Annotated in this window: 49 protein-coding genes and 2 pseudogenes (1 of these 51 running past the window's edge); 16 read left to right on the top strand and 35 right to left on the bottom strand. The window is 43.6% G+C overall.

What is annotated here, in order from left to right; all coding sequences use genetic code 11:
* Window positions 1–518 carry the beginning of a UvrD-helicase domain-containing protein gene (locus tag BLV54_RS00790; protein WP_090566342.1) on the bottom strand. The gene continues 2,929 nt to the left of window position 1, outside the view, so the window shows 518 of its 3,447 coding nt (coding positions 1–518); its start codon is at window positions 516–518; its stop codon lies beyond the left edge, outside the window.
* On the bottom strand, window positions 515–3,238 hold the full coding sequence (locus BLV54_RS00785; RefSeq protein ID WP_090566339.1) for a PD-(D/E)XK nuclease family protein: 2,724 nt from the start codon (window positions 3,236–3,238) through the stop codon (window positions 515–517). Before BLV54_RS00785 ends, BLV54_RS00790 begins: the two co-directional genes overlap by 4 nt.
* Window positions 3,239–3,376: 138 nt before the next feature.
* Between BLV54_RS00785 and BLV54_RS00780 the strand changes: the two genes are divergently transcribed.
* The gene (locus BLV54_RS00780; RefSeq protein WP_090566336.1) at window positions 3,377–3,862 is read left to right on the top strand and encodes a hypothetical protein; all 486 of its coding nucleotides are present in this window, start codon (window positions 3,377–3,379) and stop codon (window positions 3,860–3,862) included.
* Between the two features lie 96 nt (window positions 3,863–3,958).
* Here BLV54_RS00780 and lpdA read toward each other — a convergent pair whose 3' ends face one another.
* The 13 genes from lpdA to rpoE form a co-directional block, all read right to left on the bottom strand.
* A complete protein-coding gene (lpdA, locus tag BLV54_RS00775; RefSeq protein ID WP_090566332.1) occupies window positions 3,959–5,419 on the bottom strand; it encodes a dihydrolipoyl dehydrogenase in 1,461 nt (486 codons plus the stop codon).
* Between the two features lie 121 nt (window positions 5,420–5,540).
* A complete protein-coding gene (gene nagZ, locus BLV54_RS00770; protein ID WP_090566329.1) occupies window positions 5,541–6,590 on the bottom strand; it encodes a beta-N-acetylhexosaminidase in 1,050 nt (349 codons plus the stop codon).
* Window positions 6,590–6,970: a holo-ACP synthase gene (gene acpS, locus BLV54_RS00765; RefSeq protein ID WP_090566326.1), complete on the bottom strand. Its 381-nt coding sequence runs from the start codon at window positions 6,968–6,970 to the stop codon at window positions 6,590–6,592. The genes nagZ and acpS overlap by 1 nt, the downstream gene beginning before the upstream one ends.
* Window positions 6,967–7,692 carry a pyridoxine 5'-phosphate synthase gene (gene pdxJ / locus BLV54_RS00760; protein WP_090566323.1) on the bottom strand — a complete coding sequence of 242 codons (726 nt, stop codon included), beginning with the start codon at window positions 7,690–7,692 and terminating at the stop codon, window positions 6,967–6,969. The genes acpS and pdxJ overlap by 4 nt, the downstream gene beginning before the upstream one ends.
* A 100-nt stretch (window positions 7,693–7,792) precedes the next feature.
* Complete coding sequence (gene era, locus BLV54_RS00755) at window positions 7,793–8,683, bottom strand: GTPase Era (RefSeq protein WP_090566320.1); 891 nt, start codon at window positions 8,681–8,683, stop codon at window positions 7,793–7,795.
* A gap of 207 nt (window positions 8,684–8,890) precedes the next feature.
* A complete protein-coding gene (gene rnc, locus BLV54_RS00750) occupies window positions 8,891–9,610 on the bottom strand; it encodes a ribonuclease III (RefSeq protein ID WP_090566318.1) in 720 nt (239 codons plus the stop codon).
* On the bottom strand, window positions 9,607–9,969 hold the full coding sequence (locus tag BLV54_RS00745; protein WP_256329006.1) for a DUF4845 domain-containing protein: 363 nt from the start codon (window positions 9,967–9,969) through the stop codon (window positions 9,607–9,609). Before BLV54_RS00745 ends, rnc begins: the two co-directional genes overlap by 4 nt.
* A gap of 39 nt (window positions 9,970–10,008) precedes the next feature.
* On the bottom strand, window positions 10,009–10,812 hold the full coding sequence (gene lepB / locus BLV54_RS00740) for a signal peptidase I (RefSeq protein ID WP_090566312.1): 804 nt from the start codon (window positions 10,810–10,812) through the stop codon (window positions 10,009–10,011).
* Between the two features lie 102 nt (window positions 10,813–10,914).
* Window positions 10,915–12,705: a translation elongation factor 4 gene (gene lepA, locus BLV54_RS00735; RefSeq protein ID WP_090566309.1), complete on the bottom strand. Its 1,791-nt coding sequence runs from the start codon at window positions 12,703–12,705 to the stop codon at window positions 10,915–10,917.
* Between the two features lie 104 nt (window positions 12,706–12,809).
* On the bottom strand, window positions 12,810–13,067 hold the full coding sequence (locus BLV54_RS00730) for a glutaredoxin family protein (RefSeq protein WP_256329004.1): 258 nt from the start codon (window positions 13,065–13,067) through the stop codon (window positions 12,810–12,812).
* A 23-nt stretch (window positions 13,068–13,090) separates the two neighbouring features.
* Window positions 13,091–14,485 (bottom strand): DegQ family serine endoprotease, encoded by a 1,395-nt coding sequence (locus BLV54_RS00725; protein ID WP_090566304.1) that lies wholly within the window; start codon window positions 14,483–14,485, stop codon window positions 13,091–13,093.
* A gap of 183 nt (window positions 14,486–14,668) precedes the next feature.
* Entirely contained in the window at window positions 14,669–15,211 is a 543-nt protein-coding gene (locus tag BLV54_RS00720) for a sigma-E factor negative regulatory protein (protein WP_090566301.1), read from the bottom strand.
* Window positions 15,212–15,226: 15 nt separating this feature from the next.
* Window positions 15,227–15,829, bottom strand: a complete 603-nt coding sequence (rpoE, locus tag BLV54_RS00715) for an RNA polymerase sigma factor RpoE (protein ID WP_090566298.1) — start codon at window positions 15,827–15,829, stop codon at window positions 15,227–15,229.
* Window positions 15,830–16,072: 243 nt separating this feature from the next.
* On the opposite strand from rpoE, the gene nadB reads away from it, so the two are divergent.
* From nadB to BLV54_RS00695, 4 genes are all read left to right on the top strand, one after another.
* On the top strand, window positions 16,073–17,674 hold the full coding sequence (gene nadB, locus BLV54_RS00710; RefSeq protein ID WP_090566295.1) for an L-aspartate oxidase: 1,602 nt from the start codon (window positions 16,073–16,075) through the stop codon (window positions 17,672–17,674).
* A gap of 213 nt (window positions 17,675–17,887) precedes the next feature.
* Entirely contained in the window at window positions 17,888–19,387 is a 1,500-nt protein-coding gene (locus BLV54_RS00705; protein ID WP_256329003.1) for a sensor histidine kinase, read from the top strand.
* On the top strand, window positions 19,384–19,950 hold the full coding sequence (locus BLV54_RS00700; protein ID WP_090566292.1) for a DUF5320 domain-containing protein: 567 nt from the start codon (window positions 19,384–19,386) through the stop codon (window positions 19,948–19,950). The genes BLV54_RS00705 and BLV54_RS00700 overlap by 4 nt, the downstream gene beginning before the upstream one ends.
* A 10-nt stretch (window positions 19,951–19,960) precedes the next feature.
* The gene (locus BLV54_RS00695; RefSeq protein WP_090566289.1) at window positions 19,961–21,340 is read left to right on the top strand and encodes a sigma 54-interacting transcriptional regulator; all 1,380 of its coding nucleotides are present in this window, start codon (window positions 19,961–19,963) and stop codon (window positions 21,338–21,340) included.
* Between the two features lie 353 nt (window positions 21,341–21,693).
* Here the strand turns inward: BLV54_RS00695 and BLV54_RS00685 are convergent, their stop codons facing one another.
* Together BLV54_RS00685 and purL are read right to left on the bottom strand one after the other, a co-directional pair.
* On the bottom strand, window positions 21,694–22,944 hold the full coding sequence (locus tag BLV54_RS00685; protein ID WP_090566283.1) for a ChaN family lipoprotein: 1,251 nt from the start codon (window positions 22,942–22,944) through the stop codon (window positions 21,694–21,696).
* A gap of 94 nt (window positions 22,945–23,038) precedes the next feature.
* Window positions 23,039–27,025, bottom strand: a complete 3,987-nt coding sequence (gene purL / locus BLV54_RS00680; RefSeq protein WP_090566280.1) for a phosphoribosylformylglycinamidine synthase — start codon at window positions 27,023–27,025, stop codon at window positions 23,039–23,041.
* A 59-nt stretch (window positions 27,026–27,084) separates the two neighbouring features.
* On the opposite strand from purL, the gene BLV54_RS00675 reads away from it, so the two are divergent.
* A complete protein-coding gene (locus BLV54_RS00675; RefSeq protein WP_090566277.1) occupies window positions 27,085–28,632 on the top strand; it encodes an NAD(P)H-hydrate dehydratase in 1,548 nt (515 codons plus the stop codon).
* Window positions 28,633–28,662: 30 nt separating this feature from the next.
* Here the strand turns inward: BLV54_RS00675 and cysS are convergent, their stop codons facing one another.
* On the bottom strand, window positions 28,663–30,039 hold the full coding sequence (gene cysS, locus BLV54_RS00670; RefSeq protein WP_090566274.1) for a cysteine--tRNA ligase: 1,377 nt from the start codon (window positions 30,037–30,039) through the stop codon (window positions 28,663–28,665).
* Window positions 30,040–30,232: 193 nt separating this feature from the next.
* Here cysS and BLV54_RS00665 point away from each other — a divergent pair, with 193 nt between their 5' ends.
* Both BLV54_RS00665 and BLV54_RS00660 read left to right on the top strand, forming a co-directional pair.
* Entirely contained in the window at window positions 30,233–30,817 is a 585-nt protein-coding gene (locus BLV54_RS00665; RefSeq protein ID WP_090566272.1) for a peptidylprolyl isomerase, read from the top strand.
* Window positions 30,818–30,830: 13 nt separating this feature from the next.
* Window positions 30,831–31,322, top strand: a complete 492-nt coding sequence (locus tag BLV54_RS00660) for a peptidylprolyl isomerase (protein ID WP_090566269.1) — start codon at window positions 30,831–30,833, stop codon at window positions 31,320–31,322.
* Between the two features lie 115 nt (window positions 31,323–31,437).
* Here BLV54_RS00660 and BLV54_RS00655 read toward each other — a convergent pair whose 3' ends face one another.
* The 17 genes from BLV54_RS00655 to leuC form a co-directional block, all read right to left on the bottom strand.
* Window positions 31,438–32,616, bottom strand: a complete 1,179-nt coding sequence (locus tag BLV54_RS00655) for an O-succinylhomoserine sulfhydrylase (RefSeq protein ID WP_090566266.1) — start codon at window positions 32,614–32,616, stop codon at window positions 31,438–31,440.
* An 86-nt stretch (window positions 32,617–32,702) separates the two neighbouring features.
* A complete protein-coding gene (gene purF, locus BLV54_RS00650; RefSeq protein WP_090566263.1) occupies window positions 32,703–34,229 on the bottom strand; it encodes an amidophosphoribosyltransferase in 1,527 nt (508 codons plus the stop codon).
* Between the two features lie 132 nt (window positions 34,230–34,361).
* Window positions 34,362–34,856 (bottom strand): CvpA family protein, encoded by a 495-nt coding sequence (locus BLV54_RS00645; RefSeq protein ID WP_090566260.1) that lies wholly within the window; start codon window positions 34,854–34,856, stop codon window positions 34,362–34,364.
* A gap of 37 nt (window positions 34,857–34,893) precedes the next feature.
* A complete protein-coding gene (locus BLV54_RS00640) occupies window positions 34,894–35,595 on the bottom strand; it encodes an SPOR domain-containing protein (RefSeq protein ID WP_090566257.1) in 702 nt (233 codons plus the stop codon).
* 28 nt (window positions 35,596–35,623) lie between these two features.
* Window positions 35,624–36,916 carry a bifunctional tetrahydrofolate synthase/dihydrofolate synthase gene (gene folC, locus BLV54_RS00635; RefSeq protein WP_090566254.1) on the bottom strand — a complete coding sequence of 431 codons (1,293 nt, stop codon included), beginning with the start codon at window positions 36,914–36,916 and terminating at the stop codon, window positions 35,624–35,626.
* 122 nt (window positions 36,917–37,038) lie between these two features.
* Window positions 37,039–37,911, bottom strand: a complete 873-nt coding sequence (accD, locus tag BLV54_RS00630) for an acetyl-CoA carboxylase, carboxyltransferase subunit beta (protein ID WP_090566251.1) — start codon at window positions 37,909–37,911, stop codon at window positions 37,039–37,041.
* Between the two features lie 6 nt (window positions 37,912–37,917).
* Window positions 37,918–38,748, bottom strand: a complete 831-nt coding sequence (gene trpA / locus BLV54_RS00625; protein WP_090566247.1) for a tryptophan synthase subunit alpha — start codon at window positions 38,746–38,748, stop codon at window positions 37,918–37,920.
* A gap of 96 nt (window positions 38,749–38,844) precedes the next feature.
* Entirely contained in the window at window positions 38,845–40,044 is a 1,200-nt protein-coding gene (gene trpB / locus BLV54_RS00620) for a tryptophan synthase subunit beta (RefSeq protein WP_218132277.1), read from the bottom strand.
* Window positions 40,031–40,657 carry a phosphoribosylanthranilate isomerase gene (locus BLV54_RS00615; RefSeq protein WP_090566244.1) on the bottom strand — a complete coding sequence of 209 codons (627 nt, stop codon included), beginning with the start codon at window positions 40,655–40,657 and terminating at the stop codon, window positions 40,031–40,033. Before BLV54_RS00615 ends, trpB begins: the two co-directional genes overlap by 14 nt.
* Window positions 40,658–40,849: 192 nt before the next feature.
* Entirely contained in the window at window positions 40,850–41,665 is an 816-nt protein-coding gene (gene truA, locus BLV54_RS00610; protein WP_090566242.1) for a tRNA pseudouridine(38-40) synthase TruA, read from the bottom strand.
* 314 nt (window positions 41,666–41,979) lie between these two features.
* A complete protein-coding gene (locus BLV54_RS00605; protein WP_143032381.1) occupies window positions 41,980–44,373 on the bottom strand; it encodes a motility hub landmark protein FimV in 2,394 nt (797 codons plus the stop codon).
* 169 nt (window positions 44,374–44,542) lie between these two features.
* Window positions 44,543–45,655, bottom strand: coding sequence for an aspartate-semialdehyde dehydrogenase (gene asd / locus BLV54_RS00600; RefSeq protein WP_090566236.1), 1,113 nt, complete (start codon window positions 45,653–45,655; stop codon window positions 44,543–44,545).
* 174 nt (window positions 45,656–45,829) lie between these two features.
* On the bottom strand, window positions 45,830–46,891 hold the full coding sequence (gene leuB / locus BLV54_RS00595) for a 3-isopropylmalate dehydrogenase (RefSeq protein ID WP_090566233.1): 1,062 nt from the start codon (window positions 46,889–46,891) through the stop codon (window positions 45,830–45,832).
* Window positions 46,892–46,921: 30 nt separating this feature from the next.
* On the bottom strand, window positions 46,922–47,560 hold the full coding sequence (gene leuD / locus BLV54_RS00590; RefSeq protein WP_090566231.1) for a 3-isopropylmalate dehydratase small subunit: 639 nt from the start codon (window positions 47,558–47,560) through the stop codon (window positions 46,922–46,924).
* Window positions 47,561–47,576: 16 nt separating this feature from the next.
* Complete coding sequence (locus tag BLV54_RS00585) at window positions 47,577–47,705, bottom strand: entericidin A/B family lipoprotein (RefSeq protein WP_090566228.1); 129 nt, start codon at window positions 47,703–47,705, stop codon at window positions 47,577–47,579.
* Between the two features lie 122 nt (window positions 47,706–47,827).
* The gene (locus BLV54_RS00580; protein WP_090566225.1) at window positions 47,828–47,956 is read right to left on the bottom strand and encodes an entericidin A/B family lipoprotein; all 129 of its coding nucleotides are present in this window, start codon (window positions 47,954–47,956) and stop codon (window positions 47,828–47,830) included.
* 33 nt (window positions 47,957–47,989) lie between these two features.
* Window positions 47,990–49,402, bottom strand: a complete 1,413-nt coding sequence (gene leuC / locus BLV54_RS00575) for a 3-isopropylmalate dehydratase large subunit (RefSeq protein ID WP_090566453.1) — start codon at window positions 49,400–49,402, stop codon at window positions 47,990–47,992.
* 183 nt (window positions 49,403–49,585) lie between these two features.
* Here leuC and acs point away from each other — a divergent pair, with 183 nt between their 5' ends.
* From acs to BLV54_RS17130, 8 genes and pseudogenes are all read left to right on the top strand, one after another.
* Entirely contained in the window at window positions 49,586–51,556 is a 1,971-nt protein-coding gene (gene acs / locus BLV54_RS00570; protein WP_090566222.1) for an acetate--CoA ligase, read from the top strand.
* Window positions 51,557–51,610: 54 nt separating this feature from the next.
* Window positions 51,611–52,576: an MBL fold metallo-hydrolase gene (locus BLV54_RS00565; RefSeq protein WP_090566219.1), complete on the top strand. Its 966-nt coding sequence runs from the start codon at window positions 51,611–51,613 to the stop codon at window positions 52,574–52,576.
* A gap of 203 nt (window positions 52,577–52,779) precedes the next feature.
* Window positions 52,780–54,015, top strand: a complete 1,236-nt coding sequence (locus BLV54_RS00560; protein WP_090566217.1) for a hypothetical protein — start codon at window positions 52,780–52,782, stop codon at window positions 54,013–54,015.
* Window positions 54,016–54,125: 110 nt separating this feature from the next.
* The gene (locus BLV54_RS00555) at window positions 54,126–54,488 is read left to right on the top strand and encodes a septal ring lytic transglycosylase RlpA family protein (protein WP_090566214.1); all 363 of its coding nucleotides are present in this window, start codon (window positions 54,126–54,128) and stop codon (window positions 54,486–54,488) included.
* A 778-nt stretch (window positions 54,489–55,266) separates the two neighbouring features.
* Window positions 55,267–55,878, top strand: coding sequence for an exopolysaccharide biosynthesis protein (locus tag BLV54_RS00550; RefSeq protein ID WP_090566211.1), 612 nt, complete (start codon window positions 55,267–55,269; stop codon window positions 55,876–55,878).
* Between the two features lie 240 nt (window positions 55,879–56,118).
* Window positions 56,119–56,934, top strand: coding sequence for an MlaA family lipoprotein (locus BLV54_RS00545; RefSeq protein WP_090566450.1), 816 nt, complete (start codon window positions 56,119–56,121; stop codon window positions 56,932–56,934).
* A gap of 217 nt (window positions 56,935–57,151) precedes the next feature.
* A pseudogene (locus tag BLV54_RS17135) lies at window positions 57,152–57,472 on the top strand (transposase); the annotation flags it as partial.
* Window positions 57,473–57,475: 3 nt separating this feature from the next.
* A pseudogene (locus tag BLV54_RS17130) lies at window positions 57,476–57,671 on the top strand (IS5/IS1182 family transposase); the annotation flags it as partial.

Here is a 57,671-nt window from a genome sequence, read left to right as displayed (position 1 = left end):
GCATGCGACCATTCATCTCCCGCTTCCACTGCCTCGATCGTTTGCCTGGCCGCCTGCTGGTAGAGTTCTGTTGCATTCTCAGCAATCGATGGCAAAGCACCTAATTTTGAAAGAATAGGCATTTGACTAACCAGTCTGGCACACAAAGAATCGATCGTCTGAATGCGCAAACGTGCAGGATTATCCAGTAGCTGCCAATCCTTGGCCCGATCATGCAGCAGCACACGCTGAGCCAGTTGCCAGGTTTGACGTGCATAGTGCTCTTGCGGCGCTGGTAAATTTTGGGCATCCAGCAATGCCTGCAAAATCCGTTGGCGCATTTCACTCGCTGCCTTGCGGGTAAAGGTAATCGCCACGATTTCTTCTGGCGAATCGACTCTTGCCAGCAGCACCAGGAATCGCTGGGTCAATAGGCCGGTTTTGCCTGAGCCAGCGGGTGCCTGGACAATAAAGGAATGTTGTGGATCAAGCGCCCGCAGCCGCTCAGCCTGATCAGCGACACTTTGCAGCGCCGTCATCCCTCACCCTCCCCTTCCTCGATATCCACCTCACCTAAGAGAGTCAATTCAGTGATACGGCATAACGACTGTAATGTGCAATAGGCGCAAGTGGCAGGATATCGCTTGGGATCAACTGCAGCTTCACCACGACAAAAACTGTCGCTCAGCCTTTCCAGAGTCACTTGCCAATGAGTCAGCAGTTGGGACCAGTTACCAATCTCACGGCTCTGGCTAAGTTTTTCGTATGATTTGACCTCAGGCAGGATCCCCTCCTCAATCGTAACCCCGCTGAATGCCATCTGCCCCGTTCGTAGCTGGGCAAAAGCTATTCCTGCGAGATCATCAGGAAAAATCAAGCTGTATAGCGGCAGTTGCGGCTCATCGGGACGATCGCCAAACCATTGACTGGCTTTAGCCTGGCCCGTTTTGTAATCTATGATCAGTTGACGGCTAGCGGCAATCTCATCGATGCGATCGATTTTAAGCTGAATACTGAGCGCTCCCACCGTCAATTCATATTTTTTTTCTCTGGCAATGACGCGAAAAGGTAAGCGCTTTTTTTCTAGCTCTAGCCACGTCGCTACCTGTCGATGCAAGCGCTTGATTTCCATATCGCGAAAATGTTGGTTAAATGTTTGCGGATAATGGGAAGCCATAGTGTTAATGACTTCTTGGACCTGATCCAATACCAGCTCACTCAACTCAGTATCCGGTAATGCTAACAGCTGTTCATATGAATCAAGTTTATCCCACACTTTCTCCATGATTCGGTGCAAAAGATTGCCTCGAGCCATGGCATTCAAGCCGATCTGGATCTGCCCAAGCGGCCGGGCACCTAACCGCAATTCTGCAAACGCGCGAAAAGGGCATGCTGCCTGCAGCTTAAAAATGTGACTGCCACCTTTGACCGCCGTCTGCTCCAAAATCGGAGCAGGATCGTGTAACAATTCACTCAACTGAGAGTTGTCATGAACGATCTCACGCCAGGAAGGCATGTTACTCTCTAACAGCGCATCTACTGCTAAAGAGGTGTAACCCTTGATCAAAGGACTGGCGCGTAGCTCCTCGTCACCATTACGCTGCGGATAACTCAGGATAACCTGATCAGCACTCGTTACAATGCGTTGCATGAGCAGCCGTGTCACCGATAACTCACGCTGCTCGCTCGAATGCGGCAATTCATGGTTGCGCTGTAACGGCAAAGGTATAAAAGGATTAGGCTGTGGCGATCCTGGCCAGATGCCGTCATGTAATCCTATCATCCATAAATAATCAAACTGGATACCATGGGCTTCAAGGGGTCCGAGTACCTGAACCGGGGCAACACCTGTCTGAGGTTGGAAAATGCGCTCTCTCGCCATCTGCCAGAGCTGACTCAACACATCAGACAATGAAATCTCTCCCGTTACCCAATCCAGCGTGGCCAATTCTGCTAACAATGCATGCCATGCTTCAACTGTCTGATATTCTTCACTCGATAAGGGATAACCCTCCAGCCAGCCAATCGTCTTGAGCAAGTGATCGAAATGCTGCACCCATTGCTCGGGATGCTCCTTACGTGAGCAGGTTTGCAGCCATACTTTCAGCATGCCTAACTTTTTCGCCAGCACCACACAGGCATAGCTGCGATTTGTTTGTGAAGCATGATAAGACAATGTGTCAATCGATACGCTGGGCTCCCCAATTTCACGCAATTGCACATCCAGCAAGGCGCGTGCACTCGACTCCTGCTCCCACCCGCCAATAAAAGGAGAATGAAGTAATTGGCTTATGTCTGACAAACTGATCGTGTGCTTCAACAGATCAAGTAGCTTCAATGCCGTCGTAACCAGTGGGAATGTAGTCAATGGCTTCCCGAGTGACATATTGTAGGGGCGTTCCTGCTGCTGATGTCCTGGATGGAAGACCGATGGCATCAGGATTTCATCCAATGCTTGCACGATGATCTCCCGCAGGGCAGACAGATTTGGCACGACTATTCCTATTTGTGCCGCGGGATTGTCTTCCAACCTCTGCCGAACCCAGCGCGCCATGAGCTTTGCTTCCTGCCGACGATCGGTACAGGCTAGCTGGCCAATCTGGCTGACTTTCGGTTTGAGTTGTAACCACTGCACGTGGCAGCCTGATCGATTCAATGTTTCCAGCAAAGCCAATTGCTGAGGATTCAGCTCATCAAAACCGATGAGTACTAATTCATCTGGCGGTAGTAATGTTCCCTGTTCAAAGTAATGCCGGAGCTTGTCTGGCAGGCAGCCAGGAGATAACCAACCCTTTTGCTGGCAGGTACGTTGAAATAGCAACTGCCATTTCCAGAATAATCTGCTGTCATCGTTATACTGGAAAATCGACTCGTTCTGCGGCAAATGCCATTCCCACAGTAATTGCCAGGCTTTTTGCACCTGCAAGGCAGCTTTACCCATCGGCTGGAATGGCAAATCTGCACTAAGCAGCTCTTGCCAAAGGGCGCGTTCCTGCTGCGGCGCGAGCAGTTGTCTGGCTTCAGAAATCTCTCCTGAGATCAATGCCTCCTCCCAGAGACGCTGTAACCAGCTATGCCACGGCAGAATATCCGGTGTCGACCACACTTTTGCCCCCTTACGGATCGCTGCCTGATCAAAATGCTGACGAAACACATGGGTCAAGCGCTGATTTCCGGTAATCAAGGTAATGCCCTGATTTAATTTAACGAGAATGTCCTCGCTATCCACCAGCTGTAGATCAAGTCGACATACTTTCATGCGCTCCAGATTACTCCTCTAGTACTCTTTCAGGCAAAAATTTACCTTCATGGGTTGACTGTTCATATCAGGTTGAAATAGGTAGAATTGTGAACCAGAAATACTTTTATTTAAAAGAGAAGAATATCAGGAGGACGAATGAATCAAAAATTAATCGGTAGTATGTTTCTTGCAATGACGTTGTTATGGTCTACTCAGGCGCTATCTGAGGAAGCAGACTCAGCAGAACCCCCTCAAGAAGCTTCTACACCGCAAGCAACCGAAGAAGCTTCTACACCGCAAGCAACCGAATCGTTGCCAAGCGGCTTGGGGTGGCGAGTTGTTCGCGTCATAGAGATAGGAAAGTCAGGTAAATTTGTGAATATGGTATTGGTAGATCTGGACAGAGAAATGGATAAAACGGTCTATAGCGCTGCAATTACTCAAATTTGTGGCAAAGCAACCGATTTCTGCCGGATAAGATTCTGGACTCAGGAACGCTTCGTACCGGAAAAAGTGTCTCCCACACCTGAGCAACTTAAAGTTCAGAAAGCTGAGTTCCTATTCAATAAAGCAGGCGGTATCCGCCAAACAACCTGGTCTTGCGATGTCAACCCTGATAAAACTCAGTGTGTGAAATATTGATACTAGACATTCCCCACATTGTTATTTCTAACATATGTGGGGTAACTATCGTCCAGCAGGATAATTGGCTGGCTAATTGACTAGCTTAGCCGATTATCAGATATGTATCGCGCGCTTATCTACTGCTAAAGCTGCTTCATGTAATACCTCAGATAACGAAGGATGGGCATGAATGATACGGGCAACATCTTCGCTACTGGCAGCAAATTCCATAGCAACCACGGCTTCTGCGATCATTTCAGAAACATAGGGGCCAATCATATGTATGCCCAGGATGCGGTCTGTGTCGGCATCAGCAAGCACCTTCACAAAGCCACTGGTTTCTCCCAGGGCACGTGCGCGCCCATTGGCCATAAATGGAAATTGCCCGGCGCGATAAGCAATACCGGCTGATTTAAGTTCCTGCTCGGTTTTTCCTACCCAAGCGATTTCCGGTGAGGTATAAATCACCCATGGAATGATATCCAGATTAACTTTGGCAGACTCATTAGCATGGCCTTGCTTAGCGGAAGCAATCATTTCTGCCACAGCCACGCCTTCTTCTGAAGCTTTATGTGCCAGCATGGGGCCTCTGACCACATCACCGACGGCATATACTTTTGGCAAATTGGAGCGGCAGTATTCATCGACCTCAATATAACCTCGTTCATTCGTTTTTAAACCAATCTCGTCAGCACCGAGGCCTGCTGTATTGGGACTTCTGCCAACCGCAACGATCAGTTTATCGATCTCCAATTTTTGCGAATCAACTTTGGCGTCAGCATAATCAACTACTATCTGCTGCTCTTCGACTTGGATCGACTTGATCTTGACCCCAGTCTGAATCACTAAACCGAGCTCACGCGTAAAGGTTTTTTGTGCTTCCTTTGCAATCTGTTCATCCGCGGCCATGAGAAAATTTGGCTGCGCTTCCAGCACGGTCACTTCCGAGCCCAGTCGGCGCCATACGCTCCCCATCTCCAGGCCAATGACTCCTGCGCCAATTACACCCAGACGTTTTGGTATCTCCGTTAGCGCCAGTGCGCCGCTATTATCCAGTATTCGATCATTATCTACCTTGATGAACGGCAATTGGCGGGGTGTTGAGCCGGTTGCAATGATGACGTATTCAGCCTGAATTTCTTCGATCTCAGTGCCATTCTTTACCTGAATTTTCCAGAGACCACTCTCTTGCTCCTGCTTAAGCAAAGTTCCACTACCATGCAAAGAAGTAACCTTATTCTTCTTGAACAGCATGGCAATACCACCGGTAAAGGCCTTCACAATTTTATTTTTGCGCGTAATCATCACGGGTACATCCATGGACAAACCTTCTAGATTGATGCCATGATCGATAAATTTATGCGCAGCACGGGCATAATTCTCGGAAGATTCCAGTAGCGCCTTGGATGGAATACAACCCACATTGAGACAAGTGCCTCCCAGACTCGCTACGCCTTGCTCATTTTTCCATTCATCAATACAAACGGTATTAAGGCCCAACTGGGCACAGCGGATAGCCGCCACATAACCGCCCGGACCTGCGCCAATTACAGCTACATCGAAAGATTTAGTCATGAATCACCTTATAAAAATGATTGGTTACAAACAAAGGAAAACTCGTCATTAGAAACTACCTTTTCAGCGACAGCGCCTCCAAACCGGCAATCTGTCAAAAAAGCATTTGAGGTTGATTCAATTAGAATGACAATTGCTGCTGATTGTCTATGCCAATTTCACTGATTTCCCTGACAGCCAGCACGAAATTTGCATCTTCATGTAGCGTTATCATTGATTGCGTATGGTGCCGTCCACGCATACGTGCTAACCGTGCCAGACTTGCAGCAGAAATTTCCCATTGCAATGTTTCCAGCAATTGGTCAGTAGCCTGGAAATCATTGCATACCAGTACCATATCGCAACCTGCATGTAATGCTGCCTCGGCACGCTCAGTAATGCTGCCATAACCTGCAGTACCCCGCATGCTCAAATCATCACTAAAGATACAACCATCAAACCTCAAGTCATCGCGTAAAATATTTTTTAGCCAGAAGCTGGAGAACCCAGCGGGACGCTTATCCATTTCCGGGTAGATCACATGGGCTGCCATGATACCTGCCATGCCAAAATCAATCATCTGACGAAATGGAATCAGATCATCCATCTCGATATCGGCAAAGGTACGATCATCTACAGCGATCTCAAAATGCGTATCTGCCCGACTATGCCCATGCCCGGGAAAATGCTTACCGATTGCACTCATTCCTCCTGATTTCAACCCCAGCATTAAACTATGCGCCAGCTCAGCAATGGCTTGAGGGATGCGATGGAAAGCGCGGTCACCAATCACACTACTTTGCCCATAATCGACATCAAGTACTGGGGTAAAACTCAAATCAACACCGCCTGCAGATAATTCAGCTGCCAGCACATAACCGGTTTGCTGTGCCAGATGACGTGCCTGGCGGGGATGACTGTCCCAGATCTTTCCCAACTCATGCATCGCGGGTAACCGGGTAAAATCTTTACGAAAACGTTGTACTCTGCCGCCTTCATGATCCACAGCGATGAGTAACGGTGGGGTCCTGAGTGCATGAATCTCGGCAGTCAATGCTGCCAACTGTTCAACGGACTCATAATTGCGGGTAAACAAGATGACGCCACCCGTAAGAGGATGAAGTAATCTTGCTTTATCTTCAACTGATAGCTGAGTGCTCGCGATATCGAGCATCACAGGACCCAGCGACATCACGCCTTCTCCAGGATCACAAAGGCACTGGCTAGATTCAATTCATCACTAAGGGAAAGGTGGTGACCAATGATTCCCTCACGCTTGATCAATTCAGCTAATTCGGGATGAAAGAGAAAATAGGGCTTACCAAGGGGGGTATGGGCAATCGTAATATTGCTTAATGTTACAGGATGTCGCAAGCCAGTACCCATTGCCTTGGAAAGAGCTTCCTTGGCTGCAAAGCGTCTTGCTAAAAACATCACGGGCTTGGCATCCTGGATATAATCAGGCCATTCATGCTCAGCTAACAATCTTCGCGCAAAGCGTTCACCATATTTTTCAAGCGATTGAGCAATACGGGAAGGCACAACGATATCTGTGCCGATTCCATAGATCATTGACTTGCTTCCTGGATGAGTTGCTTCATTTCCCTGACCGCTTGTGCTAGCCCAACGAATAATGCATGTGACACAATTGCATGTCCGATGTTTAGTTCTGAAAGACCTTGTATCGCTGCAATAGGTCGGGTATTTTGGTAATGCAGTCCATGACCAGCATTGACTTTTAATCCTCGACTGAGACCATAGGCAACAGCTGTGCAAATTTTTTCCAGCTCGCATTGTTGCGCATCGTTATTTTTGGCATCGGCATAATGACCTGTATGAATTTCGATTACCGGAGCACCCACTCTGGCTGCGGCATCTATCTGCTCACGCTCTGCATCAATGAATAACGATACGCGAATACCGGCATCCGCTAACTTACTACAAGCCTGTTTCACCTGTTCGAAATGCCGTACCACATCTAACCCTCCTTCCGTAGTCAGTTCCTCACGTCGTTCTGGAACTAGACACACATCTTGTGGTTTGATGCGGCATGCAAAGGCAATCATCTCTTCAGTCACTGCGCTTTCCAGATTCATTCGGATTTGAAGCCGCTCACGCAAAATTTCCACATCCCGATCCTGGATATGTCTTCGATCTTCACGCAAGTGGAGCGTAATAGCATCTGCCCCCGCAGATTCAGCAACCAACGCTGCTTCCACTGGACTTGGATAAACCGTCCCTCGCGCCTGGCGTAATGTCGCGATATGATCAATGTTAACACCCAAAGCAATCATGATTGTTAAGTACCTATAAACAAAAATTGAGAAGCTCACCAATCGCTTCTAACCAAATTCGTGAATGTGCTGTTTTATTAATCATTTAGATTCTTCAATCTCATTCATATCCCAAACTCTTCAATGCATTGATATCATCAGCCCAGCCACTTTTTACTTTGACCCATACTTCGAGATATACCTTGCCGCCAAACAATTTTTCCATATCTTGCCGCGCCTGGGTAGCAATCATTTTAAGTTTTTCGCCATTCTTGCCAATCACGATGGCTTTCTGATTGGATTTCTCCACTAGAATACAGGCAAAAATTCTGCGCAGATTTCCTTCTACAGTAAATTGATCTATGCGTACAGTAGTCGAGTAAGGAATCTCCTCGCCCATCAAACGAAATAATTTCTCACGTATCATCTCAGCTGCAAGAAAGCGCTCACTGCGATCACTAATTTCGTCTTCACCAAACAAAGGTGGGCTTTCAGGCAAATAAGGCCGGACCATATCAATTAGTTCAGGTAGCTGTATTCCGCTCGCCGCGCTGACTGGAATAATGCCAGCAAAACTAAATTTCTTAGTCATACTTTCTATGAATGGAAGTAATTGGGTTTTCTGTGCCAATTGATCTATCTTATTGATCACGAGGATGACTGGTCGATCGGCAGGCAGCAGTTTTAGCACCCCTTCGTCACGCTCATCAAATCGAATTGCTTCAATCACGAACAGGACGATATCGACTTCGCGTATGCTTTGAATAACCGCTCGATTCATCATCTGATTGAGTTGACTGCTATGGCGCGTCTGGAAACCAGGTGTATCTACGAAAATAAATTGAGATTGTTCATCGGTCAAAATACCATTGATCCGATGGCGTGTAGTCTGTGCCTTTCTAGAAGTAATGCTAATTTTTTGTTGGATCAAATGGTTAAGTAAAGTAGATTTACCGACATTAGGACGTCCAACAATGGCAACATAACCAGTTCTGAAATGAGGGGAAGCCATAAATAGGAGATTTAATGGAATATTTTCTGCTCTTATTTAATGCTATCTTGATATATCTTGAAGTCGTACATGATTTATCCCCTAAAATTAAGTTTATAAATAAAGGGTAATTTGAGGGGATAAGTACGAATAAAATGACTCAAACTCAAGAAGACTTTAAAAAAGTAAAGTTATAGACGCTCTCAGTAATCGAAGCATTTGGATCCATTAGCTATGAATGATCAATTCATATGCCTGTTTTGCAGCATCCTGCTCAGCCCTGCGGCGGCTTGTTCCTTCGCCTATAGTTCGCATATTAAGCTTTGGAATGACACATTCCACTTTAAATTTCTGCCGATGTGCTTCTCCGCTCGTAGCGATGACAGTATATTCCGGCAGGGCGGCCTTGCGACTCTGCAGATATTCCTGCAGCATCGTCTTGGGATCCTTACCCAAGGTTTCAAGATCTAAATTTTGTAATAATGGCTTGTAAAGATTGTTAACAAAATTTTCGACTTCAAGGAATCCCCCTTCCAGGTAAATGGCGCCTATCACCGCTTCCAGCGTGTTAGCAAGAATAGATGGGCGGTAATGTCCCCCACTTTTTCGTTCTCCTTCACCTAGCCTGATTAAATCACCTAATCTAAGTACCGATGCAAGCTCAAATAACGCATGTTGATTGACAAGATTAGCGCGTAGCCTTGATAAATTTCCTTCTGGTAACAGTGGAAACTGTCTGAACAGTAAGGCAGATACCGCACAATTCAATGCGCTATCTCCAAGGAACTCAAGGCGCTCATTATGCGGGTAACCAAAGCTGCGATGTGTTAATGCTTCTTGTAATAATTCCGGTTGCTTAAAAACATAGCCAATTTTGAGAAAGAAATCGCTTTGATTTTTTAATGGAAAGTTTTGTAGTCGGGGAGTATTTAAGCTATATGGGTTCATCGATTGCTTGCGGCAGTAAAATCAATATATAAAGAAATATTAGCAAATAAAGGTATTTTAACAGGATAGCTTACGCTCAAAACTGTTTGTCCGCCTACTTTACTAATTTGAATGTCGCGACTATTCACAGCGGTAATTTGATCGATAACTGCACGCTTACTGAACAATTGGCGTATTTCCCCTGGATGAGTATCCTGCAAGCTTGGGTCACTGGCTATGGCAACTAATGCCCGCTTAATTGCAGCATATTCTATGTAGGATGGAATCAATTTCATTCCTAGAAGAGCAGACATAACGATCACCGCTGACCAGATTAACAATCCAGAAAGACTGATACCTTGCTGTTTTCTTCTCATCATATGACGCATCTTCCCACTCCAAATTCCATTCTGCATTCACTATTTTATTGACAAGCCGATTCGACTTAAGTCACTAAAATTCCACCAAACCATAAATGCTTTTCCTACAATATTTTTCTCTGGAACAAATCCCCAATAGCGACTATCGCTACTACCATCACGATTATCACCTAACGTAAAATAATTTCCTTCCGGCACCTTACAAGTAAATCCCGTTTTATCGAAAGCACAATTCTCTCTGAAGGGAAAATAATGTATGCTGGATAACAGCATATTGGGCATTTCTTGATTGATCAGTATGTTATAGCTTTTATCGCCTATCAATTCCTTGAAACGCTGGGTGTATACATAAGCCAGTCCTGATTCAATATATTTATAATCTCCATCCAATTCCCTTTCCACTGGCACACCATTAATGCTGAGTTTCTTATTACGATAAGTAACAATGTCTCCAGGCAAACCAATCACTCGCTTAATATAATCTATCGAAGGGTCTTCCGGATAACGAAATACCATGACCTCTCCGCGTTTGGGGTGATTCATTTCAATGACCTTTTGATTGATAACGGGCAACCTGATCCCATAAGTAAACTTGTTTACCAGAATAAAATCTCCTACCAGTAAGGTGGGTATCATCGAGCCCGAAGGTATTTTGAAAGGTTCAACCAGAAAAGAACGAAGACAGAAAACGATCAGAATGATAGGAAAAAAACTTTTGGGATATTCCACCCACCACGGCTCTTCGATACCCTCTCCGCGCTTGCGTTTCAAAAAGAGAAAATCGAGCAACCAGATACTGCCAGTCACGATCAATAAGATGAATAATACTAAAGGAAAATTCATTTCATTTTCCCTAGTGAGATACTAAGCACATAACATAATGGAAAGGATAAATATTCATGGTTATCACTCAATTAATTTAATTTTTCAGCAGCCCATAGCCCATTATTTACCAACCTGCAGAATAGCTAAAAATGCTGCCTGGGGAATCTCTACATTACCGACTCGTTTCATACGCTTTTTCCCTGCTTTCTGCTTCTCAAGCAGCTTACGTTTGCGCGTGATATCTCCACCATAACACTTGGCCAAAACATTCTTACGCAACGCTTTAACATTTTCTCTGGCCACGACATGAGCACCAATAGCTGCTTGCACTGCGATATCAAACATTTGCCGTGGAATAAGTTCACGCATTTTTTGTGCTAATTCACGTCCCCTTTGTTGGCTACTTGCACGATGCACGATTAACGACAACGCATCCACTTTTTCATTATTAATCAGTATATCGAGCTTAACCAGATCTGAGGCGCGGAATTCTTTAAATTCATAGTCCAGCGAAGCATACCCACGACTAACCGATTTTAGTTTATCAAAAAAATCCATGACAACTTCATTTAGTGGCATGTCATAAACAAGCATGACTTGCCTGCCCATATATTGCATATTTTTCTGAATACCGCGCTTGCCGGTGCACAGAGACATAACGGTACCTACATATTCTTCTGGAACTAATATCGTTGTAGTAATGATGGGTTCTCGAATCTCTTCAATTTTAGAAATGTCGGGCATTTTTGATGGATTCTCAATTTCAATCACTTTCCCATCACGCAGCGCAACCTGATAAACAACTGTTGGCGCGGTGGTAATAAGATCCATATCATATTCCCGCTCCAACCTCTCCTGAACAATATCTAAATGAAGTAAACCTAGAAAACCACAACGGAAACCAAAACCGAGTGCTTGAGATGTTTCTGGTTCAAACTGTAACGATGAATCATTCAGCTGCAGCTTTTCTAATGCAGAGCGTAAAGCATCATATTGATTGGATTCAACCGGATAAAGCCCGGCAAATACCTGTGGTTTGATCTCTTTGAATCCAACCAAAGGTTCGGCGGCAGGATTATCGGCCAATGTGACAGTATCGCCTACCTTGGCTGACTTCAATTCCTTGATACCAGAGATAACGAAACCCACTTCCCCTGCGCTCAGCGAATCGCGATTTTCTGCTTTAGGTAAAAATACACCTACTTGCTCACATAGATAAGTAGCGTGGCTAGCCATGAGCATGATTTTATTGCTAGGTTTCAAGATACCGTCGACTACCCGCACCAATATGACTACACCCACATAATTATCAAACCACGAATCAATAATGAGTGCTTTCAACGGTGCGTTCGGGTTTCCTTTGGGTGCAGGAATACGGCTGACAACTGCTTCAAGCATATCCTGTATGCCTTGACCTGTCTTAGCGCTAACATGCAAGGCATCTTTTGCCTCTATCCCGATGATATCTTCGATTTCTGCAATCACTCGATCCGGATCAGCAGCAGGCAAATCAATCTTGTTCAATACCGGTATCACCTCGACCCCTTGCTCGATCGCAGTATAGCAATTTGCTACTGTCTGAGCTTCTACTCCCTGGGAAGCATCTACTACCAATAAAGCACCTTCACAGGCAGCTAAGGAGCGGGACACTTCATAGGAGAAATCGACATGACCAGGTGTATCAATCAAATTCAGCAGAAAAGTCTGACCATTACGTGCTCGATATTTCAAAGCAACTGTTTGCGCCTTGATCGTAATGCCACGTTCACGCTCCAACTCCATAGAGTCGAGCACTTGCTCTTCCATCTCTCGATCAGATAAGCCACCACAAAACTGTATGATGCGATCAGCTAACGTGGATTTACCGTGATCTATATGGGCGATAATAGAAAAATTGCGAATGTGTTGCATTCGATTGGAATTTTAAATGTCAGTCAGGAATTTTTTGCTAGTGCTTGATGAAGATCTGCTTTATTTTCGAATAAAAAGGTCGGTTATGCTTAACCGACAGCATTCTATCGAATTTTAGCAAAATACGCATCTAATGCAGCTTCATCAAGGAAATAATGGCAGATTTCGTCTTGTTTCCCGGTTGCCGACACCAATACTGGAATTCGCTCATTATACTGACTAACCAGTTGAGGATCGCTATCGATATCAATCATTTCAAATTTAAACTCGATATGCTTCTGTAATTTTTGCAATGATGCAATCATTTCCTGGCAAAGATGGCAATCCCTTCGACCATATACAATCAGCTTCTTCCTATCCATAGAATCAAACATTATGTGAATTTTTAATTATCGAGCTTCATCGTTATGAAAGTAGTCATATCCCCTCTTTTTATCAACAGTGCAATATTCCGTCCTTTCTCCACCTTGTTAAGCAACTGATTAAACTGTTTAATCGTTCTGACGTCCTGGTTATTCAATCCGAGAATAATGTCGCCTTGGCGTATACCAGCCCGATTTGCAATGCCAGCTTGTACCTCTTCGACCAATAAGCCACTCTCTACACCCAGTTGTTTCTTTTGTTTGTCAGAGAGTTCATTCAGAGCCAATCCAAGGCGGTTGGAAGTATCAGGGGCTTTGCTTTGCTTGTGGCCGCGATCACTTTCATCTGATGGCATCTCCCCAACCAAAATAGTGAAATTCTTGGTGGCGCCGTCCCGCCAGACCTCCACCGCTACTTTAGATTTAGGTTTAGTATTTCCGACAATACGCGGCAGATCACTGGAAACAGCAATATCTTTGCCGTCAAACTTTAAAATGACATCTCTAACCTCAATGCCTGCTTTGTCTGCTGGACCATCTTTTTCTACAGAAACAATCAGTGCTCCACCTGCTTGAGACAAGCCAAAGGATTCAGCCAGTTCTTCAGTCATCTCCTGAATCATAACGCCTATTCTCCCGCGTGAAACTTTCCCATGTGCCTTAAGTTGATTAGCTATCTCTGTTGCCACATTGATCGGAATAGCGAAAGACAATCCCATAAACCCACCTGTTCGGCTATAAATCTGCGAGTTGATACCGACCACCTCCCCTCTCATATTAAAAAGAGGGCCGCCAGAATTACCGGGATTGATCGCCACATCGGTCTGGATGAAGGGGACATAGCTTTCCTGCGCAAGCGAGCGACCTTTCGCACTTACTATACCTGCAGTTACGCTATTCTCGAAACCAAAAGGAGAGCCAATTGCAATGACCCATTCCCCTACCTTGAGTTTATCCGGATCACCCTGAGTTACCACAGGCAAGTCTTTCGCGTCGATCTTGATAAGCGCTACGTCAGTTTTACGATCCGTGCCAATAACCTGTGCATTAAATTCTCTTTTATCATTTAGTCTTACAGTAATCTGATTGGCAGCTTCGACGACATGCGAATTTGTCAGGATATAGCCATCCTTACTAATAATGAAACCAGAGCCTAGCGATTTGGATTCATACTTCCGAGGACCTGAGAATGGATGCATATACCTGCGAAAGAACTCGAAGAAAGGAGAGTCTTCAGGAATATTAGGAATTTCTGGAAGCATCTGACTTCCTGGAATCTGTTGTGTTTGTACTGTACTAATATTTACAACTGCTTCTCCATATTGCTCAACTAGACCTGTAAAATCAGGTAACTCCTTTGAATGCACGAAACCGATCGAGGAAATTATCAGGCAGCACAGTAAAACAATTTTTTGCATATTTTTTCTTGATAAAAAGAATGGGTAAAATACCGGAAACATAATAATCAAATAGAAACGCAATTAAATCTTACAAATAACGATAGCAGCTATTTGCTTGATCGAAAGTTCTTATTGATTTCCATCAAGCAAATAGCCTACTGATATCTATAAAATTTCAATCCTGGAGATTTATCACATACCTCACCTGGATTTTTCTTCCCTGCCTTCAACCTGATGTACGCTCGTTACTGGCGCCTGTATCTTCATATGAGGTGAAAATTCTCTATGAATCAATAAATAATCACCGGGTTGGTAAGGCATAAATGGAAGCGTAAAGGCTGGGGAAGGTTGGAAAGTAACAGGATGGTCAACTTGAACAACAGCCTTATTATTCACTTTTTCCGCAACACGTGTTCCCTGCGGAACATCTTCTATTTGCATCACTAACCATCCACTTACCAAGGCGGCACAGGATGCAGCAGCTGAAAGAGTAATGAATTTCCGTTTGTGTACCTGTGATGCACGCGGCATAAATAAGGTCGGTTCGCTTACTAAGCGTTCACTCACTCGACTCGACACATTAATGAGGAATGATGCTGTAGGTTGTCGTAGGGTTTCACTGATCACATGATATGCTTCCCAATCATTCAATAAATCATTATTTTTCTTTAACTCTGTGATTACTTCATCGGCATCCACCGAATCCAATTCACCATCTAGCAGTTCTGATATTTTATTTTTCATAAAACCACCCCTTCATTACCACCTCTTGTCTTTACCTGTTCCTAATAAAGGCCGCAGTTTTTCAGCTATGGCCTCACGTGCACGAAATATACGAGAACGAACTGTTCCGATGGGGCAATTCATAATACTCGCAATTTCTTCATAACTTAAACCTTCAATTTCCCTCAGAACAATCGCAGTCCTTAATTCCTCAGGTAATGCGTCTAATGATTCATTAACCGTTTGAGCAATTTGTTTACTCATCAGTTCACTTTCAGGAGTACTTATTTCTCGTAATTTACCTGCTTCTTCAAAATTCTCTGCCTCTTCATTATCAAACTCACTAACAGTCGTGGGTACCTTTCTTCCTTGGGATACAAGAAAATTTTTGGCTGTATTGATACCGATGCGATATAGCCAAGTATAAAAGGCACTTTCACCACGAAATGATGGTAAAGCACGATATGCCTTAATAAAAGTTTCTTGGGCAATATCTTCAACCTCAGCAGCATCACGAATAAACTGTGATAATAAACGTGCCAGCTTTCTCTGATATTTGATCACCAGTAAATCAAAAGCATGCTTATCACCATGTTGCACGCGTTCAACCAATTGTTGATCGATTTCACGATCACCCATGCGTCCTTTCCCCGAAATTAAAAATAGATAACTTTTGATGCAGCCACTTAAATTTTAAATTGAGCACCCAACAAAGTATACCTGTTCGGGGATCTGCCGTGAACTATCCGAAGTCGGATTAAAGACAATAAAGTATCCAGATTAGTTCACTGCTTTTATTCAATAAGAGTTTCAACGAAACTTTAGTTATTGAGTTATGATTAATAAAATAGCTTCAGTTTACAAATAAATTAAAACTAATCAATGCAACAATATCATTTTGATACACTGATTATCGGTAGTGGCTTAGCTGGGCTTACGCTCGCCCTCAATCTAGCACAAAATCAGAAAGTAGCTATTGTCACTAAACGATCATTACATGATAGCTCCAGTACTTGGGCTCAAGGCGGGATTGCTGCAGTACTTTCAATGGAAGACTCCTCTGACGCTCATATCCGCGACACATTAGTTGCCGGCGCCGGCTTATGTGATGAGGAAATCACACGCTATGTAGTCGAAAATGGACCGCAAGCTATCAGATGGCTCATTTCTCAAGGAGTCAACTTTACACGCGATAACAATAACGAAACCGGTTATCACCTTACACAAGAAGGTGGGCATAGTGTGCGTCGAGTTATCCACACCAATGATGCCACCGGTAAAGCAGTACAATCTACGCTCAGCAAAAAAATTTGCACACATCCTAATATCGTCATACTCGAGCATCATATTGCAGTTGATCTGATCACAAGTTCTAAATTACCCCATTATTCTGATAAGCAGAATGCCCGATGCTATGGCGCTTATGTATTGGATATCAAAGCAGATAAGATACACACCATTTCTGCCCACAACACGGTATTAGCAACAGGAGGAGCCGGTAAAGTCTATCTCTATACAACCAATCCCGATACTGCCACGGGTGACGGTATTGCCATGGGATGGCGTGCAGGTTGCAGGATAGCCAATATGGAATTCATCCAATTCCACCCTACCTGCCTTTATCACCCACATGCTAAATCTTTTCTAATTAGTGAAGCCGTTAGAGGTGAAGGCGGATTATTAAAGCTTCCTAATGGCGAACGCTTTATGCCTCGGCATGATGAACGCGCGGAACTTGCACCACGCGATATTGTGGCACGTGCTATTGATTTTGAAATGAAAAAAAGAGGCCTTGACTGCGTATATCTGGATATTTCTCATAAATCACCAGATTTTCTCAAGCAGCATTTTCCTACTATTTATGCTCGATGCCACGAATTAGGGATTGATATCACTCGACAACCCATACCAGTCGTTCCCGCTGCACATTACACATGTGGCGGTATCGTTATTGACCGGAAAGGCAAAACTGATCTGGACAACTTATATGCCATAGGTGAGACCGCTCATACTGGTTTACATGGCGCCAACCGGTTAGCCAGTAATTCTTTACTAGAGTGCTTAGTATTCGGCCAGGCCGCAGCCGAGGATATTCTCAGTCAACCACCCCTGCCCCCCATCTCCCTCCCAAAATGGGATGAAAGTCGGGTAACAGATGCAGATGAGGAAATCGTCATTTCGCATAACTGGGACGAATTACGCCGCTTCATGTGGAGTTACGTGGGAATCGTACGAACCAACAAGCGCTTGCAACGTGCTCAAAACCGCATAAACCTGCTACGGGAGGAAATCAATGAGTACTATACTAATTTTCGTGTGACAGGTGATTTGTTAGAACTACGTAACCTGGTTACAACCGCTGATTTGATTGTGCAAAGCGCCATGTTACGCCATGAAAGCCGTGGCTTGCACTACAGTCTTAATTATCCAGCCATGTTACCGCAAGCCCAGAATACTATCTTGAGACGAAAAGAAAGAATTTGAATTGGCTTCAAAAAATTCGGCACCAATATAGACACAACAAACCCAGAGTCTGTCGTTTATTTCTAATACGTTCATCAGAAAGTTTTTTCCCTTGCCGGTATAGCCGGTATAATGAGTTGTAGTCCAAAGATCCCCACATCTTTATTTTTATAAAATAAACACAGTCAGACTGTAGATAAGATAATAAAAAGGATAGATGTAGTGAGAAGTACGATGGATTCTGTTATGGCAGAAACGGATGATAAATTGGATGTTACCCCTCAAACAGAACTACGTCACAACCCCAAGTCATTTCTTAAATTGATCTTGCTTGGCTTTTCGATAGTAGGGTTACCATTAATCGCTGCGCTAATCTACAGCGCCATACGTATCGATCAGCTTGCCGACCAAAGCCGTAAAACTATCTATCAGGCAACGCAAATTAATCATGGCAGCAGTATCCTGATTGATGAAATTATCGTGATGGAGCGAAGCGTACAACACGCACACATCCTGGAAGATATATCCTTACTGGAGGGTTACTTCCAAGCGCACACCAATTTTGAAAAAACGGTGATAAAGCTTACTGAAGTTTCTCCCTACCTTGAACAACAGCTTTTATTGGAGAAACTACAATTATTAGAGACAACGATTTTTCGTGAAATATTAACTTTATATAATACTCCTCAGAATCTTCGAGATTTACTCGACCAATTTGCTGATCTGCTTATCCTTGCACAGAATTTTTCTACAGAAAATTATCGGCTAATTGGACAGAAAGTAAATGAAATAAGCGAGATGGCTTTACGTACTCGCACTTTGGTAAAGTGGGAATTACTCATTCTGATTCCATTTGTTATTTTGTTAGCACTTGTTTTCTCAGTATTCATAGTACGTCCACTTCGTCAGCTTGACGAAGCAATTTATAGTATGGGACAAGGTGAATTATCTAAAGCAGTACGAATTACTGGTCCAGAAAATTTGAAATACTTAGGTTCTCGGCTGGACTGGATGCGTCGCCGCTTGCTTAAATTGGAAGAACAGAAAATTCAGTTTTTACGACATGTTTCCCATGAACTTAAAACACCCCTCACCGCTATTCGTGAGGGTGCTAACCTCCTTGCAGAAGGAGTAACTGGCGATCTTAATATAAAACAGCAACAAATTGCCGATATACTTCACACAAGCAGTATCCAATTGCAGAAACGTATCGAAGATTTATTAAGTTTTAGCGCTCTTCAGGCAGATAAAGCGGCACTTATCAAACAGCGTACAAATCTAGCTCATATCATCAACACTGTTTTGAAAGATCAGAATCTGTCTATCATGAGCAGAAAAATAAAAATCGATTTGACATGTCCAGATCTCATACTCGAATGTGACAAACAGAGAGTTGGCATTATTATTGATAATCTTTTATCAAACGCCATAAAATTCTCTCCACAAGAAAGTTGCATTAAGATCTCTGCGATACAAATAGATCAAGCTATCCAACTCGATATCATTGACAATGGTAGCGGTATTGATATCACTGATGTGGATAAAATATTTGAGCCCTTTTATCGGGGACGTAGCAAACCTAATAGCCATATCAGAGGAACCGGGCTTGGATTGTCGATTGCCAGGGAATATGCACTTGCCCACGGTGGGAATATTGAACTTGTTAAACATGGCGGTCAGGGAGCGCATTTCCGCCTAACTTTGCCTATTCAAGATCCTGAGGTCCAGTCATGAGTATTGTTTCCAAGTCGTTATTACTTCTAATATTTTCTGTTGTATTAATTGGATGTACAATAACGCCTACCCATCAATCATCAGACTCTTTAAATACACAAATTCCTCAACAAGATGAATTGGATCAATACCACAGTTTAGATGAATTGATGTTGTATTATGACCAGCTGCAGAAAAAGAATGCTACTCAATTGGCTTCAGAATACAACCATACCAAGAAACACTTTAAAAATAACCCTGATGCTGAAAGTCGTCTTAAATACATCTTACTCATCAGTTTACCTAAAACATCTTTTACAAATATCCAGACTGCGCTCAATTTACTAAATAATTGGCCACAAGATATTACAATGTCGACTAACTTAGCTAATTTCAGGAAATTATTAATATCTCTACTTAGAGAGCAGCAAATTGCAAGAACCGATGCGAGAAATTTATCGCAAAAATTAAAAGCATCGGATGAGCAAGCGCAAGCATTGGAAGAATACGCTCAGACCTTGAAAAATAGGATAGACGCTATAAAAAATATGGAAAAGCAACCAATCCGTAGAATAACACCTTGAATAAAATATTATGGTACAGCCTAAAAAAATCTTACTTGTCGATGACGACTCAGACCTTCTTGAATTACTCTCGATACGTTTGACGGCTGCAGGATTTGAAACCATTGTAGCTACCAGCGCAGAAGCAGCATTAAACTGCCTGGACATCTCACGCCCCCATCTCGTCATCAGTGACATGCAAATGAGTGGGATGGACGGTATGGCATTGTTTGAACATATTCATCACGCCAATCCAACGCTACCGGTCATTATTCTGACAGCCTATGGCACGATTCCAGATGCCGTCACCGCAGTTCAGCGTGGTATTTTTGGTTACCTCACCAAGCCTTATGATCCAAAAACCTTGCTCGATCAAATTGATCAGGCACTTAGACTTACGTGCAACAACGTAAATAGCGAACCCTATGAAGCATCCCAAGCTGAATGGCGTAAAAATATCATTACCCAAAATGCTGAAATGGAAGATATTCTGACCAAAGTGGAACGCGTTGCGGAAGGGAATGCGAGTGTATTACTTCTTGGAGAAAGTGGTGTTGGCAAAGAATTATTTGCACGCGCTATTCATCATGCATCCAAGCGCTGTAGCCAACCCTTTGTGACCATCAATTGCGCAGCCATTCCTGAGCAATTACTGGAATCAGAGCTATTTGGACATGCCAAAGGGGCTTTTACAGGCGCTATCCGTGACCATAAAGGCTTATTTCAATTAGCCGAAGGTGGCACATTATTCCTTGATGAAATTGGTGACATGCCACTGCTGCTACAAGTAAAGTTACTGCATGCATTGCAAGAAAGGGTAATCAGACCCGTCGGGTCTACGCAGCAAATCCCGATTGATGTCCGGATTATTTCTGCAACCCACCGTGATCTCAAAGCTGAGATCACGGCAGGGAATTTTCGTGAAGATCTGTATTATCGACTCTATGTGGTCGGTTTAACGATTCCTTCGCTAACTCAGCGCCGTGAAGATATTCCCTTGCTGGCCAATCATTTTCTTCGTACCTTTGCTGAAAAATACGAAAAAGAAATTAATGGGTTCTCGCCAGAAGCAACCAATCTTTTGCTCAGTGCATCCTGGCCAGGTAACGTTCGACAATTAATGAATATAATAGAACAAAGCGTTGTCCTGAGTGCGAACCCTCTCATTTCACACCAGCTGGTCTATGATGCGATGCATAAGGAAGAAGCGCAGCTCGTATCATTTGAAGAAGCGCGCAAACAGTTTGAAAGAGATTATCTGGTACGTTTACTAAAAATTACTGAAGGCAATGTGACGCAAGCAGCCAAATTGGCCAAACGCAATCGGACAGAATTTTACAAACTTCTTCAAAGACATCAACTTGACTTTACTCTTTATAAACAAAAAGAAAAAAGCAAAGGGCTTTGTTAAGTGTTCTCTGAAAAGATATCACAAAATCAAATTAGCAAAGGAGCTGTGTCATGGTCAATCACGTTGGCATAAAAAAATCATGGCTGCCTATAACCTATAGCATAGCGCCCATAATTTTCGATAACCCATGTGTATAAGTGGCGGATAAATGTTAATACCAGTGCATCCTATGCGGGTGACAATGCCACAAAAAGCGCTTGGGGCGGGATTGTTTGGCGGAATCATGGTGATACCATAATCCAGCCAAAGCGATTCGCTGCCATTACCACAAGAGAGCTGATTCTCAACGCAATACTGCAAAATCATCTTACCCAGACATTTTACAGGAGCTACGAGCCAGTCTGATGGCTTCTTCATTTCTCTAATGGAGGAAACTTGGCAACAATTTCAATCTCGTCATTCCCTCGCTTGACTTTCAGCGGTAACCACGTGCCCGGCGCCTGACGCTTCACCACAGCAACGATATCACCCACTTCCATCACTGATAATCCTGCGATCTCAGTGATGAGATCGTCTTCCAGCATATTGGCCGCCTCGGCAATACTCCCTTTTTCAACCTGCAGAACACGCGCCCCGCCATGCTGCAAAGCAATCTCATAGCGAATACCCAGTCGCTGGCGCAAAGGTGTTGTTTCCGCAATGAAGGGGGAAACGCCAAAAATGGCATCAGCATAACCTGCAACCAGATGTTGACATGATTTGCTTGTATCCCATGGTAACAACGAAGTAATTTTTGTTACACCAAGATCTTTCAATTGATGGGGAACACCATAGCCATACATAATGTGGCCTGATCCCATAATGCCAACAACCAGTGGGCTTTTTCCTTGAGTCTGCATGCTGAATACCGCATGAATTTCTTGAGCCATTGCCCGGTCCCATAATTGCTGACCAATAACAAATCGTAAGAAATCAGGATCATAACGATTATTTCCTCCCTCTTTCTTACCCTTGCGGTCATGCGCTTCGTATATGGGTAACAAAAAATCGAGATACCCAGAACTGGGAGGTGCTGGATGCGTTACCCCTTCACGTTCATTCTTGGGCACACTGTCAAAACCTTTCTCAGCTACCTGCTTTCTTAGTTGGGTATCGATATTAAGTGCCCGCATCGGGATACGATTCATGCGTGCGAAATGAAATAATGGCAGATAAAGACTGGCATCTGTTCTCCATACCGTATCCCACTCTGAAGCTTTCAGGAAAGCAGCTTCAGACAGTTCACCCGCCACCCATTGATCGAGTACTTTCTGGACCCGACGTGGGAACATTTCGAAACCAATCACCATATCGGGACGAGCAGCATACAACGCCGCCAGCATTTGTAATTGCCATAGATGGTGCTCCCGATTGACATGTGTTTCACCTAGTAAAACTACCGATTGATTTGCTGCATGTGCAATAATATCGGACAAGACGGTCTTGCCCTTGCCCGGAATAATCCAATGCGCTACCGACACACATTCTCGCGCAGAATCACTAATGGCAGATTCAGGCTTAGGAGCAGGAATAATTTGTGCTGGCAAATTTTCGGAATGCCCTACCCATACTAACAACATTATGCTTACTAATCCGCTTCGGATGCTAACTTTCCACTTGGTCATTTTATTAATTATTCTTAAAAATATTAATGATCTAGAGAGTCACGTAATAATACCATCGGAAAACTAAGGGCAGCTCATGATTAACTTCGAACACCTACCCAACCCATTTACGCGCATTTCTGAACATCCTTATCCAGGGAGAGTCTTCTGGCCAGGTGTCCACATGCCATGAATGCTGAACGGTACGAAAAACCCGTTCAGGATGAGGCATCAGAATGGTAAATCGACCATCGATCGAGGTCACCCCAGCTATCCCTTGCGGTGAACCATTAGGATTAAATGGATATCGCTCGGTCGGCGTACCGTAGTGATCAACAAAGCGTAATGCGACATAGGATGATGCCGATTCCAATTGTAGATCACTACTGAAGGCTGCATAGCCTTCTCCATGTGCCACCTGGATAGGCAGACGACTTCCTACCATGCCATCAAAGAAGAGTGAGGGACTCTTTGGTATCTCAACCATGACAAAACGCGCTTCAAACTGCTCGGATACATTACGCTCGAAGTGCGGCCAATGATCGGTGCCTGGAATAATTTCATGCAAATTGCTCATCATCTGGCAACCATTGCATACACCCAGCGCGAAAGTATCGCTACGCTCAAAAAAAGATTCAAATTCATAGCGCGTGCGCGCATTAAACAAGATAGATTTGGCCCACCCTTCGCCAGCCCCAAGCACATCTCCATAAGAAAATCCACCACATGCGACAAATCCTTTATAGTCGCCTAATGAAACGCGCCCAGTCATGATATCGCTCATATGCACATCAATAGCTTCGAATCCGGCGCGATCAAAGGCAGCCGCCATTTCAACATGACCATTCACGCCTTGCTCACGCAGAATGGCTATCTTCGGTCGGATACCCACTTGGATAAAAGGTGCCGCAATATCCTCTTCGATATCAAAAGTCAGTTCAGCACTCAAGCCAGGGTCAGAAGTATCGAGAATACGATCAAATTCTTGTTGTGCGCATGCAGGGTTGTCACGTAGTTTCTGCATCTGGTAAGTCGTTTCTGACCAGGCACGCTGCAAGTTAACCCGTTTCTCCTGAAAAATGACTTTATTGTTGCATAAAAAACAGATCTCATCCTGTTCGTTGAGATTTCCCAGAACAAAACTATCTTCACTTAGATCAGCTTCTGACAACATTTGTAGCACTGCTGCATGATGTTGTACCTTGATCTGAATCACTACCCCCAATTCTTCACTGAATAAAATCGCCATCAAGCGTTCCAGGGAACTTTCATGCAGCACCTCCGGCTTGATCTCATAACCGATATCTTTAGCCAATGGATCAAAACACAACTGGTCTAGACTGATCGTCATACCTACATGACCAGCGAAAGCCATCTCGCACAAAGTCACAAACAATCCACCATCTGAACGGTCATGATAAGCAAGGATCCGATCCGCGCGCTTCAACTCCTGTATGACCGAAAACAAACGTTTAAGCTTTTCTATTTCAGCGATACTCGATATATCTGGAGCAGCATCCCCCAATTGCCCATAAACTTGCGCCAATGCCGAACCACCCAGGCGGTTTCTCCCTCTCCCTGGATCAATCAGAATAAGCTCGGTTTCACCACAATCAGTGCGTAATTGTGGGGTGAGTGTTTTGCGAATATCACCCACTCTTGCAAAAGCAGAGATAATAAGTGAGAGGGGCGCAATAACCTCTTTTTGTTTATCGCCTTTATTTTCATTTGATTCTTGCCAGGCAGTTTTCATGGACATGGAATCCTTGCCAACCGGGATACTCATCCCTAGCTGTGAGCATAATTCCATTGCAACAGCATGAACGGCGTCATAGAGTGCAGCATCCTCTCCCGGATGCCCGGCAGCAGCCATCCAGTTAGCAGAGAGCTTGATCTCACTAAGATCGTTTATCGCAGCAGCAGCAATATTGGTAATGGCTTCTCCTACTGCCATGCGCGCAGAAGCCGCAGGATCGATCAGTGCCAGAGGCGCGCGCTCACCGAGCGCAAATGCCTCACCAAGATAGGTCTGATAACCCATGGCCGTCACTGCGACATCTGCCACCGGTATTTGCCAAGGCCCCACCATCTGATCACGCGCGGTCATTCCACCCACACTACGGTCGCCAATGGTAATCAAAAATGTTTTATCTGCGACAGCAGGCAATCTTAGAACCCGATAAGCAGCTTCTTGTAAATGTATTCCTGTCAGATCAAATGGAGGAAACACCCTGGTAATATGCGATACAACACGCGTCATTTTGGGCGGTTTACCCAATAACACCGAAAGCGGCATATTTATCGGTAAATTGATAGATTTCTCATCAGTCACAATAAGTTGCTGCTGAACAATCGCTTCACCGACTACGGCATAAGGGCATCGCTCTCGTTCACAAATTGCCTGGAATAAAGTCAACGATTCACGTCTGATCGCGAGTACATACCGCTCCTGCGCTTCATTACACCAAATCTGCATTGGCGACATGCTCGATTCCTCCGAAGGAATCGCCCGTAAATCAAAATGCCCCCCGCAGCCAGCTCCATGAACGAGTTCTGGCAACGCATTGGACAGCCCACCAGCGCCGACATCATGAATCGAAAGAACAGGATTAGGTTGCCCACTGCGTTCCAGCTGCCAACACCGATCGATTACTTCCTGGGCACGACGTTGCATCTCTGCATTACCACGTTGTACCGAATCAAAATCCAGGTCTTCCGTATTAGTACCGGTATCCATACTGGAAGCTGCGCTCCCCCCTAATCCAATCAACATGCCCGGCCCACCCAGTTGAATCAGGAGGGCATCTTCTGAGAAATCTTGCTTCGCAGTATGTCGCTCAGAAATCTGTCCAATTCCTCCAGCCAGCATAATAGGCTTGTGATAGCCGCGCATCTCCCCAGCAACTTGCGCTTCGAATGTTCGAAAATAACCTGCAAGATTAGGTCGGCCAAATTCATTATTGAACGCAGCACCACCGATAGGCCCAGTCAACATGATTTCCAGGGCTGAGGCAATACGGGCTGGCTTACCATAGCCATTTTGCCCATGCAATGTTTCCCAAGGCTGAATGAAATCTGGAATACGCAAATTGGAAACAGAAAAGCCGGTTAATCCAGCTTTGGGTTTTGCGCCCCGCCCGGTCGCTCCCTCATCCCGTATTTCTCCTCCTACTCCTGTTGCGGCTCCTGGAAAAGGAGAAATTGCCGTCGGATGATTATGGGTTTCCACCTTCATGAGCAGATGGGTAGGCTCCAGTGCGTAGCCATAAGCGTTATCCTTCCCAGGACAGAAGCGATTAATCTCCGCCCCTTCGATAATGGCTGCATTATCCGCATAAGCCACAATCGTACCCTGTGGATGCTGTTGATGAGTATGACGTATCATTGAAAACAGCGATTGATTTTTTTGCTCGCCATCAATAATCCAGTCTGCGTTAAAAATTTTATGTCGACAATGTTCTGAATTTGCTTGGGCAAACATCATCAACTCGACATCAGTAGGATTACGCCTAATATCAAGAAAATAATCCAGCAGATAGTCAATTTCATCAGGAGACAAGGCTAACCCCATTGCTTGATTAGCCTTAACCAGAGCCATTCTACCTTCTTCCAGAAGATTGATTTCTTTAAGCGATGCTGGTTCGATATGATGAAATAAAACCACAGCTTCAGACAAAGAATGAAAAACCGCTTCAGTCATGCGATCATATATGATTGCCTCGATTGCACGCCTGTTCTCATCAGAAAGCGCTGTTTCATGCTGAATATAAAATGCAACACCTCGCTCTACCCTTTCAATCACATCGAGCCCACAATGATGAGCAATGTCCGTTGCCTTGGATGACCAGGGTGAAATGGTACCTGGACGCGGTAAAACCAACAAAAATACACCTTTCGCTACAGGAGATTGATGAGCTGGATCAATGTTAAGCAACTTCTGCAGAATATTCAGTTCATCCTGATTCAAATCACGTTTGGTTTCACAAAAATACCAGTATTCAGCGTCAATAGCCGAAAATTGCGGTACGATGGATTTAATCAGATCAGATAATTTTTGTAATCGAAAGTGAGATAGCGCTTTATGGCCTCGAAATTGGAGCATCGAAATAATAGTGAGTTAAACTGAGAATCATCATTTTACACGAGAAGACACACAATCAGATGAATAACCCGATCCCTGTCTATTACACCGCTGACATTCGTGAAATTGAACAGCTCGCTGCTGCCCTGCCCAATCCTCCAGATCTCATGGAAAAAGCTGGATTAGCTGCTGCTCATATCACCAAAGATAGGCTGCTTAGCAACGATAAAAACAAAGTGCTGGTGCTAGCTGGACCGGGCAATAATGGAGGAGATGCCTTTGTCACAGCACGTTATCTACGCGCATGGGGCTTTCAGGTCACCACAGTTTTCACTGGTGAAGCTTCCAAATTATCGCAAGATGCTAAGCAGGCCTTTCAAAACTGGCTGAGTATGGGCGGTGAACTACATAACGACATACCCTCTTCCGGCTTATGGCATGTGGTCATCGACGGCTTATTCGGCATTGGCCTAAACCCTGCCAAATATCAATTGGATGAAAAATATCGACGTCTGATCGAAGTCGTTAACAATATGAATTTACCAGTACTTGCGCTCGATATTCCCAGTGGTCTCAGCGCAGATAACGGGATCGCACTCGGTACTGCCATCAAAGCAACGATCACGGCTACTTTCATTGGCCTGAAACCGGGCCTTCTGACGCATGATGGCTGCGAATACGCCGGAGAAATCATTCTATGCAATCTGGATCTCGATGCAATCTCCATGAAAAGTCCGCAATCATGGCTACTTGATCAAACCATGATAAAAACATTATTGCCTCCACCTCGCCCAGCTAATAGCCATAAAGGCATCTTTGGTAGCGTGGGGATCCTGGGTGGATCGTCAGGCATGATCGGAGCAGCGCTATTAGCAGGTTCAGCCGCACTTAAATTAGGAACCGGCCGAGTATACCTTGGTCTGCTCGCCAATCACTTCCCCACCGTCGATCCAACTCAGCCAGAACTCATGCTGCGTCCGGTAGACGATCTATTTGAGCTTGATCACCTAACTTGTCTGATCGTGGGTCCTGGGCTGGGAAAAGAAATCGCCGCCTGTCTTTGCCTGGAAAAGACTTTGCAGACTTCCTTACCCCTGGTTTTGGACGCAGACGCCCTCAATCTGATTGCGTACCATTCTGAACTCGCTAGCGCGTTACGTACACGCCGTGCACCATCCCTTCTCACGCCTCATGCTGCTGAAGCAGCTCGGCTGCTCAATACCGATATCGCCACTGTTCAGAGCAATCGCTTGAAAGCAGCAGAGAATTTAGCCAAGAATTTCAATTGCTCGCTTGTGCTGAAAGGGGCAGGAAGCATTTGTGCACTTCCAAACGGTCACTGTTATTTCAATGCCAGTGGAAACCCTGGCTTAAGCAGCGCGGGAACAGGCGATGTGCTATCCGGCATGATAGGCGCGCTACTCGCCCAGGGGCTATCATCAGAGAACGCACTGCTACTGGCTGTTTATCTGCATGGCGCAGCAGCGGATGCCTTACTTGAAATCCTGAATGGCCCGATAGGAATGACTGCATCGGAAATCATTGATTCAGCCCGTCGTCTCCTGAATCAGTGGGTGTATGATCATGATGCTCGCTTCAGATATTCCCATGCGCATAGCATTTATTGATCATTCATTTTCCGTACTACTTAAAAAGCATTACTGACGACGCCAGGTTGTCCCCTGGGCACCATCTTCCAGAATAATGCCTGCTGCTGCAAGCTGTTTACGTATATTGTCAGCCTGAACAAAATCCCGCTTCTTCCGCGCTTCCAAACGCTGCTGAATCATTTGTTCAATATCTTCCTGCGAAAACAAGCATTTTTCTGGTGAGAGGGTATGCTGCAGGTAAGCTTGCGGATCTTGTTGTAACAAACCCAGTGTACCACCCAATGCTTTAAGCAAGGTTGCGAGCCGGGAACTACTCGTTCTATTGATCTCTCCCGCAAGATCAAACAGAACAGCGATAGCTTCAGCCGTATTGAAATCGTCATTCATCGCTGCCTTGAACCGTTCAGCATACGGCTCATCCCAGCTTATTCCAGTCGCTGGCAAGTCATATTCTTTCAAAGCGATATAAAACCGATCGAGCGCACTCTTAGCATCATTTAGATGCTCATCTGAATAATTGAGGGGGCTACGGTAATGCGCACGTAAAATAAAAAAACGCACGACTTCCGGTTGATAGCGCGTGAGAACTTCCCGTACTGTAAAAAAATTACCCAATGATTTGGACATCTTTTCGTTATCAACACGCACAAAGCCATTATGTATCCAATAATTAACATAAGGATGATCGTGCGCTCCTTCGCTTTGCGCTATTTCATTCTCATGATGTGGAAATTGTAGATCCTGACCGCCACCATGAATATCAAAGTGCTCGCCCAGATAATGCTCACTCATCGCTGAACATTCAATATGCCAACCTGGCCGCCCTTTCCCCCAGGGGGAATCCCAGCAAGGTTCGCCGGCTTTAGCGGCTTTCCATAGCACAAAATCCAATGGATCTTTTTTATTAAGATCAATTTCTACACGCTCACCCGCACGCAGATCTTCGAGTGATTTACCAGAAAGTTTTCCATAATGAGGAAATTGATGAACTGAATAAAATATATCTCCATTATCTGCAACGTACGCAAGACCTTTCTGAACGAGAGTACCTATCATGACAATCATGTCTTGGATGCATTGGGTAGCACGGGGTTCGTGCGTGGGTTGCGCAACGCCCAGTATCGCTGCATCTTCATGCATGGCATCGATGAAACGTTTGGTCAAGGTATCGATGGATTCACCATTTTCCTGCGCACGTCTAATGATTTTATCATCAATATCAGTGATATTACGCACATACGTTACCTTGAAACCAGCTACTTCTAGCCAGCGCACAACAGTATCGAAGACTACCAGAACACGAGCATGGCCCAGATGACAATAATCATAAACGGTCATCCCGCACACATACATTTTGACTTCCCCGGGATTTATAGGAATGAAATTCTCTTTTTTACGAGTCAGGGTGTTATAAATTTTAAGCATTGCAAGTGAATCAGCGAATGAATGATTGTGGGAGAAACGATCTTCTTGGTAAAATCCGAGAATTATAGAATTTTATCCTTAATACAAAAGATAAAATTTCATCTTTTCTCATAGCAAAAACCGGGGAATTGTAACATAAGGAAGGAGTTACTTTTTGATCCGGCGCATGTACTCATTGAATAGGAATTACACTATGACTCGTTTTCTCTCTGTCTTGTTACTGATGATCAGTACGACACTTTTTGCTGCTCAACCAGAAATCAGAATAAATACTAATCTTGGCCCAATCACCGTGGAACTCTATCCTGAGAAAGCGCCTAAAACAGTAGAGAATTTTTTAAATTACGTAAATGAAGGTTTTTATAATGGCACAATATTTCATCGTGTGATTGCAAACTTTATGATTCAAGGAGGAGGATTCGATCAATCGCTCATCCAGAAGCCAACGAAGCAACCTGTTGAAAATGAAGCTGCTAATGGGTTAAAAAATGAGATCGGCACAATAGCTATGGCAAGAACCAGTAATCCGCACTCAGCAACTGCTCAATTCTTTATCAATGTTGCGAATAATTCATTTCTCAATCATACTGCCCCAACCACACAAGGATATGGGTATACGGTATTCGGTAAAGTGACTAAAGGTATGGAAGTCGTCAATAAAATAGCGGCGACACCCACAGGACCAAACGGAATTTTTGCGAGCGATGTTCCGAGAAACACTATAGTAATCGAATCTATCGAGCTTCTCGCAGGTTCCTCTGATCACTCCGATCATTAACTTAGGAATAAACATGATAAAACTACATACTAATTATGGCGTCATCGGCATAGAGCTCGATAGTGACAAAGCACCTATTACCACCCAAAATTTCCTGGATTATGTTAATAATGGGCATTATGACAATACATTATTTCATCGCGTCATAGACGGATTTATGATCCAAGGTGGTGGCTACGAACCGGGCATGAAACAAAAAAAGACACTTGCTCCCATCAAGAATGAAGCTGCCAATGGTCTTAAAAATGATACCTATACCATTGCCATGGCAAGGACATCCGATGTGCATTCAGCCACATCTCAGTTTTTTATTAACGTTAACGATAATAATTTCCTCAACTATACTGCGCCTACTGCTCAGGGTTTTGGTTATTGTGTCTTTGGTAAAGTAGTAGAAGGAAAGGACGTCGTTGATAAAATTAAGAAAGTAAAAACAGGCAATTCTGCTGGACACCAGAATGTGCCATTAGAAGATGTAGTGATTATAAAAGTTGAAAACTGCTAATTCCATTTCTAAATCAAACCTGACTTTGTCGACTTCTCCTTGCCGTATTATTTATACTGTCTGCGGCCCGCCTTCGCGTCATCTTTGATTTGGAAACGGGATAATATTTTTTAAATCAGGATAATAACCCCCGGGCCAGATCTGCTTTAAGATCCTGGGGGGATTCAAGGCCTACTGCAACACGCAGTAACCCATCAGTAATTCCTGCCGCATCACGCGCTTCTTGACTGATCCGACCATGCGTAGTTGTAGCCGGATGGGTCAATGTGCTCTTGGCATCACCAAGATTAGCCGTGATCGAAATTAATTTCGTATTATCTATTACTCGCCATGCCGCTTCTTTTCCACCTTTCACTTCGAAGGTAACAATGCCTCCTCCGGCTGTTTGCTGACACTTGGCCAGCTCATACTGTGGATGGGATGATAGTCCTGGATAAAAAACACGTGAAACACTCTTCTGTGCTTCTAACCAGCGCGCAATTTCAATGGCATGAGCACAATGCGTGTCCATCCTGATTTTAAGGGTTTCCATTCCTTTCAGAATAACCCATGCATTAAATGCACTCAATGTAGGCCCAGCTGTACGTAGAAAACCAAAAATACCGCCGTCCATCAGTAAATCACGTTTACCCAGCACTGCTCCACCAAGCACCCTGCCCTGTCCGTCCAGATACTTGGTTGCAGAATGAATCACTAGATCAGCGCCCAACTCCAAAGGTTTCTGCAAGATAGGCGTACAAAAACAATTATCTACCACCAGCCATGCATTCGCTTGCTTGGCAACTGCTGACAGCGCTGAAATATCGGAGATCTCAGTCAATGGATTGGAAGGTGTCTCCAGAAATAACAGCTTTGTATTCACCTTGACTGCCGCGCGCCATTCATCTATATCAGTAGCAGATACAAAAGTCGTTTGAATATTGAAGCGATTGAGAATATTCGTAAAGAGGCTGACCGTTGCACCAAATAAGCTACGTGAGGCAATAATATGATCTCCGGCTGAAAGCAGTCCCATCACACACGCGAGTATAGCTGACATGCCGGAAGAAGTGGCTACGCATGCTTCAGCGCCTTCCAATGCAGCGAGTCGTTCTTGCATGGCCGTGACCGTAGGATTTGTAAAGCGGGAATAAATATTTCCTGGCTCCTCCCCTGAAAAACGTGCAGCTGCCTGAGCAGCACTTTCAAAAACAAAGCTTGAGGTCAGATACATTGCCTCAGAATGCTCATTGAATTGGCTGCGATGAATACCCGTATGGAGTGCTAACGTTTCTGGCTCTAAATCATCTGACATATCGGCTTTTTTCCCAAATTAAGTCTGCTTGCTTGTTACCCCGAACCAATGATTCTATCGATCTTGCGAGAATCAGTCTATTTTCTCTATGAATCTGTCAATTCCAGCCCCAGATCAAGCTGAGTACTATGCCTATTAGATTGAGATATTTTCGTACCTGAATTACGTTGCAATTCAATTCCGGCTAAATACTCTTGGGTAACATCCTTGGTTATATAATTCCCATCAAAACAAGAACTCTCAAAATTCTTTACGAGTGAATTTACTGATGATATCGCATTTTTGAGAGATTCCAGATCCTGATAGACAAGACCATCAGCCCCGATCTCCCGACAAATCTCATCATCATCACGATCAGTTGCAATCAATTCTTGCCGGGTAGGCATATCAATCCCATAAACATTCGGGAAACGAACGGGAGGTGCTGCTGATGCGAAATATATCTTACGTGCGCCTGCTTCTTGTGCCATTTGCACAATTTCTCGACTAGTCGTTCCTCTGACGATTGAATCATCTACCAACAATACATTCTTACCGCGAAACTCAATGCTGATTGCATTAAGTTTCTGGCGCACTGACTTACGTCGATGCTGCTGACCCGGCATGATGAAGGTCCTACCAATATAACGGTTCTTAACAAATCCTTCTCGGAAATTGATACCGAGATGATTAGCAAGTTGTAAGGCGCTTGGGCGGCTTGATTCTGGGATGGGAATCACGACATCGATATCAAGATGCCGCATCGTTTTATTTATTTTATCCGCAAGACTGCTTCCCATATTAAGCCGACTTTCATATATGGAAATACCATCCATGATTGAATCTGGGCGTGCCAGATAAACATACTCAAAAATACATGGATTAAGAGTAGGATCAATTGCGCACTGCTTGCTATAAAAACAACCTTTATCATCGATAAAAATTGCTTCGCCTGGGGCAACATCACGAATCAATTTAAATCCAAGCGTATCAAGGGCCACACTTTCCGATGCCACCATATACTCTGTTCCATGATCTGTTTCTGCTGCACCAAAAACTAAAGGACGAATGCCATAAGGATCACGAAAAGCAAGTAAACCATAGCCAGCAATCATTGCTATCACTGCGTAAGCTCCTTGGCAGCGGCGATGTACTCCAGAAACTGCAGCAAAAATTGTAGCAGGATCTAACTGATAGCTCGTTGCACACTCTTGTAATTCATGTGCCAACACATTCAGCAGCACCTCTGAATCAGAATGTGTATTGACATGACGTCGATCAGACTGAAACAATTGCTTATCAAGCTCAGCTGCATTAGTTAAATTGCCATTATGTCCCAATACAATCCCAAAGGGCGAATTAACATAGAATGGCTGGGCCTCAGCTGGCGATTCGGCAGAGCCAGCGGTAGGATAGCGTACATGACCTATCCCTATATTACCCGGCAGAGCACGCATGTTACGAGTACGGAAAACATCCCTGACCATGCCTAATCCCTTATGCATATGGAAAGTATTTTCCTGCGCTGTCACAATACCAGCCGCATCCTGCCCACGGTGCTGTAACATTAACAAACCATCATAAAGCACTTGGTTGACTGGCGATTGAGCAACTACACCGAGAATCCCACACATATTTAACCTCGGAATAAACCTGGATTACAGAAAAAAGAAAGTAAGCTCTTCATAATGAATCTGAAAGACTCCAAATGGATGTATTTCTATGATCAATAGGCTTATTTATTTCATCCCAGTAATCTGTATCGATCATTTATTAAAACTTATATGCTCTTTGAAATCTTGTGGCAACCACGGAATTGCTTGCGTCGCTATCATTTCTAATGGCACCCTCAATAATGCCTGTTGCCAGAAAGATTGTTGGGGCAAAGTGGTAAAACCTGCAGCTAATACTATAAATAAGACAATTAACAACCCACGCGCAAAACCAAATACTGCACCCAGAATTCTATCGATAAAGCCAAGACCAACGCTATTGACCAATTTGGACAATAGCAATGAGCACACCATTACTACTACTAAAGCCACAAAGAAAGTCATCACAAACACAATCAACATACGCAAGGAACCATCTTCAACGGTCTGCGGTAAGAGTGGTTCAAAATTTGCCGCATAATGGCTTGCCACAAAGAAAGCAATGATCCAGCCAAGCAATGACACCACTTCACGCACCACACCCCGGGTAATACTAAGAAGGACAGAAATGGAAACTATGCCCAAAACAATATAATCAAAAATAGTCATTTACTATTACTTTAAAGGCAAAATGAGTAAGTTCAAACTATCTACTTGTCACAACACCACTCAATCCCATTTTCTTTAGCTTCTCATACCCCTCTTCTGCTGCCTTCCGTGTTGGGAAAGGACCGACACGCACACGAACCATTTCATTACTACCTACTTTTATCGTTTCAATATAAGCGTCAACACCACTAGCCGCAAGATTCTGTTGCTGCTGCTTCGCCTTGGTCGGATCAGCAAATGCCCCCAACTGTATTACAAATGTGCCCTCAGCTTTGGGGGGTTCTGGTTTCGCAGCTTGAGTAGTTTCTGGCCTTGTGGCTTGTTGAATAGATTCTGGTCTTGCGGCCTGAATTGTGGGCTTATTAGTTTGAATTGCAGGTTTATTTAATCGAGGTTTAGAAGAAGGTATCGGAATACGTGAAGTACTATATAATTCCGTCGATTCATTATCTGTTTGTGTAAATTCTGGCACACTGAATGGTAAGGGTTCTCCCGATTTTGTACTTGCATTGCTATCGTGATCAGCTGACTCGCCTGGCATCATCCAAGGAGATGATTCACTTAACAAATCTTCCGACGGAATAAGAATATCAACTTCTTGCTGCTCTTGTTTCGGCTCATTGTCAAGAATCATTGGTAAAAATACTACTGATAGAATCACCAATGTAACCGCTCCTACTAAACGTCTTCGCGCACGTTTTCTCAGTAATGCTTCTTCTTCACTAATATTTCTGACCATTTGAAGTTACCTTTGGATCATTTATAACTTAGTTCTTCTGTAATACCCCTAATACAGCACTCACTGTATAAAACGAGCCAAATACGCATATTCTATCATTCTCAGTTGCATGCTCACGAGCAAAAACATAGGCTGCTGACGCATCTGGAAAAACACGAATCTTATCTTCATCTGTTATTCCTATTTCTTTTAGCGCCTGAATGATTTCATCCGCTGAAGCACCACGGGCAGTATGCGTACTTGCTACCAACCACGTGTCCACGCACTTTTTCAAAGCCAGCACGACGGAAACGATATCCTTATCCTTTAACATGCCAATAACTCCATAAGTATACTGATGAAAGCCTAAAGCGCCAAGATTATCCGCTAGTACTCGCGTAGCCGCAGGATTATGCGCCACATCTAGAATTGTCGTCGGTCTCCCTGGTAAAACCTGAAATCTACCAGGCAAAGATATTTCTACCAGACCTCGCCGCACATCATTTGCAGTAACCGGTAGTTTGTCTCTGAGCATATTCAATGCAGTTAGACAGACGCTGGCATTTTTTAGTTGATATCTTCCACGTAAGGCTGGATAAGGTAAGGAAGAACAGCTACCTACTGGCCCCTTGTAATTCCACTGAATATTGTCGGCCTTATAATCAAAATCTTCACCCATACAAATAAATTTTGCACCTATGGTATTTATCTGTTTACGTACAACTTCCGGAAGATTTGTCTCACCACAGATAGCAATTTTATCCTTCCTAAAAATCCCTACCTTTTCAATTCCGATTTCTTCACGTGTAGTACCAAGATAATCCATATGATCTAAATCAATATTAGTCAGTATGGCACAGTCTGCATCAAACACATTGACAGCATCCAAACGCCCACCTAATCCTACTTCCAGGATCGCGACATCCACTTTTGATTGAGCAAACAAATACATTGCCGCCAGTGTCCCAAACTCAAAATAAGTCAGAGAGATATTGCAACCCAATCTGGCTGATTCTATGACATCAAAGGCGCAGCAAAGCTCCTCGTCTGAAACTGCTTTTTGCTCAATACGAATGCGCTCATTATATTTCAGCAGATGCGGGGAGGTATAACATCCAACGCGATATCCAGCACAACTTAGAATTGACTCGAGCATGGTACAAGTTGAACCTTTCCCATTAGTGCCTCCGACTGCAATAACCGGAAACGTGGGAATAAGACCCGCAGTATCTTTCACTTGCCTTACTCGAGCCAATCCCATATCGATAGCTTTGGGATGAAGATGTTCAAGGTACAACAGCCAATCAGTCAGCGAGGTAGGTTTTGCGGTTTTTTCCGCCATCGAGATATTCCAACAAACCAGAAATTTTTGAATAGCAGTAGGATTAGGTTATCAATTAATCAGATCGGATATTAATATAATTGCTTATCAAACTTTTCTCTAATCATGAGAGGAAATTCCAGTTAGCTGGATACAGGAACGGGTACACGCATTAATAACGCGCATAAATTAACCAGTTTATCACGCATCTCCCTACGATCGACAATGAGGTCTATTGCACCATGCTCCAGCAAAAATTCTGCTCGCTGAAATCCATCGGGAAGCGTCTGACGTACTGTTTGTTCAATCACTCGTGGCCCTGCAAAACCAATCAACGCCCCCGGTTCAGCAATAACAATATCTCCAATAAAAGCAAAACTCGCTGAAACACCGCCCATGGTTGGGTCAGTCAAGACTGAAATAAAAGGCAGTTTCTCCTTACTCAGTCGCGTAAGTGCCGCCGATGTCTTTGCCATCTGCATCAACGAGAACAATCCTTCCTGCATGCGTGCACCCCCACTCGCTGTAAAACATACAAAAGGCAAATGTTGCTCGATACAAACTTGTATAGCACGGACAAAGCGTTCACCAACGACAGAACCCATGGAACCTCCCATGAAACCAAACTCGAAAGCAGCCACAACCACTGGCACGGCTTTGATGCTTCCCTGCATAACTACAAGAGCATCATCTTCATTTGTACTCTCATTAGCTTGGGTCAATCGATCAATATAACGCTTACTATCTTTAAATTTGAGGGGATCCTGTGGCGCTATTTCTGCTCCGATTTCATTACGCCCTCCTGGGTCCAATAACATATCAATTCGTTTTCTGGCAGAAATACGATTGTGATAACTGCACTTAGGGCAAACGTTTAGATTTTTAACCAAATCGGTGTAATACAATACCGCCTCACAAGAAGCGCACTTACTCCACAATCCTTCCGGTACCGCCTTCTTTTCACCATTTGCTTTACGCTTGATTTTGGGCGGGATAATGCGTTCGAACCAACTCATAGCTTTCTAGCACTCAGAATCTGAGGTAATTGTGCCGTTGATTTCATCAAGCGCTGTACGTAAGGATTTCACTAAGTTATTAACATTATCCAGCAAAGCAGAACGAGTGGAATTTTCAATTTCTTCGATAATACGACTACCGACCACCACGGCATCGGCCAGCTCTGCAACTGCCCTTGCTGCTACGCTATCTCGTATCCCAAAACCAACTCCAATAGGAATAGAGATGAGCGAACGCACCTCTGCCAGCTTATTGCGCACATCCACTAAATCAAGATGTGAAGCCCCTGTGACACCTTTTAATGACACATAGTAGACATAACCTTTTGCCAGTTTTGCTACTTTCTCCATCCGTCTTTTAGGTGTAGTAGGTGACAATAAAAAAATAGGATCGATCTTCTGATCTTCTAGTTGTTGCACCCATTCCTCACATTCCTCCGGCGGATAATCAACAATTAAGACACCATCCACCCCAGCTTCCTTTGCCGCCATCGCAAAATTGCCATACCCCCTCGCCTCGATTGGATTGGCATAACCCATTAACACCACGGGAGTAACCGTATTTGTTTTTCTAAATTCGGTCACCATGGTTAACACATCTTTTAAACCGGTGTGATGATGCAGTGCTCTTTCAGAAGAACGCTGAATAGTCGGGCCATCTGCCATCGGATCAGAGAATGGCACCCCTAATTCAATAATATCAGCCCCTGCTTGCACCAGCAAATGCATCAACGTAACCGTCATTTCCGGTTCCGGATCACCTGCAGTAATAAATGGAATCAGCGCTTTTTTATTTTGTGCTTTGAGTACAGAAAAAGTCGATGTAATACGATTCATCTTTAAATAAATATCAGTCAGTCAACGCAAAGCAAGCATTGCTTTTGGATTCAGGCATAATTGTTATTTGATGAATCTTCACTAGGAAGATTTTATTCAAAATACTATTCCGGATTGTTGCGCAACAGTAGTCATATCCTTATCACCCCGTCCTGACAGATTGACCAACAGCAATTGGTCTTTCCCAAGGGTAGGAGCAAGTTTAGCCGCGTAAGCCAAGGCATGGCTCGATTCCAGTGCCGGAATAATCCCTTCAAATCGGCACAAGGCATGAAACGCTGATAGAGCCTCATCATCCGTTACTGCCACATATTCCGCTCGACCACAGTCTTTGAGCCATGCATGCTCAGGACCCACACCTGGATAGTCCAGCCCTGCAGAAATAGAGTGGGTTTCGATAATCTGACCATTATCATCCTGGATCAAGTAAGTACGGTTACCATGCAAGACTCCTGGCCTGCCTGTCACCAAGGTGGCAGCGTGCTGGTGGGTATTAATTCCCTTACCTGCAGCCTCTACACCTATCATGCGAACATTGTTATCCTCTATATAAGGATAAAATAAACCAATAGCATTTGATCCACCTCCTACACAGGCAATCAATGCATCGGGTTGGCGCCCATATTCCTCTTCCATTTGCACTCTGGCTTCTCGTCCAATGACAGCTTGAAAATCCCGTACCATCATTGGATAGGGATGTGGGCCTGCAACCGTGCCAATAATGTAATAAGTATTTTCAACATTGGTAACCCAATCTCGCATCGCTTCATTTAACGCATCCTTAAGCGTACGAGAACCAGACTCAACCGGTATAACTGTAGCACCAAGCAATTTCATTCGATAAACATTGGTTGCCTGACGCTTCACATCCTCCGAGCCCATATAAACGACGCATTCCATGCCATAACGCGCAGCAACTGTCGCACTTGCGACACCGTGCTGACCTGCACCTGTTTCAGCAATCACTCGGGTTTTGCCCATGCGCTTTGCTAGTAATGCTTGCCCCACAGTATTGTTTATCTTATGAGCACCTGTGTGATTCAGATCTTCCCGCTTGAGCAAGATCTGGGCGCCACCAAGATGAGCTGACCAACGCTTGGCATGGTAAATCGGGCTTGGACGCCCAACGTAATACTTGAGTTCATGAGCGAACTCCGCTTGAAAATCGGCGTCATCCCGGAAATGCTGATACTGAGCAAGTAATTCATCCAGTGCTGCGATAAGTGTTTCTGCTACAAATGTACCACCATATGGGCCAAAATGCCCATGCTTGTCTGGAAGATCATAAATCTTCACAATTCTTGACTCCTTGCATAAAAGCAGAAATTTTGTTCACGTCCTTAATACCCTTTGCGACTTCTACCCCACTGGATACATCTACGGCCCATGGCCGAACTTGTCTAATCGCATTCACCACATTATCAGGACCAAGGCCGCCTGAAAGTACGAGTGGTAAAGGAAAATCTGTTGGAATCAAATTCCAGTCAAATACTTGCCCAGTACCACCTGGCATCCCTGCTGTATAGGTATCCAATAACAATCCTTTGGCATTTTCGTAAAGCTTTCCGTATTGTAACAAATCCATCTCTTTCCTGACACGCAAAGCTTTAATATAAGGCAAGATAAATTGACCACAAAATTCGGGCGTCTCCTCCCCATGAAACTGGAGCAAATTCAGCCCAGCTGTGATGGAAGTCTCTTCCACCCATTCTGGAGAAGGATCAACATAAACACCCACTACATTCACAAAAGGCGGCAAGCGCAATACGATTTCACGTGCCTGAGTAGGAGAAATAAAACGCGCACTTTGACGCCAGAAAACAAATCCAATAGCGTCTGCACCCTGCTGTGCCGCTACCAGCGCATCTTCAACGCGTGTTATACCACAAATCTTTACACGGATCGGCACAAAATACTCACTCCATTTTAAACATATAAATAATCCACTTCTTATTCCATTTCTAAATCAAACTTGACTTTGTCGGCTTCTCCTTGCCGTATTATTTTTTATACTGTCTGCGGCTCGCCTTCGCGTCATGTTTGATTTGGAAATGAAATCACCTCTCTATATGATTTGATCAACCTTGATTTCAACCAGATTCTATACTTCTACCAGAGACCTATTTGGACTCAGCATAATAGTTGCAAGAGGAGATTGATTGAAAGGAGGCAAATTCCATTTAGCATCATAGCTAATCCCAGCCAAGTATAACCCATGAGGAGAAAATGTTGGCGCAGCAAGGGTTCGATCACGATTTTGTAACAACAGCTGCATCCATCCAGGAAGATATTTACCATGACCGATATATACTAAGCTACCGACAATATTACGCACCATATGATGTAAAAAGCCATTAGCACGGAACTCGAAGATAAAAAAATGGCCATATTGCGTGATCTCTAACATGGTTAAGTTTCGTACCGGATTTTTCGCCTGACACTCAGCAGTACGAAAAGCGCTAAAATCATGCTCACCCAACAACATGGCCGCCGCCTGTTGCATTTTTTCAAGCTCTAGCGGCTTATGAAACCATCCTACTTTCCTTTGAGATACCCCAGGCCGAACAGGATGATTCAGCAAGCAATAAAGATAACGCCGTTCGATAGCACAATAACGTGCATGAAACGCTTCACCCACTTCTGAGGCCCACAATACGGCAATATCATCAGGTAATAGTGCATTAACCCCTCTCACCCATGCATTCATAGGTCTTCGTGTGGGTGTTTCAAAATGAATCACTTGGTATAGTGCATGAACACCCGCGTCTGTTCGACCTGCTGCAACGACTCCAACTTTACAATTAGCAATTTTAGATAATGCAGTCTCCAGCTCACTTTGAATTGAGATGCAAGCAGGCTGGTTTTGCCAACCATGATACCGCTCCCCACTATATTCTAGAACTAAAGCTATTCTCACAAGAATATAACAATCGCAATACTAATCTGTTTTTCAGGAATCACAATCACATTACTTTGAAATTTTAACCTAGATTCTTCAGTTGAACGGAATGGAGTATGTGATTTTGCGAGTGCAGGCAAGGCGCAACGATGCGAAAAAATCGTTCCATTCAAAGGAATTGCAACCTAGCCATGTGCTTGCAAAATAGCGCAATCCACACCGAAGCAGGAATATCCAGAAGATGAGAATGAAATTTACAGGAAAGGTTATTATATTCATAATGTTAACACCAGCGCGAGCGATTAGCTGAGAAATCCAGGTTTAATGAATAACTACTTTAAATCCTCTACCATTGATCTTGCTACAGCTTGCTGCTCCTCATTACCTTCACGCATGACTTCCTCCAGGATCTTCCTGGCACCTTCCTTATCCTCCATTTCCAGATAAGCCTGAGCCAAATCAATTTTCACAGCAGCTTCATTCCACGGTGTACTTTCATCTTTATCATGAGCTACTCCATTCCCAGTCATCTTTTCAGGCTCATCATCCAAATCGAGTTTGATATCAGCCAAAGCCAGATTGAGTTTAGTTGATTGAGCATTGTCCTGTGTTGATAAAGATTCTCCTTTATCTAACAGTGTCATTGAGTTGGAAGATTTTAAATCATGAGGAAAATCGATACTGAACGGTATACCCTTTTCTTCATAAGAAGAATCCTTCTTATCCGTTTGCTCAGCTTCAAGATTCATAGCAAACTCATGACTGGAAATAGACTGCTCTTTTGTAACCAACATATCCGCCTCGTTCGTATCTTGGGCGCGATCTACTGAAACGATCGAAAAGTTCTTGTCAATATTTTCCAAATCAAATTTGGTTTCAGGATCTTGTTCAGCTGATATACCTTCTGACGGATCAAGCTCAATTTGAGCACACTCATGATTCGGAGCAGCATTCCGATCATTGACAAAGCTTCCACTTAAGTTTTTGCCAAAAAAGAACTCAGACACAGATTCGGATAAATTACCTTTCGATTCTTCTGATTCTAAATATTTAGAATCTTGAGAAAACTCAGAAATCACATCCTTCTTTCTGGCGGCCTGCACCTTATCCAATATCATCATTTCCGCTGACGCTAATTCTGCCATGGGCGATGCCTTGATGTTATTTTTCGTAGTTTCTCCGGGATAGTCGAAAACATCATCATCCATGTTATTACTTCCTTTCCTTCTTCGGCGAAGCATGGATATACCCAACCAACCCGTGAGCAAAACTGCAATCGCCCCCCCCGCTAATTCCAAATCATCTGTAACAAAGCCCATAATTTGATCTGATAAAGCAGTCTCTATCGATTCAGAAGAATCAGGCAATGGAACTTGGCTTATAGGCTGTTCTGGAATAATAGATTGTGCAGACACGATCTTTTCAGAGTGTTCTGACTGATTTATTTCTTGTGTTGGTGCTAAATCTATTGAATCACTAAGCATTGTTTCAGTTTCGCTTCGACCAGGTGGCGTTGACGCTGGCGCCACCTGGGCAAGAGATTGCTCTGCCTGGGCTTGAGTATCGGTCATGCCTGCGCTTTTAATCTCGAGCAGACGCTGTAGTCTTTCAATATTCTGCTCCAATAAAGCGACTCGTTCATTGACCTCTTTCAGAGCACGATCTTTAGCGATGGCATCCTCTTCCATCATTCGTACATAATCTTGGGCTTCGCTGCTTTTTTTCTCGTTAAGATTTTCAATATTCTGGTGGTTTGCAAGTTGCTCACCTTTTGAAAGTGTCAATACTTCTTCAGGCGACGCCTTCTTGACTACGGAGCTTTCTTCTTGAATAGTCGCGGATATTCTTCCCGTTGCAGATTGTTTCAATTCTGCCTTTGGCTTTGATGAAGAACCCATGGCTGCATCAGCTACTTTTTGGCGGTAAGCATGCCAGTTGGTGGTTTGCGCTCCAATTTCACGACTTGCTTTTACTTGACTAATAGCCGAAATTTCATTTTGATCAGGAATACGCAGTATTACCCCCGCTTTCAGCAAATTTATATTTTTTCTGAAAAATCCATTTTGATTTGCTTGATAAAGAGCAACCAGCATTTGATTAAGATCAACTCCCTCAGGCGTAACTTGCCTGGCAATTCCGATTAACGTTTCTCCTCGCGCAACAGGACCGTAAGTGCTGCCCATTCCCGGCTTATATGAGGCCGCTCCACGAGCTTTTGATCTCTGATCAATCTTAATTTTTGGCGGAATCACTTCAGCAGTTGTTATGGCAGTTTTGGGCTGATCAGATGTATGCCGGATTATCGGATTAACTGGTTCGGCTACTTGTGTATCGACCGGATCAAGTAAAACAGTATATTCACGCAATAAACGCCCTGATGATCCGTTGAGTTCTATCAGTAAACTCACGAATGGCTCATCCACTGCTTGCGGTGAAGTAATTTGAATATAAGGTTGGCCATTGACGCGTTTCTCTACTGAAATACTCAAGGATGAATGATAAGATGCATAAATTACACCCGCTTGACGAAAAGCTTCTGGTGAGGCCACACGTGCGGTTAAGGCTGGTATCTCATCTTTTGTTACAGAAACAAGTTCTATCTCCGCTTTAAATGGTTGCCCCAGAAATGAACTGTGAGTTAATTTTCCTAGACCAGCCGTATAAGCCAACCAAGGAAACATTAACAAAACCATCAACCAACATGCCCTAAAATAAATCTTATTCACAGAAATATCCTCTCATTTCCTGGAATAGAAGATATGCTGCCACCACTTTACTAACAAAAATAAAGGCCATAGAACTACCTCTTGTATCGCAGGCCAATTCTATCACTCTAAATGATCAGAGCAGATTAAAGAAACGACATGTTCCCTTAATTTCTTGAGAGATAATTATTTAATTTTCAATCAGTATCCGCAACATTCTACGTAATGGTTCTGCTGCTCCCCATAGTAGTTGATCACCTACAGTAAACGCAGAAAGATACTCTCCACCCATATTAAGCTTACGCAACCGCCCAACATGGACGTCCAGTTTACCGGTAACAGCAACTGGCGTAAGTTCTTTTGTTGACCTTTCTCGTTCGTTAGGAATTACTCGCACCCAATTGTTTGACTGAGCAATAACGCCCTCGATTTCATCCAATGGAATGTCTTGCTTAAGTTTGATCGTCAATGCTTGACTATGGCAACGCATTGCACCAACACGAACACAAATACCATCAACGGGCACAGGCTTATCTGTATGACCTAGGATTTTATTCGTTTCGGCCTGACCTTTCCATTCTTCACGACTCTGCCCATGAGCAACTTCCTTGTCAATCCAAGGAATCAAGCTTCCTGCCAAAGGCACACCAAAATTCTCAACAGGAAATTCTTTGTCACGTAGCTTCTCTGCAACTTCACGATCGATATCCAAGATACTTGAGGCTGGATCATTCAATAGATCCTCAGCCACACGGTGGGTTTCACCCATTTGCAGAAGTAGCTCTCTCATGTTTTGAGCACCTGCACCCGAAGCAGCTTGATAGGTCATAGCGCTCATCCACTCGACCATGTTTTTTTCAAACAAACCACCTACTGCCATCAGCATCAAACTAACGGTACAGTTACCACCGATATAATTCTTTACGCCATCATGCAAGGCTTGCTTGATAACAGGCATGTTGACAGGATCAAGAATGATAACAGCATCATCTTTCATTCTAAGAGCTGATGCTGCATCGATCCAATAACCTTTCCAACCTGATTCACGTAACTTACCAAAAATTTCATTGGTATAATCGCCTCCCTGGCAGGAGATGATGATATCCATCTTCTTAAGTTCTGCCACATCCCTGGCATCCTTAAGGGGTGGTATATCTTTACCGATATCCGGTCCCTTCCCGCCTTTCTGAGAAGTTGTGAAAAATACTGGTTCTACCAATGAAAAATCATCTTCTTCACGCATGCGCTGCATAAGAACAGAACCTACCATACCACGCCAGCCTACAAAGCCTACTTGTTTCATTTAGTTTTCTATAACCTTTATGCTGTGAATAATCTTGAAATCTTAGAGGTAATTCTTGACCATTAATTCGTGATCAATGAGACGAATTACAAGCTATAAATCTAAACCTAAATTAAAAAAGGCAGATAAGCTTGAGATCGCTGCCGTTGACCTATCCACCTGCATACAACATGTTTATAAATTTGCTAACACGGCATTACCCATTTCTATCGTACCAACTTTTTTCATACCGGGTTCGTAAATGTCATTGGTACGAAAACCTTGTGCCAAAACCTTTCTAACTGCATGCTCAATACGCAAGGCAGCCTCTTCCTGAGCAAAAGAATAACGCAGCATCATGGCTACTGATAATATTGTTGCTAAAGGGTTAGCCATATCTTTTCCTGCGATATCCGGTGCGGATCCATGAATGGGCTCATACAATCCCTTGTTTTGATCATCTAGCGATGCAGAAGGGAGCATACCTATTGAGCCGGTCAGCATAGAAGCTTCATCAGATAAAATATCGCCAAACATATTGCCTGTCACGATCACATCAAACTGCCTGGGATTACGCACCAATTGCATTGCCGCATTATCTACCAGCATATGAGAAAGGTTTACATCTGGATATTCCTTAGCTGTTTCAGTAACCACATCACGCCATAATTGGGTACACTCCAGCACATTCATTTTATCCACGGAACATAGCCCACCCTTTCGTTTGCGTGCGGCTTGAAAAGCGACATGAGCAATTCGGCTTATTTCCGCTTCGGTATAGATCATAGTATTAAAACCCACGCGCTGACCATCTCGTCGCTCAATACCTCGTGGCCGACCAAAATAAATATCGCCTGTCAACTCACGTACAATCAAGATATCCAGACCTGAGACAATTTCGGGTTTCAAGGTCGAAACACTCGCTAATTCAGGATATAGAATAGCTGGCCGTAGATTAGCAAATAAATTAAGTTCTTTACGAATAGCAAGCAATCCTTGCTCAGGACGTTTCTCCCGAGGTAAACCGTCATATTTTGGACCACCCACTGCCCCCAGCAGCACAGCATCTGCTTCTTTAACGAGTTTACGAGTTATCTCCGGGAAAGGCTCGCCGCTGGCATCCACTGCACACCCGCCCAATAAACCAGGCTCCAGCTCGAGTTTTAGTCCATCACTTCTAAGTGCCAATAAAATTCTTTCAGCCTGCCCAGTAATTTCTGGGCCGATCCCATCACCTGCTAGAACTGCAATTTTCATATTATTCTTTCCTGACACGGAAAATTTATTTCAAGCGAATAACCAAGGCTGCTCTTTCCGTCGCTTTGCCTCAAACTGCTTGATTTTATCAGCATGCTGTAAAGTTAAGCCGATTTCATCCAAGCCATTAATTAAACAATGTTTTCTAAATGGATCAATATCAAAGCCATAGGCTTCATTAGTCGGTGTCGTCACTGTCTGGGCAGAAAGATTCACGGCTAAACAATAACCACTGATAGCTATCACTTCATTAATAAGCCTATTCACCACATTTGAATCGAGCACAATAGGTAATAATCCTATTTTGAAGCAGTTGTTAAAAAAAATATCGGCGAAACTCGGTGCAATAATTACCTGAAAACCGTAATCCTGAAGTGCCCAGGGTGCATGCTCGCGACTTGAACCACAACCAAAATTATCACGTGCAATCAATATTTCTGCTCCCTGATAGCGAGGTTGATTAAGCACAAAATCAGGGTTTATTTTACGCTGCGATACATCCATTCCCGGCTCACCGTGATCAAGATAGCGCCATTCATCAAATAAGTACTGACCAAAACCTGAACGCTTGATCGACTTCAGGAATTGTTTAGGGATAATAGCATCCGTATCCACGTTCGCGCGATCCAGCGGGACCACCAATCCTTTACAATAGTCAAACTTTTTCATATCTCTATTCTCTATTTTACTGAGCAGCTTTCTCGATTGCCTCACCGCCACTCTGAATATCCTTACCAAGCCCCTGCATGGTATGACAGCCAGCCAACTGCAGAGCAACCCACAATAATCCAATCGATACAGATATTATTTTCATTTATATTTCCTTAAGCAAAAATAGAGTCTTAGGCCATTCATTCATCGTACAAACATCAACAAAATGACCCGTTACTGCTGCTGCCATGACAATACAATACTCAAATTTTTTCATATCTTTGCTTATTGAGCAGATTTCTCGATTGCTTTACCGCCACTCTCGATATCCTTACCAAGTCCCTGCATGGTATGACAGCCGGTCAACTGCAGAGCAATCCACAACAATCCAATCGATACAGATATCATTTTCATTTGTATTTCCTTAAACAAAAATAGAGTGTTAGGCTATTCATTCATCGCACGAACATCAACGAAATGACCGGCTACTGCTGCTGCTGCTGCCATGGCAGGACTGACCAAGTGTGTTCTGCCTCCCGGCCCCTGCCGTCCTTCAAAATTACGATTTGATGTCGAAGCACAACGCTCGCCTGGCATAAGTCTGTCTTCGTTCATCGCGAGGCACATTGAACAACCAGGTTCTCGCCACTCGAATCCCGCTTCCTGAAAAATTCTATCGATCCCCTCCTGCTCAGCTTGAGATTTTACCAAGCCTGAACCTGGAACCACGAGAGCTTGCTTGATATTAGGAGCAATATGCCTGCCTTTCAATACTGAAGCAGCTTCTCGCAGATCTTCTATTCGCGAATTGGTGCATGAACCAATAAAAATCTTGTCAAGAAAAATCTCATCGATTGGAGTATTAGGTGAAAGTCCCATGTATTTCAGAGCATTCTCTGCATCGTGGCGCTTGATTGGGTCAGCTATCAAAGTCGGGTCCGGTACCTTGCCGTCAATTGAAGTCACCATCTCCGGAGAGGTTCCCCAAGTTACCTGAGGTTTGATTTGTTCTGCCTTAAGTTTTACTACCCGATCAAATACTGCTCCTTCATCGCTTTTTAAGGTACGCCAATAGGAAGCTGCTTGCTCCCATATCGCACCTTTCGGCGCAAAAGGCCGCCCCTTAATGTATTCGATCGTGGTTTCATCCACCGCGATCATCCCTGCACGCGCACCTGCCTCAATTGCCATATTGCAAAGCGTCATGCGACCTTCCATGGAAAGTGCCCGTATAGCGCTCCCTGCAAACTCAATCGCATAACCCGTACCGCCTGCTGTACCGATCTCACCAATAATCGCCAGCGCAATATCTTTAGCCGTTACCCCATATCCTAGTTTGCCTTCGACCAATATCTGCATCGACTTGGATTTTTTGGTCAACAAACACTGGGTCGCCAGTACATGCTCTACCTCGGATGTACCAATGCCAAAGGCAAGACAGCCAAAAGCACCATGGGTACTGGTATGTGAGTCTCCACAGACTACTGTCATCCCTGGTAACGTCGCACCCTGCTCCGGCCCAATGACGTGCACGATCCCTTGTCGCTGATCGTTCATTCGGAACTCGGTTATGCCCAGCTCCTCGCAATTCTGATCCAGAGTATCTACTTGCAAGCGCGATATTGGGTCGCTAATACCACTGCTCCGATCGGTTGTAGGTACATTATGATCTGCTACCGCTAGAATCGAATTGACTCGCCAGGGTTTGCGTCTAGCCAATTTCAATCCCTCGAACGCCTGAGGACTGGTTACTTCGTGCACCAGGTGACGATCAATGTAAAGAATGACCATGCTGTCGGGGCTGTCTGATTCTGCATGCACCACATGGCTTTCCCAAAGTTTGTCGTATAACGTCTTCATTTTACGATATTCCAAAATAATAAGATTATTATCCCATAAAGCAGTATTAAGCAGTAGGTTGTCATTCAAGCGTCAATATATTTAGCTATATGGTGAAGAGCAACTTCCTTCCGGCCCCATGAATGGTACAATTTTCCTGTTCATCATTCTTCGCCACAAAATAATGAAATAAAGGATTGTCCTATGTCTACCATCGTATCCGTACTGCATGAAGCACGTGTCTTTCCCCCTTTTCCCGAATTTGTTGAACAGGCTAATCTGGCTGGTATGGAAGCATATCAAGCGTTGTGTGCTGAAGCTGAGAAGGATTACCCCGGTTTCTGGAGCAAGTTGGCACAAAAATATATTCTGTGGCATAAACCTTTTACACGTGTCCTGAATGATTCAGACCCTCCTTTTTTCAAATGGTTTGAGGATGGTGAACTAAATATTTCATATAATTGCCTTGATCGGCACCTTACCAGTCAACCGGATAAATTAGCTATTATTTTTGAAGCTGATGATGGCAAGGTAAGCCGTTGCACTTACCGCGAGCTCTACCAGCTTGTTTGTCAGTTTGCCAATGGCTTGAAAGCACTTAACATCAAAAAAGGCGATCGCATCATTATTTACTTGCCAATGCGTATTGAAGCTGTTGTCGCCATGCAAGCGTGTGCGCGCATTGGTGCTATTCACTCGGTCGTATTCGCTGGATTTTCTGCTAAAAGTCTACACGAACGCATCGTTGACGCCGGTGCAGTAGCTGTTATTACTGCAGATGAGCAAACGCGTGGTGGTAAAAATCACCCGTTGAAAGCAACTGTCGATGAAGCCCTCAGCATGGGCGGAACAGACTCAGTTAAATCAGTTATCGTTTATAAACATATGGGTATTGACGCACCATGGCATGCCGGTCGCGATATCTGGTGGCATGAGCTCACCCAGAACAAGCAAACTGACTGCGAGCCTGAATGGATCCATGCCGAGCATCCCTTATTTACCCTCTACACCTCTGGTTCCACGGGCAAACCCAAAGGCGTCCAGCACTCGTCAGCAGGTTATCTGCTGGGTGTAATGGCAAGTATGCAATGGATCTTTGATTACAAACCGACCGATATTTTTTGGTGTACCGCCGATGTTGGCTGGATTACCGGTCATAGCTATGTAACGTATGGTCCATTGGCCATGGGGGCAACTCAAGTTATCTTCGAAGGTGTACCGACTTATCCGGATGCTGGACGCCTTTGGAAAATTATACAAAATCACAAAGTAACTACTTTCTATACTGCGCCTACTGCAATTCGCTCATTGATTAAATTGGGAGCAGATTTACCTGCTCAATATGATTTGTCCTCACTGCGCCTGCTCGGCTCTGTAGGTGAACCGATTAATCCCGAAGCCTGGATGTGGTATTACACCGTAGTGGGCCAATCCCGCTGCCCAATCGTAGATACTTGGTGGCAAACTGAAACAGGTTGCCACATGATAGCACCGGCTCCTGGTGCGATCTCCCTCAAACCTGGATCATGCACGTTTCCTTTACCTGGAATCAGCGCTGCGGTAATCGATGAAGCAGGCCATGAGGTTGAACAGGGAAAAGGTGGATTTCTTGTCATCAAGCAGCCATTTCCCTCCCAGATCCGCACATTATGGGGAGATCCAGAGCGTTTCAAAAAAACTTACTTTCCTCAAGATATTGGTGGAGGTCATTTTTATCTAGCAGGTGACTCTGCACATCGTGATAACGATGGCTATTTCTGGATCATGGGACGTATTGACGATGTATTAAACGTATCCGGTCATCGTCTGGGAACCATGGAAATTGAGTCAGCGCTTGTGGCCAATCCGCTGGTTGCTGAAGCGGCAGTCGTAGGAAAACCACATGAAATCAAAGGAGAAGTCGTAGTTGCATTTGTCGTTTTGAAACAAAAATGCCCTCATGGCGAGCAAGCTTTTGAAATAGCCAACTCACTTAGGGAATGGGTTGGACACGAAATCGGCCCCATTGCCAAGCCCGAAGAAATCCGTTTTGGCGACAATCTACCCAAAACACGCTCTGGCAAAATCATGCGGCGATTACTCCGCTCGCTTGCCAGAGGAGAAGAAATTACTCAAGATACCTCTACACTCGAGAATCCTGCCATTCTTGATCAACTTAAACAACCTATTCATTAAATTGAAATAGCCATTTTATTACTCAATCTAGCTCCAAACATTCCAACGAAAAATATGAATTTACCCAATATCATCGACTACGACTTTGGAATCACTGCCATCGATGCCCAATACCATCGCCCCGGTCGCGCGGCTATCCACCTGATTGTCGAAAATGGTGTTGCTGCCTTGATTGACACAGGCACCCAATTTTCTGTGCCAGGCGTCATACAGATACTACAAAATAAGCAACTTGCTCCTGAGAAAATAGCTTATGTGTTTCTCACACACATTCATCTCGACCATGCTGGCGGCGCAAGTGAATTCATGCGATTGCTGCCCAATGCCAAATTGGTTGTCCATCCACGTGGTGCAAAATATATGATTAATCCTGCCAAACTAATTGCGGGTGTAATGGCAGTTTATGGCAAAGCGGAATTTAAACGCTTATATGGCGAAATTTCTCCCATTGACGAAAATCGTGTTCTCGAAGCCCCTGACGAAACCCGTATCGACTTGAATGGCCGTCCTCTTTTGCTGCTTGATACTCCTGGTCATGCCCGTCATCACTATTGTATTTTTGACGAAAGGAGTCAGTCCTTTTTCACAGGGGATACCTTTGGCGTTTCTTATCGGGAACTAGATGTAGATGGACTGGAATTCGTTTTTCCAACTACAACCCCGGTACAATTTGATCCAGAAGCTGCCCATGCATCATTGAATCGAATTATGAGCTATCAACCACAATATGCTTTTCTGACGCACTACAGCCGTATCGGTCATTTGCCGCATCATGCAACGCAAATGCATGATCTGATTGATGCGTTTGTCAATATCGCCAATCAAGCCGCTAACAAAACAGCAGAGAGCCATGAGTTTATTGTGCAAGCATTAAAAGATTTATTATGCCAACGGCTCGCAATGCATGGCTGCACCTGGTCGCCTACAGAGATTTATGAATTATTACGTGTCGATATCGAACTAAACGCCATGGGGCTGGAAACGTGGCTAGATCAATCTGAGAAATCAAATAAGCTATAAATGTTCGAACGTAATTATGACTGTTTAATACGATTTCATAGATATCCCAGGCTGATCTGATAATCATCAGACTAAAAATTTGATAGCCTATACAATCAAATTTATTTACAGTTATAAGATATTGGCAAATACCATACGGATAAGAAAAATATAGAAAGGTATTTTTCGTTATTAATTTTTCCAGTTCTTATGCGGAGTGATTGATGAGTGAGTTAAATAAATTTATAGCTGGCCTGCTAAATAATTTTTCTTTAAGTGCAGTTACAGATAGGAGCTGGTTCGAAATCGCTTCAATTCTGACACCCTCGATTATTTTGATCCTCACCCTATTTGGTTTCAGTTTCATTCTACAAAAAAGAAATTGGAAAATTGTTATTTATATTACTTGCCTTTTACTCACTTTGCTTTTTTTACCTTACGAATTATTCCGCCAATCTGCTGCTATATCCAAAGCTGAGGCAAATATTGGTGTAATGCAAGCCAGTCTAAAAACATTACTAAATGCTTCAGATCTTAATCAAATTGAAAATTTAGCCGATAAAGAAGTAGCTTCCAGCATATTGGAAGAGATGATTGGCAATCTCGATCAAAAAGAAAAGAAAGAAGTATTACTCATCTCATTATTAACTGCTGAAAATGAAAAGCAGTCATTGCGCTTTCTTGAAGATAAACACAAACACTTTTCTAATGAAATCAAATCAAGCATCAGCGATGCAAAAGAAGAGATTATCAATACAAGAGAGCCAGTCGATAAAATATCTGGTGACATCCTTAAACAAATTGATGGGGGCATCAATCATCTTATTGAAAATAAAATGCAATCCTTCAATCAAGCTTCTGATGAAATTAAATCAATCATCAGCGACGCAAAAAAAGAGATTATCAATACAAGAGAGCCAGTCGATAAAATATCTGGTGACATCCTGAAACAAATTGATGGGAATATCAGTCATCTTATTGAAAATAAAATGCAATCTTTCAATCAAGCAATTGATCATTCACTAGAAACCCTCCAGCAAGGAATCAATTCATTTGTTCAGAATGAACTTGAAGCACACGAAAAAACTTTGGTAACTCTTACTCAGAAGAGTATTGGAGAGCTAGGAAATAAGCTAAAAGATTACACCAACGAAACAAAACAAGAAATTACTAATCAAATCAAGCACGCAAACAATGAACCATTACAGAAACTCGATGTAACCCAAAAAAGCATCGATCAGTTGGGAAATACTGTTGGAAATATTAATCTGGACAAAGTTATTGCCCACATCAAACAACTCTCGACTTCAATTGATTTGCTTCAAAAGCAAAATGAGGTTCAGTTCGAATATAACGAATGTATCAGAAGTGTAGGATGGATTGATTTAGTGGGCAAGGCAGAAGAATGCAAAAAGAAGTTGTATACGAGCATGAATGAATTGATCAATAAATTTCACTGATTTCCTCAAGTTCAATGTGTTTTAGTAAATTTACACGACTTGCTCCAAAAATTTGATTCATGAGTAGTCTGAAAAATATTTTATAAATCATACATTGGAGGACATTAAATATGACTAAACACCTTACTTCAATGCTCCTTACTACCCTCATTATTTATCTCATCCTTGGCTCAGGCATCACGTTAGCCAAAACAGGTTATGCTGTCCATTACAATGATAAGTACCAAGGTAAGAAAACAGCCAATGGTGAAGTTTTCAATCAGAGTAGGTTTACAGCAGCGCATAATGATTTTCCTTATGGTACGCTCGTCAAAGTTACTAATCTTGAAAATAATCGCAGTATAGTTGTCAAAATAAACGATCGTTTGGCTCCTCACAACAGCAACATTATCGATGTGACCAAACGTGCAGCAGTGGCGTTAGGTTTTATAAAAAAAGGACGAGCTCACGTTAGCCTTGAAACAATCAAGTAAAGCAAGATAATCGGGCTGCCCAGTATCTGCCTGTATGAAATTCTGCAATTAGGTGAGCAGATAAGTCAAAACAGATGGGATTGCTTTAAAAATTGATTAAAAAATAACTCGGGAACAATGTTAATTACTCACCAGTTAAGGTGGAGTATGAAATTCGCATTCTCGAATCTTGTTTATTGGTCAAAATAATAAAAGCATTAGCATCTTTTCTAAGCGACCGAAATAATTATTATCTCTCACCGATATAGAGCAGTTATCACAGCCTTATCCACGGATAGAGTGTTTTAAATGCGCTGACTGGAAATTCAAAAACATCATTATCCTATCCTGTTCAATATAATTATGATTTTTTTGAATTTAGCTATACAAAGCATTTAAAGCTGGGCGGCTTGCTTTTTCTTTCTTGCAGCCACACTTCGTTATATATCGAATAAAAATTGTATAGCTTAGATGCAACCATACCTCTAACTTTTTCATTTAGGGTATATCAACTCTTACCATCCGAAAATAATTTGTTCCATTTCTAAATCAAACCTGATTTTGTCGATTTCTCCTTGTCGTATTACTTATACTGCCTGCAGCTCGCCCTCGCATCATGTTTTATTTAGAAATGGAATTACCATTCTTTAGCCCATTATTTGCTTATAACACGGATTGTAACCAAACCAGATAATCCGTCACTCATCGAGCTTATTTTTTTATGGGAAACATTAAAATTCCTTCTGGAATATCGCTTATCTATATAAAATTACCATGGTTTCATCATAAGGAAATATTAATGGAGAACAAAGAACGCACTACATCTGAATTGCTCCAGTTAGTGGTGATACAAAATACTAGCGAGAAGATGAGTGTTGGTCAAATCAAAAATTCTCTCCGTGAGAGAGGATTTGGTATTTTACTTGCTATTGCAGCTTTACCCATTTGCCTTCCTATCCCTGCTCCACCTGGCTATACCACTTTTTTTTCTATTCCACTTTTTATTTTCTCAATACAAATGATGTGGGGAATGAAATCTCCTTGGCTGCCTGGATGGATCAGTAAAAAGGAAATTAGCAAAAAAAGTCTGGAAAAATTGATTGTAAAAGCAACCACGTGGTTACGTAAAATTGAAAGCTATCTGCACCCAAGACTTACATATATCAGCGTACGCGCCTGGGAACGAATTATTGGTATTTTTGCCTTTATATTTACTATTTCCATAGCTCTACCTATTCCTTTGGTAAACGTTCCTCCTGGTTGGGGAATTCTCATCATGTCCCTAGGTTTACTTAATAAAGATGGATTAACTATCATTGTAGGTATGATAGTTGGCACTATTGGTATAGGAATAACGCTTATAATTCTTACACTCATATGGATGGGAGTGTCAGTGCCATCTTTTTATTAGCCGTAGGTCAAACACATCGACAAAGCTGAATGAACATCATGACACTCATGTACCTAGCCAAGAGAAAGCAGAGTACTGTAGAGACTAGACAGAGGAGCAGCCGTTCGTTAATTACCGTGCTAATGGGTAGTTGATCAAATTTTAACAGGGAACGAGTGGAAGCCACCGATGAGGAAGTTGTCGCAATCGCATAATTATGGCAAGATGCCCTGTTCACAAATAATATTGACAAATGTAAAAATGACATTATATCGCTATAAATTGCTGGTTCCGATGTTATTGGGGTATATGCTGACTGGTTGTGCCTCGGTCGAGAATAATAAACGAGACCCGCTGGAGTCAATGAACCGGGCAGTGTTTGCATTTAATGAAAAGTTTGATGCCTATGTAATGAAACCTGTAGCAAAGGGCTATCGAGCAGTTACTCCCGATCCTCTTGAGATGATCATCGGCAATGTTTTTTCTAATTTTGGCGATGTGGTGATTACTGCTAATGCATTATTGCAATTGAAATTTGATACTGCAGCAGCAAGCGCAACTCGGGTAGTTATTAATACAACATTCGGTATGCTTGGTATCGTCGATCTCGCAAGCGACATCAGTGCAGTCAGCGATATTAATATCAGCAAGCGTAATGAAGATTTTGGTCAGACGCTCGGTCGTTACGGTATTGACCCCGGGCCTTATCTCGTCTTACCTCTCCTAGGTCCTAGTACAATACGTGATGCTGTAGGAATTGGAGTGGATAGTACTTTTTTCCATCCAATTTGGTCGATATATCCTAATTTTGATTTTCTGACTGTTCGTCTCCCAGCTTCGGTAGGATGGTCTGTTGATACGCGCGCCCAGATGTTAGATACGGATAAAACTCTTGAAGAAGCAGCGCTAGATAAATATGAATTTGTACGCGACGCTTATCTGCAACGGCGGAGAAATCTAGTCTACGATGGTAATCCTCCACCTGAAGATGAAGGCCTTGAAATTAACGAAAATAATGAAAGCAAGGATAATGAAAACGAGGATGAGGGAAAGAAGGATAATAAAGTGACCAAATAGTCTCCAACAAAGAAAGACAAGGTAGTGCTAATGATGAAAAACTAAACTAGTTGTTTATGTCACAGATTAGATCATTCTCGTCTAGTTATTTTTGGAACCTAGTTAGTCGCCCCTGAAATACTATAGAAGCTAGCATAAATATTGGCATTGAGGGATACTGAAAAGGTATGGAATTTGCCAGAATTAATACTATTGACCCCTAATTTCTGGTGAATTGATGAAGCCAAAGAAGCAAGAACCCACCCCCTGTGATGATCTTTTTCGCATGAGACTGGAGCAGATGTTGGACCAGCGCCACGAGCTGTATCGCCTGGCAGGGAAGATTGACTGGTCTGTAGTAGAAGAGCGGTTTGAACGACTGTATTCAGATGAAGGCCGCCCAGCTATTCCGATCCGCTTGATGGTAGGGCTGCACTACCTGAAGCACACTTTCAATGAATCGGATGAAACGGTGGTGGAACGCTGGGTGGAGAATCCCTATTGGCAATACTTCTGTGGAGAAGAATACTTTCGCCACGAATTACCAATCGATCCCAGCTAGATGACGAGATTTCGTGACCGCATAGGCGAAGCAGGCTGTGAATTCATGTTAAGTCTAACGGTGGTAGCAGGAATTGCCACGCAGACCGTATCAAAGACATCGCTCACAGCAGTAAACGTGGATAGCACGGTGCAGGAAAAAGCGATCAATTACCCGACAGATGCCCGGCTGTATCATAAGGCTGGAAGTGCACTGG

The organism is Nitrosomonas sp. Nm33 (assembly GCF_900107265.1).
In the GTDB taxonomy this organism is placed as follows: Bacteria; Pseudomonadota; Gammaproteobacteria; order Burkholderiales; family Nitrosomonadaceae; genus Nitrosomonas.
Note: the sequence above shows the minus strand (reverse complement) of the source record. Positions and strands in the feature narration are given on the sequence as shown.

Excerpts from the sequence above, each read along its gene's own strand:
- cysS (WP_090566274.1), bottom strand. The coding sequence starts at position 30,039 with ATGCTTAAAATTTATAACACCCTGACTCGTAAAAAAGAGAATTTCATT.
- rpoE (WP_090566298.1), bottom strand. The coding sequence starts at position 15,829 with ATGGGTGATCGTGAAATCGATCAACAATTGGTTGAACGCGTGCAACAT.
- BLV54_RS00695 (WP_090566289.1), top strand. The coding sequence starts at position 19,961 with ATGGTACAGCCTAAAAAAATCTTACTTGTCGATGACGACTCAGACCTT.
- BLV54_RS00560 (WP_090566217.1), top strand. The coding sequence starts at position 52,780 with ATGAGTGAGTTAAATAAATTTATAGCTGGCCTGCTAAATAATTTTTCT.
- BLV54_RS00745 (WP_256329006.1), bottom strand. The coding sequence starts at position 9,969 with ATGATGAGAAGAAAACAGCAAGGTATCAGTCTTTCTGGATTGTTAATC.
- purF (WP_090566263.1), bottom strand. The coding sequence starts at position 34,229 with ATGTGTGGGATTCTCGGTGTAGTTGCTCAATCGCCAGTCAACCAAGTG.
- nadB (WP_090566295.1), top strand. The coding sequence starts at position 16,073 with ATGCAACAATATCATTTTGATACACTGATTATCGGTAGTGGCTTAGCT.
- BLV54_RS00555 (WP_090566214.1), top strand. The coding sequence starts at position 54,126 with ATGACTAAACACCTTACTTCAATGCTCCTTACTACCCTCATTATTTAT.
- lepA (WP_090566309.1), bottom strand. The coding sequence starts at position 12,705 with ATGCAACACATTCGCAATTTTTCTATTATCGCCCATATAGATCACGGT.
- BLV54_RS00785 (WP_090566339.1), bottom strand. The coding sequence starts at position 3,238 with ATGAAAGTATGTCGACTTGATCTACAGCTGGTGGATAGCGAGGACATT.
- lepB (WP_090566312.1), bottom strand. The coding sequence starts at position 10,812 with ATGAATTTTCCTTTAGTATTATTCATCTTATTGATCGTGACTGGCAGT.
- BLV54_RS00585 (WP_090566228.1), bottom strand. The coding sequence starts at position 47,705 with ATGAAAATAATATCTGTATCGATTGGATTATTGTGGGTTGCTCTGCAG.
- leuD (WP_090566231.1), bottom strand. The coding sequence starts at position 47,560 with ATGAAAAAGTTTGACTATTGTAAAGGATTGGTGGTCCCGCTGGATCGC.
- BLV54_RS00645 (WP_090566260.1), bottom strand. The coding sequence starts at position 34,856 with ATGACTATTTTTGATTATATTGTTTTGGGCATAGTTTCCATTTCTGTC.
- asd (WP_090566236.1), bottom strand. The coding sequence starts at position 45,655 with ATGAAACAAGTAGGCTTTGTAGGCTGGCGTGGTATGGTAGGTTCTGTT.
- BLV54_RS00550 (WP_090566211.1), top strand. The coding sequence starts at position 55,267 with ATGGAGAACAAAGAACGCACTACATCTGAATTGCTCCAGTTAGTGGTG.
- BLV54_RS00730 (WP_256329004.1), bottom strand. The coding sequence starts at position 13,067 with ATGGATAGGAAGAAGCTGATTGTATATGGTCGAAGGGATTGCCATCTT.
- BLV54_RS00640 (WP_090566257.1), bottom strand. The coding sequence starts at position 35,595 with ATGGTCAGAAATATTAGTGAAGAAGAAGCATTACTGAGAAAACGTGCG.
- BLV54_RS00660 (WP_090566269.1), top strand. The coding sequence starts at position 30,831 with ATGATAAAACTACATACTAATTATGGCGTCATCGGCATAGAGCTCGAT.
- BLV54_RS00665 (WP_090566272.1), top strand. The coding sequence starts at position 30,233 with ATGACTCGTTTTCTCTCTGTCTTGTTACTGATGATCAGTACGACACTT.
- lpdA (WP_090566332.1), bottom strand. The coding sequence starts at position 5,419 with ATGACTAAATCTTTCGATGTAGCTGTAATTGGCGCAGGTCCGGGCGGT.
- rnc (WP_090566318.1), bottom strand. The coding sequence starts at position 9,610 with ATGAACCCATATAGCTTAAATACTCCCCGACTACAAAACTTTCCATTA.
- BLV54_RS00545 (WP_090566450.1), top strand. The coding sequence starts at position 56,119 with ATGACATTATATCGCTATAAATTGCTGGTTCCGATGTTATTGGGGTAT.
- BLV54_RS00720 (WP_090566301.1), bottom strand. The coding sequence starts at position 15,211 with ATGAAAAATAAAATATCAGAACTGCTAGATGGTGAATTGGATTCGGTG.
- BLV54_RS00705 (WP_256329003.1), top strand. The coding sequence starts at position 17,888 with ATGGATTCTGTTATGGCAGAAACGGATGATAAATTGGATGTTACCCCT.
- BLV54_RS00655 (WP_090566266.1), bottom strand. The coding sequence starts at position 32,616 with ATGTCAGATGATTTAGAGCCAGAAACGTTAGCACTCCATACGGGTATT.
- BLV54_RS00725 (WP_090566304.1), bottom strand. The coding sequence starts at position 14,485 with ATGCAAAAAATTGTTTTACTGTGCTGCCTGATAATTTCCTCGATCGGT.
- leuB (WP_090566233.1), bottom strand. The coding sequence starts at position 46,891 with ATGAAAATTGCAGTTCTAGCAGGTGATGGGATCGGCCCAGAAATTACT.
- purL (WP_090566280.1), bottom strand. The coding sequence starts at position 27,025 with ATGCTCCAATTTCGAGGCCATAAAGCGCTATCTCACTTTCGATTACAA.
- accD (WP_090566251.1), bottom strand. The coding sequence starts at position 37,911 with ATGAGTTGGTTCGAACGCATTATCCCGCCCAAAATCAAGCGTAAAGCA.
- nagZ (WP_090566329.1), bottom strand. The coding sequence starts at position 6,590 with ATGTCGCTGGGTCCTGTGATGCTCGATATCGCGAGCACTCAGCTATCA.
- BLV54_RS00780 (WP_090566336.1), top strand. The coding sequence starts at position 3,377 with ATGAATCAAAAATTAATCGGTAGTATGTTTCTTGCAATGACGTTGTTA.
- era (WP_090566320.1), bottom strand. The coding sequence starts at position 8,683 with ATGGCTTCCCCTCATTTCAGAACTGGTTATGTTGCCATTGTTGGACGT.
- leuC (WP_090566453.1), bottom strand. The coding sequence starts at position 49,402 with ATGAAGACGTTATACGACAAACTTTGGGAAAGCCATGTGGTGCATGCA.
- BLV54_RS00675 (WP_090566277.1), top strand. The coding sequence starts at position 27,085 with ATGAATAACCCGATCCCTGTCTATTACACCGCTGACATTCGTGAAATT.
- acs (WP_090566222.1), top strand. The coding sequence starts at position 49,586 with ATGTCTACCATCGTATCCGTACTGCATGAAGCACGTGTCTTTCCCCCT.
- BLV54_RS00565 (WP_090566219.1), top strand. The coding sequence starts at position 51,611 with ATGAATTTACCCAATATCATCGACTACGACTTTGGAATCACTGCCATC.
- trpA (WP_090566247.1), bottom strand. The coding sequence starts at position 38,748 with ATGAATCGTATTACATCGACTTTTTCTGTACTCAAAGCACAAAATAAA.
- BLV54_RS00580 (WP_090566225.1), bottom strand. The coding sequence starts at position 47,956 with ATGAAAATGATATCTGTATCGATTGGATTGTTGTGGATTGCTCTGCAG.
- pdxJ (WP_090566323.1), bottom strand. The coding sequence starts at position 7,692 with ATGATTGCTTTGGGTGTTAACATTGATCATATCGCGACATTACGCCAG.
- folC (WP_090566254.1), bottom strand. The coding sequence starts at position 36,916 with ATGGCGGAAAAAACCGCAAAACCTACCTCGCTGACTGATTGGCTGTTG.
- BLV54_RS00700 (WP_090566292.1), top strand. The coding sequence starts at position 19,384 with ATGAGTATTGTTTCCAAGTCGTTATTACTTCTAATATTTTCTGTTGTA.
- BLV54_RS00685 (WP_090566283.1), bottom strand. The coding sequence starts at position 22,944 with ATGACCAAGTGGAAAGTTAGCATCCGAAGCGGATTAGTAAGCATAATG.
- acpS (WP_090566326.1), bottom strand. The coding sequence starts at position 6,970 with ATGATCTATGGAATCGGCACAGATATCGTTGTGCCTTCCCGTATTGCT.